This is a genomic window from Blautia hansenii, assembly GCF_013304445.1.
In the GTDB taxonomy this organism is placed as follows: domain Bacteria; phylum Bacillota; class Clostridia; order Lachnospirales; family Lachnospiraceae; genus Blautia.
Window position 1 is genome coordinate 1 of the sequence record NZ_JAAITA010000019.1, and the last position, 55,517, is coordinate 55,517.

47 protein-coding genes and 1 tRNA gene are annotated in these 55,517 nt (G+C 41.8%); 7 read left to right on the forward strand and 41 right to left on the reverse strand.

Going from position 1 to position 55,517, the window contains the following annotated elements; translation table 11 throughout:
* Window positions 1–22 precede the first annotated feature (22 nt).
* The 9 genes from G5A70_RS12210 to G5A70_RS12250 form a co-directional block, all read right to left on the reverse strand.
* The gene (locus tag G5A70_RS12210; RefSeq protein WP_173749914.1) at window positions 23–772 is read right to left on the reverse strand and encodes a carbohydrate ABC transporter permease; all 750 of its coding nucleotides are present in this window, start codon (window positions 770–772) and stop codon (window positions 23–25) included.
* A 10-nt stretch (window positions 773–782) separates the two neighbouring features.
* A complete protein-coding gene (locus G5A70_RS12215; RefSeq protein WP_173749915.1) occupies window positions 783–1,679 on the reverse strand; it encodes a carbohydrate ABC transporter permease in 897 nt (298 codons plus the stop codon).
* Window positions 1,680–1,690: 11 nt separating this feature from the next.
* Window positions 1,691–2,995 (reverse strand): ABC transporter substrate-binding protein, encoded by a 1,305-nt coding sequence (locus tag G5A70_RS12220; protein WP_173749916.1) that lies wholly within the window; start codon window positions 2,993–2,995, stop codon window positions 1,691–1,693.
* 252 nt (window positions 2,996–3,247) lie between these two features.
* Window positions 3,248–4,756, reverse strand: coding sequence for a helix-turn-helix domain-containing protein (locus tag G5A70_RS16035; RefSeq protein WP_173749917.1), 1,509 nt, complete (start codon window positions 4,754–4,756; stop codon window positions 3,248–3,250).
* Window positions 4,753–6,537, reverse strand: coding sequence for a sensor histidine kinase (locus G5A70_RS12230; protein ID WP_173749918.1), 1,785 nt, complete (start codon window positions 6,535–6,537; stop codon window positions 4,753–4,755). The genes G5A70_RS16035 and G5A70_RS12230 overlap by 4 nt, the downstream gene beginning before the upstream one ends.
* Before the next feature lie 205 nt (window positions 6,538–6,742).
* Complete coding sequence (locus G5A70_RS12235; protein ID WP_173749919.1) at window positions 6,743–7,321, reverse strand: HutD family protein; 579 nt, start codon at window positions 7,319–7,321, stop codon at window positions 6,743–6,745.
* A 252-nt stretch (window positions 7,322–7,573) separates the two neighbouring features.
* Window positions 7,574–8,980, reverse strand: a complete 1,407-nt coding sequence (locus G5A70_RS12240; protein ID WP_173749920.1) for a YfcC family protein — start codon at window positions 8,978–8,980, stop codon at window positions 7,574–7,576.
* A 109-nt stretch (window positions 8,981–9,089) separates the two neighbouring features.
* Window positions 9,090–10,499: a beta-Ala-His dipeptidase gene (gene pepD, locus G5A70_RS12245; protein WP_173749921.1), complete on the reverse strand. Its 1,410-nt coding sequence runs from the start codon at window positions 10,497–10,499 to the stop codon at window positions 9,090–9,092.
* Between the two features lie 51 nt (window positions 10,500–10,550).
* On the reverse strand, window positions 10,551–11,213 hold the full coding sequence (locus G5A70_RS12250) for a TetR/AcrR family transcriptional regulator (RefSeq protein ID WP_173749922.1): 663 nt from the start codon (window positions 11,211–11,213) through the stop codon (window positions 10,551–10,553).
* A gap of 280 nt (window positions 11,214–11,493) precedes the next feature.
* On the opposite strand from G5A70_RS12250, the gene citC reads away from it, so the two are divergent.
* A complete protein-coding gene (citC, locus tag G5A70_RS12255; RefSeq protein WP_173749923.1) occupies window positions 11,494–12,555 on the forward strand; it encodes a [citrate (pro-3S)-lyase] ligase in 1,062 nt (353 codons plus the stop codon).
* The gene (citX, locus tag G5A70_RS12260) at window positions 12,552–13,964 is read left to right on the forward strand and encodes a citrate lyase holo-[acyl-carrier protein] synthase (protein WP_173749924.1); all 1,413 of its coding nucleotides are present in this window, start codon (window positions 12,552–12,554) and stop codon (window positions 13,962–13,964) included. Before citC ends, citX begins: the two co-directional genes overlap by 4 nt.
* A gap of 28 nt (window positions 13,965–13,992) precedes the next feature.
* Here the strand turns inward: citX and G5A70_RS12265 are convergent, their stop codons facing one another.
* Genes G5A70_RS12265 through G5A70_RS12280 form a run of 4 tightly spaced genes read right to left on the reverse strand, consistent with a single transcriptional unit; the run spans window position 13,993 to window position 16,925 of the window.
* The gene (locus G5A70_RS12265; RefSeq protein ID WP_173749925.1) at window positions 13,993–14,892 is read right to left on the reverse strand and encodes a DUF445 domain-containing protein; all 900 of its coding nucleotides are present in this window, start codon (window positions 14,890–14,892) and stop codon (window positions 13,993–13,995) included.
* 17 nt (window positions 14,893–14,909) lie between these two features.
* Complete coding sequence (locus tag G5A70_RS12270) at window positions 14,910–15,443, reverse strand: hypothetical protein (protein WP_173749955.1); 534 nt, start codon at window positions 15,441–15,443, stop codon at window positions 14,910–14,912.
* On the reverse strand, window positions 15,434–16,078 hold the full coding sequence (locus G5A70_RS12275) for a J domain-containing protein (RefSeq protein ID WP_173749926.1): 645 nt from the start codon (window positions 16,076–16,078) through the stop codon (window positions 15,434–15,436). The genes G5A70_RS12270 and G5A70_RS12275 overlap by 10 nt, the downstream gene beginning before the upstream one ends.
* On the reverse strand, window positions 16,068–16,925 hold the full coding sequence (locus G5A70_RS12280) for a DUF5685 family protein (protein ID WP_173749927.1): 858 nt from the start codon (window positions 16,923–16,925) through the stop codon (window positions 16,068–16,070). The genes G5A70_RS12275 and G5A70_RS12280 overlap by 11 nt, the downstream gene beginning before the upstream one ends.
* Before the next feature lie 177 nt (window positions 16,926–17,102).
* On the opposite strand from G5A70_RS12280, the gene G5A70_RS12285 reads away from it, so the two are divergent.
* The gene (locus G5A70_RS12285; protein ID WP_330489630.1) at window positions 17,103–17,804 is read left to right on the forward strand and encodes a GTP pyrophosphokinase; all 702 of its coding nucleotides are present in this window, start codon (window positions 17,103–17,105) and stop codon (window positions 17,802–17,804) included.
* A gap of 7 nt (window positions 17,805–17,811) precedes the next feature.
* Here the strand turns inward: G5A70_RS12285 and G5A70_RS12290 are convergent, their stop codons facing one another.
* From G5A70_RS12290 to G5A70_RS12330, 9 genes are all read right to left on the reverse strand, one after another.
* Window positions 17,812–18,432 (reverse strand): hypothetical protein, encoded by a 621-nt coding sequence (locus tag G5A70_RS12290; RefSeq protein WP_173749928.1) that lies wholly within the window; start codon window positions 18,430–18,432, stop codon window positions 17,812–17,814.
* 138 nt (window positions 18,433–18,570) lie between these two features.
* Entirely contained in the window at window positions 18,571–19,905 is a 1,335-nt protein-coding gene (locus G5A70_RS12295) for an MATE family efflux transporter (protein ID WP_173749929.1), read from the reverse strand.
* A gap of 128 nt (window positions 19,906–20,033) precedes the next feature.
* On the reverse strand, window positions 20,034–22,148 hold the full coding sequence (locus G5A70_RS12300) for an alpha-galactosidase (RefSeq protein WP_173749930.1): 2,115 nt from the start codon (window positions 22,146–22,148) through the stop codon (window positions 20,034–20,036).
* 26 nt (window positions 22,149–22,174) lie between these two features.
* Window positions 22,175–23,020, reverse strand: coding sequence for a carbohydrate ABC transporter permease (locus G5A70_RS12305; RefSeq protein WP_226853698.1), 846 nt, complete (start codon window positions 23,018–23,020; stop codon window positions 22,175–22,177).
* A 12-nt stretch (window positions 23,021–23,032) separates the two neighbouring features.
* On the reverse strand, window positions 23,033–23,941 hold the full coding sequence (locus G5A70_RS12310) for a carbohydrate ABC transporter permease (RefSeq protein ID WP_173749931.1): 909 nt from the start codon (window positions 23,939–23,941) through the stop codon (window positions 23,033–23,035).
* Between the two features lie 120 nt (window positions 23,942–24,061).
* On the reverse strand, window positions 24,062–25,354 hold the full coding sequence (locus G5A70_RS12315; RefSeq protein WP_173749932.1) for an ABC transporter substrate-binding protein: 1,293 nt from the start codon (window positions 25,352–25,354) through the stop codon (window positions 24,062–24,064).
* A 138-nt stretch (window positions 25,355–25,492) separates the two neighbouring features.
* Window positions 25,493–27,064, reverse strand: coding sequence for a response regulator transcription factor (locus tag G5A70_RS12320; RefSeq protein ID WP_173749933.1), 1,572 nt, complete (start codon window positions 27,062–27,064; stop codon window positions 25,493–25,495).
* A complete protein-coding gene (locus tag G5A70_RS12325) occupies window positions 27,057–28,889 on the reverse strand; it encodes a sensor histidine kinase (protein WP_173749934.1) in 1,833 nt (610 codons plus the stop codon). Before G5A70_RS12325 ends, G5A70_RS12320 begins: the two co-directional genes overlap by 8 nt.
* Window positions 28,886–30,226 (reverse strand): ABC transporter substrate-binding protein, encoded by a 1,341-nt coding sequence (locus G5A70_RS12330; protein ID WP_173749935.1) that lies wholly within the window; start codon window positions 30,224–30,226, stop codon window positions 28,886–28,888. Before G5A70_RS12330 ends, G5A70_RS12325 begins: the two co-directional genes overlap by 4 nt.
* 170 nt (window positions 30,227–30,396) lie before the next feature.
* On the opposite strand from G5A70_RS12330, the gene G5A70_RS12335 reads away from it, so the two are divergent.
* Window positions 30,397–31,188: an N-acetylmuramoyl-L-alanine amidase gene (locus G5A70_RS12335; protein ID WP_173749936.1), complete on the forward strand. Its 792-nt coding sequence runs from the start codon at window positions 30,397–30,399 to the stop codon at window positions 31,186–31,188.
* Between the two features lie 142 nt (window positions 31,189–31,330).
* Here the strand turns inward: G5A70_RS12335 and G5A70_RS12340 are convergent, their stop codons facing one another.
* Both G5A70_RS12340 and G5A70_RS12345 read right to left on the reverse strand, forming a co-directional pair.
* Complete coding sequence (locus tag G5A70_RS12340; RefSeq protein WP_173749937.1) at window positions 31,331–32,959, reverse strand: mannitol dehydrogenase family protein; 1,629 nt, start codon at window positions 32,957–32,959, stop codon at window positions 31,331–31,333.
* A 92-nt stretch (window positions 32,960–33,051) separates the two neighbouring features.
* Window positions 33,052–33,522 (reverse strand): methylglyoxal synthase, encoded by a 471-nt coding sequence (locus G5A70_RS12345; RefSeq protein ID WP_173749958.1) that lies wholly within the window; start codon window positions 33,520–33,522, stop codon window positions 33,052–33,054.
* A gap of 187 nt (window positions 33,523–33,709) precedes the next feature.
* Between G5A70_RS12345 and G5A70_RS12350 the strand changes: the two genes are divergently transcribed.
* The 3 genes from G5A70_RS12350 (at window position 33,710) to G5A70_RS12360 (ending at window position 36,252) form a co-directional block, all read left to right on the forward strand.
* Window positions 33,710–34,645 carry a diacylglycerol/lipid kinase family protein gene (locus G5A70_RS12350; RefSeq protein WP_173749938.1) on the forward strand — a complete coding sequence of 312 codons (936 nt, stop codon included), beginning with the start codon at window positions 33,710–33,712 and terminating at the stop codon, window positions 34,643–34,645.
* Window positions 34,646–34,661: 16 nt separating this feature from the next.
* Entirely contained in the window at window positions 34,662–35,501 is an 840-nt protein-coding gene (locus tag G5A70_RS12355) for a glycerophosphodiester phosphodiesterase family protein (RefSeq protein WP_173749939.1), read from the forward strand.
* A gap of 106 nt (window positions 35,502–35,607) precedes the next feature.
* Complete coding sequence (locus G5A70_RS12360; protein WP_226853700.1) at window positions 35,608–36,252, forward strand: phosphatase PAP2 family protein; 645 nt, start codon at window positions 35,608–35,610, stop codon at window positions 36,250–36,252.
* A 48-nt stretch (window positions 36,253–36,300) separates the two neighbouring features.
* On the opposite strand, the gene G5A70_RS12365 is transcribed toward G5A70_RS12360, so the two are convergent.
* The 17 genes from G5A70_RS12365 to G5A70_RS12450 all read right to left on the reverse strand — a co-directional run bounded on the left by G5A70_RS12365 (window position 36,301) and on the right by G5A70_RS12450 (window position 55,371).
* Window positions 36,301–37,317: a glycosyltransferase family 2 protein gene (locus G5A70_RS12365; RefSeq protein ID WP_173749940.1), complete on the reverse strand. Its 1,017-nt coding sequence runs from the start codon at window positions 37,315–37,317 to the stop codon at window positions 36,301–36,303.
* Window positions 37,318–38,370 (reverse strand): A/G-specific adenine glycosylase, encoded by a 1,053-nt coding sequence (gene mutY / locus G5A70_RS12370; RefSeq protein ID WP_173749941.1) that lies wholly within the window; start codon window positions 38,368–38,370, stop codon window positions 37,318–37,320.
* Entirely contained in the window at window positions 38,364–39,083 is a 720-nt protein-coding gene (gene sfsA / locus G5A70_RS12375) for a DNA/RNA nuclease SfsA (protein ID WP_173749942.1), read from the reverse strand. Before sfsA ends, mutY begins: the two co-directional genes overlap by 7 nt.
* Window positions 39,084–39,095: 12 nt before the next feature.
* The gene (locus G5A70_RS12380; protein ID WP_173749943.1) at window positions 39,096–39,920 is read right to left on the reverse strand and encodes an HAD-IIA family hydrolase; all 825 of its coding nucleotides are present in this window, start codon (window positions 39,918–39,920) and stop codon (window positions 39,096–39,098) included.
* A 35-nt stretch (window positions 39,921–39,955) separates the two neighbouring features.
* Complete coding sequence (locus G5A70_RS12385; RefSeq protein ID WP_173749944.1) at window positions 39,956–40,324, reverse strand: DUF1667 domain-containing protein; 369 nt, start codon at window positions 40,322–40,324, stop codon at window positions 39,956–39,958.
* 2 nt (window positions 40,325–40,326) lie between these two features.
* Complete coding sequence (locus G5A70_RS12390; RefSeq protein ID WP_173749945.1) at window positions 40,327–41,607, reverse strand: NAD(P)/FAD-dependent oxidoreductase; 1,281 nt, start codon at window positions 41,605–41,607, stop codon at window positions 40,327–40,329.
* Window positions 41,608–41,624: 17 nt separating this feature from the next.
* Window positions 41,625–43,046 carry an NAD(P)/FAD-dependent oxidoreductase gene (locus G5A70_RS12395; RefSeq protein WP_173749946.1) on the reverse strand — a complete coding sequence of 474 codons (1,422 nt, stop codon included), beginning with the start codon at window positions 43,044–43,046 and terminating at the stop codon, window positions 41,625–41,627.
* Window positions 43,047–43,160: 114 nt separating this feature from the next.
* On the reverse strand, window positions 43,161–43,727 hold the full coding sequence (locus tag G5A70_RS12400) for a glycerol-3-phosphate responsive antiterminator (protein WP_173749947.1): 567 nt from the start codon (window positions 43,725–43,727) through the stop codon (window positions 43,161–43,163).
* Between the two features lie 170 nt (window positions 43,728–43,897).
* Window positions 43,898–45,334 carry a L,D-transpeptidase family protein gene (locus tag G5A70_RS12405; RefSeq protein ID WP_173749948.1) on the reverse strand — a complete coding sequence of 479 codons (1,437 nt, stop codon included), beginning with the start codon at window positions 45,332–45,334 and terminating at the stop codon, window positions 43,898–43,900.
* A gap of 290 nt (window positions 45,335–45,624) precedes the next feature.
* Window positions 45,625–47,139 (reverse strand): alpha-N-arabinofuranosidase, encoded by a 1,515-nt coding sequence (locus G5A70_RS12410; protein ID WP_173749949.1) that lies wholly within the window; start codon window positions 47,137–47,139, stop codon window positions 45,625–45,627.
* A gap of 30 nt (window positions 47,140–47,169) precedes the next feature.
* Window positions 47,170–48,033 (reverse strand): carbohydrate ABC transporter permease, encoded by an 864-nt coding sequence (locus G5A70_RS12415; protein WP_173749950.1) that lies wholly within the window; start codon window positions 48,031–48,033, stop codon window positions 47,170–47,172.
* A gap of 1 nt (window position 48,034) precedes the next feature.
* Window positions 48,035–48,928 carry a carbohydrate ABC transporter permease gene (locus tag G5A70_RS12420; RefSeq protein WP_173749951.1) on the reverse strand — a complete coding sequence of 298 codons (894 nt, stop codon included), beginning with the start codon at window positions 48,926–48,928 and terminating at the stop codon, window positions 48,035–48,037.
* Between the two features lie 84 nt (window positions 48,929–49,012).
* On the reverse strand, window positions 49,013–50,362 hold the full coding sequence (locus tag G5A70_RS12425; protein WP_173749952.1) for an ABC transporter substrate-binding protein: 1,350 nt from the start codon (window positions 50,360–50,362) through the stop codon (window positions 49,013–49,015).
* A 66-nt stretch (window positions 50,363–50,428) separates the two neighbouring features.
* Window positions 50,429–52,411, reverse strand: a complete 1,983-nt coding sequence (locus tag G5A70_RS12430) for a glycoside hydrolase family 127 protein (protein ID WP_173749953.1) — start codon at window positions 52,409–52,411, stop codon at window positions 50,429–50,431.
* 480 nt (window positions 52,412–52,891) lie between these two features.
* The gene (locus tag G5A70_RS12435; RefSeq protein ID WP_173749954.1) at window positions 52,892–53,944 is read right to left on the reverse strand and encodes a LacI family DNA-binding transcriptional regulator; all 1,053 of its coding nucleotides are present in this window, start codon (window positions 53,942–53,944) and stop codon (window positions 52,892–52,894) included.
* A gap of 133 nt (window positions 53,945–54,077) precedes the next feature.
* A complete protein-coding gene (locus G5A70_RS15755; RefSeq protein WP_226853702.1) occupies window positions 54,078–55,091 on the reverse strand; it encodes a GH25 family lysozyme in 1,014 nt (337 codons plus the stop codon).
* Window positions 55,092–55,300: 209 nt separating this feature from the next.
* Window positions 55,301–55,371, reverse strand: a tRNA-Trp gene (locus G5A70_RS12450).
* Between the last annotated feature and the right edge of the window lie 146 nt (window positions 55,372–55,517).

A 55,517-nucleotide genomic window follows, 5' to 3' on the forward strand; every position in this document is an offset into this window, starting at 1 on the left:
TTGGCACTTTGGGCAGACATATTCATTTTTGAATTACAGTTTGCGGAAACTCAAGCAACTGGACTGTACGCATACTTTCTGAATTCGTCATAACCAGTGGCCACAGGTAATCATTCCATACCGCTGACCCCTTTAAAAGTGCCAGCGTAGCCAGAATCACTTTAGAATTTGGAATGTAAATAGAAAAATAGGTTCTCCATTTACTTGCTCCATCAATCATTGCCGCTTCATCCAGAGAACGCGGAAAATTTTCATAAAACTGTTTACACAAAAAGATGCCAAAAGAACCGGATACCAATGGAATAATAATTCCCGGCAACGTATTCATCAATCCGGAACCGCCAAATCCCATAAGGTTATTTCCTCCTGCAAGAGGAAATTTAGCCATAATCAAAAAAGTCGGCAGCATAGTAACCTGCGGCGGCATCATCAGCCCTACCAAAAGCAACGTAAACAAAATTTTTGAGCCACGAAACTGTAGTCTGGCAAAAGCATATCCCGCTATGGAATTAAACAACAGTGAAAACGCAATGCTCGTTATGGTAATCACCAAAGAATTCCGAAAATAAACACTCCAGTTTCCTGTGTATAATGCTTCTTTATAATTGTTAAAGTCAAAAGTTCCCGGCAGGAAATGAAAAACCGCAGAATTAATTTCTCCTGTAGTTTTAAAGGAGGTAGAAATCATCATTACAATAGGAAGTATCATAATAAAAGAAACTCCCCCCATACAAACCAACCAGATTCCCTTTGTCCATTTTTTCTTTTTCATCTCTTTCCTCCTATGAAACATCTATATCCTGACCTTTATTCCCAAATTTAAATACCAACATTGTGACGATAAGAGAAAATCCCAATAGCAACACAGCCATTGCACTGGCATATCCCATTTTAAATTCCAGAAATCCTCTGCGGTATATCTGATGAACCACCGTGGTAGTGCGATTCAGCGGACCACCGCTGGTGAGAATATTAACCTGCTCAAAAACTGCAAAACTGTTTACAATTCCGGTCACTAGCAGAAAAAAGGTCGTTGGTCTCAGCATGGGCCATGTAATATTCAAAAATCTGCGAATAGGACCTGCTCCATCCAGTTCTGCCGCTTCGTACAGAGATTCTGGTATACCTGTAAGCCCACCTAGAAAAATCACCATAGAATAACCGCAGTTTTTCCAGATTCCTACCAGAATCACACACAGCATTGCCTGCTCCGGATTAATAAGCCATTTCTGAGGCGTAACTCCTATAAATTCCAGAAGCCTGTTGAAAAGTCCGAAATTAGGATTATACAGCCACAGCCATACCATAGAAACACAAACCATGGACATAATATTGGGAAGATACAAAGCAGTCCTGAAAACAGGAACCGCCCTTGACTTCCGGTAAAGCAAAACCGCCAGCAATAGTCCGATTGCCAACTGTATTGTCAACGTAACTGCCGTATAAAACAGCGTATTTTTCACTGCCGTCAGAAATTCCGTATCAGAAAAAAGCTTCACATAGTTTTTCACTCCCAAAAACTCAGGAATTGCATACATATTGAAGTCCGTGAGACTATAATATAAAACCATTCCAACGGGAATCAAAATAAACACAGCAAAAATCAGATAGGCCGGCAAAATCATTAAATAGGCTTCTTTATCACTCTTTCTGTTTCCGTAAACTCCCTGTTTCGCCATAACGCACCTCCTTACTGGTTGTCAATTTCCTCCTGAACCTTCTCTGCAGCCTCATTTAAAGCTGTTTTTGCGTTGCTCTGGTCATAGTATACCTGCTCCATAGCATCATCCACATATGTAAGGACACTGTTAAAATAAGGCACTTTAGGCGTACCTTTTCCATTCTCAATAGCTTCCATAATTCTAGGTCCGTTTTCCGGATTTTTTTCAAGATAAGGCTTTTCAAGAGAACTTCTAACCGGCGCAGCTCCTACCGTATCCATCCACAAATTCATAGAATTTTCACTGCACATATATTTCATCAATTCCCATGCACCTTCTTTCTGTTTTGAGTTCGCATTCATGAACATAAAGTGCATACCACAGAAAGTAGCACTGTTTTCTTCCGAAAACATTGGTACCATTTTAATTTTTCCTTCTAAATCTCCGGTATTAATACTATTAAATTCATTCTCATTGAGTATTGTCATGGCTGCTGTTCCATTATGAAACGGATTCTGGTCAGACTGTGTATTATCCCATTCCACCAGCCCAATATCCTTTAATTCTTTCATAAAATTCAAAGCCCCTACTGCTTCCGGTTCATTGAATAAAATTTTATCGTTTGACTCATCCACCAGATTCTCAACCCCATTTTGCATTGCAAAGATTTGCAAATACTGATTGATGTTTGCACCGCTGGTGGGAAGTCCAAATCCGCACTGTGTAACATTTCCCGATTTATCTTTTACTAGAAGTTTCTCATGAGCTTCTTTCAGTTCCTCCCATGTAGAAGGTGGATTATCCGGGTTCAACCCCGCCTTTTCAAACAGCTCTGTATTAATCGCAAACATACGGGCATCCGGTGTATAAGGAATTCCATACACTTTTCCTCCAATGCTACCAGATTCGATAACGCTGTCATAAAAGTCTGCCATATCGCCCCAGTCCGCTACATAATCATCAAGGCACTCATACTGTCCCATTGGCACTCTGGCGCCGATAGAAGATAAAGAATAATGAATTACATCTGCAGCTGTTCCTGAGGCAAATCCTGTGTTTAGCTTTGTCTCAAAATCATCTCCCCATGGGGCTTCCTGATATTCTACTTCATACTCTGGATGTTCTTTTTCAAAACCTTCTATCATTTTCATAAATGCTTCTTTTTTGTAATCCTCTGTTCCCGCTCGTAAAAATACCAGTTTCTGTTTGTCTCCTTTAGAACCTCCGCCTTTCTCAGCAACCAAATCTTCATTCCCACCAGAACATGCTGCTGCGGACATCAAAACAGTTCCCGTCAGTAAAGTGCTTAAAACAACTTTCCATTTCTTTTTCATAGTTTTTTATTTCCTCCTTAATTCTCTTGCTAAATTCTATGTTTATTATACACAATACCCAATTTTTATCTATGCAATTTATATATGTAATCCTGTCATATATTTACTTTTTCTATCACTTTTTTCCCACTTTGCACTATTTCCTTCTGTATAGCACATTATTTTGTTTTTTATTTTGTTTTCCTTGTAAAATCTTTGTCTTTTTGCACAACAAAAAAGTCCGGTTTCCAATATTCCGGACTTTTTGACTCCCTATGTTGTTTTTCTGAATTCCAATGGCGTCATTCCTGTATTCTTTTTAAAAACCTTACTGAAATAAGCAGAATCCGGAATCCCAACCAGACATCCAGTCTGATAAACACTTTGTTTTGTTTCTATTAACAACTTCTTTGCTTTTTCCATGCGAAAATCTAATAAATAGGTATAGATATTTTTTTCTGTTTCTTTCTTAAATAAATGTGAAAGATAGCTTTTATTCATATGGACGTGCTTCGCAAGTTCCTCCAGGGAAATATTTTCTCTGTAGTTCTCTTCAATATACTGTATAACCTTACAGACCGCTTCACTATAAACAGGACGGGAAGCCTTCAGTACTTCTACAAACTGCTTCATATACACCAATACCCTGTGTTCCAATTCCCGTATACTTTTGCAATGGCTGATTAAAATAAATTCATCTATAGAAAACTTTTTTCTCTGTGTCTCGTCCAAGTGATTCCAATAAATATTCAAGATAAAATCTAACAACAGATGTCTGACTAACGCCATATCCGGCATCTCTTTTCGGAACATATCGAATATCTCCTGCATATTTTCCAATGCCCTGTCATAATCGTGTTCCATCCATATTTCCTCTTCTCCCTTAAACCTGACCTCCCAAATCTGCCCTTCTTTCCCCGTTTCTTTAACACAAGCATAATTCAGCACCCCTGTTTTTTCGTAAAATTGCTGATAATCAGCCGCTTTTTCTGCTTGTTTGTATATCTTTTTTAAATCCTCGCAGTCTTTTCCGATTTCTCCTGCATTTAAAGATATACAGCTGTTACCAAAAGATATAAAGGTCTCAAATATTCCCAAAGACAGCTTCTCTATTTCAGATTCCCCCACTTCTGCAAGAAGCAATGCCTCACTGTCTTTTCGCAATACACAAAAAACCTTCTGCTTTTTTTCTTGAAAGAAAAAATCAGTAATTTCCTCTACTCGATTCATATTTAATGTCTTATTTGCATTTCTCAAAAGCATAATAGTAAAGTAATTTCCTCCCCATAATCGTTCCCAATCCAACAATATTTCCGGAGTAATTCTTACGTCATCTCTTAGAAAATTCTCCAGAAATTCTTTTACCTCTCCTTTCTTCTCCGCCTGTATATCTGCTTGATTCTCTATATTTTTCAAGACCTCTTCAGCTCTTTGAATACAGTTTTCCAACTCTTCTTTTACTATTTCTGATTTTAATAAAAATTCCTTAACCCCCAGTTTCAGAGCTTCCCTTGCATAGGAAAAATCATCATAAGCACTTAATATAATAGTATAGGGCAGCTTTCCTTCTGTTTTTAACTGCTTTAGCAGCTCCATACCATCCATTACCGGCATACGTATATCCGTAAACAATATATCCGGCATAAATTCCCGGCAGCAATCCAAAGCCTGTTTCCCATTTATACATATTGCTGCGACCTCATGTTCCGGAAATAGCAATTCCACATTTTTCTTCATCCATTTCAAAATAATTTCTTCATCATCTGCAATTACAATTTTCACGTTTCTTCCCCTCCCAAATGCAATACTGGTATCTCCATTTTAAAAGTCACGCCTCCATTTTCATTAAGAAAGGCGTGCAAGCCGTATTCTTCGCCAAAATTTCTTTTTATTCTCATTTGTATATTAGAAATCCCAATTCCGCTGAACTGTTCTTTCACTTTGGGAATTTCCCGGCTTTCAATGCATTTTTTGATTCTTTCTAGGTCCACACCTACTCCATCATCTTCCACTTCAACAACAACTTTCTGTTCTCTGGAATATGCACGAATCCAAATATGTCCCTTTTCGGTTTTCATATTAAAGCCATGTGAAATACTGTTTTCTACCAGAGGCTGAATCAGATTTTTCAATATTCCCAGTTCCCCAGTCTCATAATCTATGATGGTTTTCCACTGAAATTTATCTTTATACCTCAATGACATCAACGTCAGATACTCTTCCGTCATATCAATTTCTTCTTTTATAGAAATCAATCTCTGCTGATTCGCAAAAGCTTTTCTCAGCAGTTTTGAAAAGGATAAAATCGCTTTATCTGCCTCTTGATATTCCTCCATCTGTATCATAAAACGAATCGTAACCAACGTATTATAAAAAAAATGAGGATTAATCTGTGCCTGTAAAGCCTGTATTTCCAGGGTATGTTTTTCCTCCTGTTCTTTTTCCAACTGCTGCATAAGCTCCTGTATCTTGTCCAACATAGTATTAAAATTCCGATATATATCCTGAAACTCAGCCTCATAATTCTCCAAAATTTTTGCCTTTAAATTTCCTTCCGAAACTTCAACAATATTTTTGTTCAACTGCTTCATTCTTCCCGCTATAAAGCTGCAATTATAAAGCACTATAAATGTAAGAACAAGAAACATAGCTGCACCAAGTCCTAAAATCAATCCCACATAAAAAGACCAGCTGCTCTGATATGGTTCATAACTGATTAATTTCCACCCAGTTTGCTCAATACTGCTAAATCGAATATGACAATTTTGTCCCTTTACATGACCAAGAAAAAATCCCTTTTCATTTTCTGTGATTTTTTTGTAATAAGAATTATCTTCGATGGCATTCCCATAGAGTATTTTATCTGAGGCATAGATAATTTTCCTATACTGGTCCATAACAATTGTATTTTCTGCATTCTCTCCGGTTTCAATCGTATCATCTCCCCAAATATTGTGAGAAACGGCTACAATCATAGTCCCTATTTTCCTTCCACTGTTCAGATTACGGATATTACGAACTGCAAATAGCGTATCCTCTTGAAAGTTATTTTGCAGTAAAGGACTTCTATATTGCGGCAAAAAATAAATGGTATCATTGCCCTGCCCCATTTCTGAATACCAACTTTCCTCCACAATCTTTTCAAAAGTCGGTCTATCACCTGTAAATTCTAACGAGTTTTGAAAATAACTGTTTCCATTGCTGCACAATATCATAATCTGATACTGTCTCTCCGGAAATAATTCTGTCAGTTCCCTCATTTTCCCTTGAATTTTACCTTGAGCCTGAGTCGCCTCATACCCTGTAAGTTGCTGCTTCTCTGATAAAATATGGTTTATTTCTGAATCCAGATATAACATATTTGTTATCTTTATAATCTCTGTATTTCTGTCTGCAATATTACTGCACCTTTCCTCCACTGATGCCAGTTTACTCCGATTCCATTCATAATTGCTATTTCTGAAAGCCGCTATTGTCAGAATAGAAAACAAAATAAACAGTGGAACAACTATCAAAAAATCAAAAAAAAGAACTGTCTTTTTAATACTATGCGGCTTTCTCATCTTCCGTTTCTCCTTCTTCCCCTTTTCATTTGTTCATTGTAGCAATTTCCCCTTATATTTTCAACTATTTACCAGACATATTCACACAAAAAAAGACTGTTATATCGGATATTCAGAAAATCATACCCAAATATAACAGTCTTTTCTCATTTATATTGTGCTCTAATTATATTGCCACGAGCACCAATCATCTCATTTCGTCTATCTACACCCGCACTCTGCAAATCCCCAATCCTGTTTCTTCCTTGCCGCTATTTACCAACACAACACTCTCTTTCCAATCCTTACACAAAAGAAGTTCTCCTTCTTCTGCTTTGCAGTCCGCTGCTTCTGCCTTTCCGCACCTCACATACACGGCCAGCAGATTTTCTCCTGCTTTCGGCTCTAATTTCAGACTTTCCCCTGCTTTTAAACGTGCCGTTTCCATTTTCCCCTCTGCACCATTTTTCAACATCAAATTAAAGTCCGTCACCCTTCCGAAACTCACGGTAGGTACACCGCCGTCAAAGCAGTCTACCTCATAAGGCTGCAAACACACCCTGTCTGCCTCTCCGTGAACCATCTCCAGATTTCCCTCAAAGATACTGAGGTATCTCTTTACCCCCGGCAGACTGGTAAAATCCGACTTGTCCACTTCTACTGCAGCACTGCTGATACGGCATTGAAAATTTCCTTCGCTGTAACTGCTGTCTTCCGGATACAGATACAGTTGTGTTGTACTTCCTCCTGACCAGCGTGAAGTCTGAAATTCTGCTTTTTTTCTTACGATGAAATAATTGCCCATGGTCCTTGTCCCCCCTTGAAATAATGTTTTGCTTTTATAAATAATCCTGTATGGTAAATTTCGTTTGTTCTTCTATTTGCTCAGCCACTAACGCTTGACATACTTCTAATGATAGCATACTCCCACTTTTTCCTCAACTCGCTTTTCCCCTCTGCATAAGAGAAAAATTTTTACTGTAACACAAACAGAAAACCAGAGAACGCCTGGTACTGTGGTTTTCTCTGGTTTTCTGCTTTTTATACTATATGTTTTTTAAAACGGTCCATACCCAATCTGTACTGCTATAATCAATGCCGCAAATGCTACTACCCACCACAACAGGAACAGCGGTACCAGCCATTTTGCCCACTTGCCCCATGGAATTTTTGCCATTGCACAAGCTGCCAAAAGTTCTCCCCCCGTAGGTGCCATAACATTAGTAAAGGCATCTCCCAACTGAAAAGCCAGTACTGAAGTCTGCCTTGTCAGTCCAATCAAATCTGCCAATGGTGCCATAAGAGGCATTGTAATTGCTGCCTGTCCGGAACCGGAAGGAACTAATACATTAAACAAATCCTGTACCACAAACATTCCGCAGGCACTTAATGTCGGCGGCAGACCATCCAGAAGCCCAGCCAGCGCGTGAATAATGGTATCCATGATATTAGCGTCTTCCAAAACAATCAGCGCTGCATTGCAAAGTCCAATCATAACACCCGCAAAGAGCAGATTTCCGCAACCTTTTAGGAATTCCTCTGCAATCTGTCCTGGTTTCAATCCCCCAAAAAGACCAGCCAGAATACCGGCAATCAAAAATAGTGCTGCCAATTCGTCTATGTAAAATCCAAACTTCACTATACCAACTACCATAGCTATCATAACCCCTAAAAAGGTCAGCAGCACCAGTTTCTGTCGAAAAGTCAGTTTCACCTCTTCTGTCAGGTCGATATCGGATTCTTTCCCTTTATCGAATTCGTACACCAGACTTGCCTGTGGATTTTTCTTTATTTTTCTTGCATACAAGGTCACATAAGTAATACTCACCGCCATCAGTGCCAAAAATACGCAGGCTCTGAATCCGATTCCGGAAAACATAGGCAATCCGGCAATTCCCTGAGCCACACCTACAGTAAACGCATTTGTCATAGCCCCTGCATAACCAGAAGCTGCGGAACAGAAAATAATCCCCAACGCTACCAGAGAATCAAATCCCATAGCCAGACATACGGCCAACACCAAAGGAACAAAAGCCAGAAACTCTTCAAAGTTTCCAGCAAAGGCAGAACCACACCCAAAAACCATCATACACACAGGAATCATCAACAGTTCTTTCCCCGCCATTTTCTTTACCACCAGCGTCATTCCATTGTGAATAGCGCCCGTAGCCTCCATAATCTGAAACATTCCACCTATGATAAAGAGAAAGAAAATAACATAGCTTGCTCTTTGCAGTCCCAAAGTCACAGACTTAAAAAGAGGAAACAGACCTACCGGATTCTGCTCTACATAGTGGAACGTATTCGGGTCTACAATCTCCCTTTCCGTAACTGGATCCAAAACTCTGTCATACTGCCCCGCCGGTACCAGATATGTAGCAATTGCACAGACAATAATAATAATTGCCAGCAATACCATAGGATTCAATGCCTTCATTTGAATGTTCTTCTTTTTCTTTTCCATTGCTGCACCTCCTGATATAAAATCGAACTCCCTTCTTCATTGTCACTCACTATCGTTTTACTACACTAAACCATAGCATAGACACGTTTATTTGTCAATCGTGTTTATGTCATTTGTACATTTCTTCTATAATCTTTTTTAAAATTTTGTACATTTTTTTCGTAGAAGAAATGCTTAACTTTTCTTGAGGGGAATGAAGTCCTTCGCAATTTGGTCCTATAGAAATAGCATCCAATTCCGGCATAGTTTCAAAAAAGCAGCCACATTCTAAGCCGGCATGTACACAGCGGGATATTGGTTTCTGTCCATTTTGTTCTATAAACACTTTCACTGCAAACTTCCGAAGTACAGAGTTTGCATGATAATCCCAACCGGGATAAGCAGAATGTACCTGAGAACTTCCTCCCATCATTTCAGCCAGACGTTCAATAACCTGTGCAATATAATCTCTGGCAGAATTTCGGGCAGCACGAATTTCATATACAATGTGAAGCATACCGTCTGTCAGATACAATTCTCCCATGTTATCTGAACTGCTTACCAGATTTTCCATATCACTGTTCATCTCAAAAATATTGTCTGGTGAAAACATTATCATATGGATAATTTTTTCCGCATCATGAACTTCTGTTATCTGCCCGTTATATGGACACATTTTTATTTCCAGCTTTTCTGCTGCACTTAGATACTCTTCCTTTAAGTTTTTATACACCTGTCCACACTTTTCCCTTGCCTCCTCTTCCTTATCTTGGGGCAATGCCAGCACCAGACTCGCTTCTCTCGGAATGGCCAGACGAAACGTACCACCTTTTATCCTGGCAATTTTTAGTTCTGTCACCTTTTCCAATTCTAACAGTACTCTTGCCAAAAACTTATTTGCGTTTCCATGCCCTCTATGTATGTCTTCTCCCGAATGACCGCCTTTTAATCCAGTAATGCAAAGTTCAAAAAGTTTCCATCCCTCTTTCTTTTCCTCTCTGTTTAAAGGTATTTTCACTTCTACAGCCTCTCCCCCACAGCTTCCACACAGAATTTCGTTATCTTTGGCATTATCCAAATTAATCATCCTGGTTCCCTGCAAAAGGCTGGTGTCAAACCCTGCTGCTCCTGACAAATCTTCCTCTTCCAACAACGCCATGGCCAACGCCATACCAATTCCATCATCTGCCCCCAGCGTAGTTTCTCCTCCTGTTGTCAGATAATCTCCTTCTATGTTCCAGGGAATAGGGTCTTTAGAAAAATCATGCGTGGATGCTAGAGCTTTTTCACAAACCATATCCATATGTGCCTGTAAAATAAGTCCCTCTTCTTTTTCCATTGCCTTAGAAGCGGCTTTTCGTATCAGTACATTATTGTGTTTGTCTCTCACAACGAATAATCCCCTTTTCTGGGCCCATTCCACCAGATATCTGCTAATTTGCTCCTCATGAAAACTCTGTCTGGGAATCTGACTGATGCCGTAAAAAATCTCAAACACTCTGTCCTGTAATAAATCCTCTATTTGTTTTTGCATACCCATATATACCGCTCCCTTCTACATATATATCTTTTATGTGCCTGATATCCTCACCTACTTTTGAGGCGCTGCCTTATCCATAATATAGTCAAAAGTTTCCATAACCAGTTTCATCTGTTCCTCTATCTGTCTGGTATCATGTCCCTGCCAAGCATCGTATAAGTAGGACTGAAACATTCTTGTCATCAGAACAACCGTTTGATTCACGTTTTCTTCTGCCACAAATCCCTGTTCCACCAAAGACGGCATGATGGCTCTGTCCCTTTCCATAATTTCTCCCTGCGTCAGCATTTTAATAATATCATCATCGTGATGTCCCAGTTCATCCGGAAAAAGTTCATAGTATATTGAAATGACATTCTTTAATTTCTTCTTATACTTTCCATAAAAGAGATAATAAAAAATTTCCGGTCTTTTTAAACATGTCTTTCCAAAAACCTTATAGATTGTCCTATACCGTTCCAGTGCATTCATAGAATCTTCCAGCGTATTTTCCAAATCTACAATATATTGCTTTAAGTATCCCATAGAGGCAAATATCACTAACTCTTCCATATCTTCAAAATAATTATACAAAGTAGCACTGTTATATCCTGCTGCTGCCGCTGCTTTCCGCACAGTCAATTTTTCCACCCCTTCGGATTCAATCAATTCTTTTGCGGCAGTAATAAAATAAATCATAACCCGCTTTTGTTTTATATTTAATTCTTTTCTCATACAGGAATTCCTCCATTTCTACTCGTAAATCTTTCATTTTATAAACACAATTATATTTCGAACATGTTTAACTGTCAAATACAATTCCCTTATATTCTTTAAATTTATTGACATTTATAAAAATCATGATTTTGGACACTTTTATATATCGTTTCCTGCTGTTCTCTTTGTATCGAAATTATTTTTTCAAAATGTGCCATTTCCATTTTCCCCTCATTGCCACCCCCGCCTTTCTATGTTACACTGTTTTTATCACAACTCGGAAAAGGAGGACCCACTCATGGATTCCGAACATTTTTATTTAGAAGAAGGTTTCCCGTTTCACGGAAGAAAACTGGAAAAACTGAAAGTCTTTTTATCCCAAAATGATTTATCTTATGATACACAGATTCAATACACTGTACTGTTAAAAACCCAGGATGGAGAACTGGCAGGCTGTGGTTCCCGCCACAAAAACACTTTAAAATGTATTGCCATTAATCCTAAATTTCAAGGGGAAGGCTGCCTCTCTCTCCTCATGACCCAGCTTATAAAAAATGCTGCTGCAGAGGGTCTTTCCCACTTGTTTTTGTTCACAAAACCCATGTATCTGCAGATGTTTTCCGACATGGGATTTTACCCTATTACTCAGACAAAGGATATGCTGCTTATGGAGAACCGCAGGGATGGAATCCGGGAATATGTAACCAGAGAAGCTGCTCTTTCCCCTGCCAAAGAAGGTAAAAGGATTGGCGCCATTGTCATGAATGCCAATCCTTTTACCAACGGTCACCGGTATCTGGTAAAGACTGCGGCTGCTATGTGTGACCTGCTGCATGTCTTTGTCCTGTCTGCGGATTCCTCCGAATTCCCGGCAGATATCCGCCTGAAACTGGTAAAAGAAGGCTGTACAGATTTTCCTAATGTACAGGTGCATGGAAGTTCGGAATATCTGATTTCCCACGCTACTTTTCCCGACTATTTTCTAAAGGATAAAGCCACGGTTTCTGACAAAACCGCCCTTCTGGACCTGATGATTTTCGGAACTTATTTCAAAGAAGCTTTTCATATCACCCGGCGTTTTGTGGGAGAAGAACCCTTTTCCGCCATCACAAAAGCCTACAACGAACAGATGAAAAAAACGCTTCCCGTTTATGGAATTGAAGTAACAGAAATCCCCAGATGTGCATATCAGGATACCATTATCAGCGCCACTTTCGTACGGAAAAAGTTTTTAAGCAAAAATCCGGAAGACCTAAAAGAACTGGAAAACTTTGTGCCTGAAACCACCTATGCCTTTCTGATTTCCCCGGAGGGACAGCGTTTAAAACAACAATTAGCAGCCACAGGAGACTTATCATGAACCATTCCGTATGGGCCAAAGGACGCCCTATTACCCTGCCCGAAATTTTAGACGCAAGAGAAAAACGCGCATACCTTCAACAGGAAATGCTGCAAAAAAGGCCCCGTTCTCTGCTGAGCTTCACCTTAAATATCGCCGGTCCGGTGAAGGTATTCCCCTATACCAAATGGCTGTATACACTGGGATATGACCTCATTCACCAAGGAATTTTCATACTTCGTGGAAAGATTTTAGAAGAAAAAGAACAGAAAGAAAACACCGGGTACGAAGCTATTTTTGCCCTGGATTTGGAACCGGAACGCATAAAAGAATATCTGCTTTTTCAGGAAGAAAACCACCCTCTGGGGCGGCTCTTTGACTTGGATGTACTGCGTCCTGACGGCACAAAAGTCTCCCGCCGGGAACTGGGATTTCCGGAACGCACCTGCCTGATTTGTCAGAATCCCGCTTTCCTCTGCGGACGTTCCAGAACCCACAGCGCCGAAGAACTGATACAGCACACTGTACGACTTATAGACAGCTTTTATTGTGAACGCATGTCTGTTCATGTTGGACTTATGATGCAGAAAGCCCTGTTTTATGAAGTGAACACTGCTTTGAAACCAGGGCTTGTAGACCGCCTGCACAACGGTTCCCACAAAGATATGTGCCGGACTACGTTTATCCGCAGCGCCTATGCCCTCACCCCTTATTTCATAGCCTGCGCCAGAGAAGGACTGACCTTTTCCGGCACTTCTGAAGAACTCCCCAGGCTTTTCCAGAAGCTCCGCACACTGGGAGTTCAGGCAGAAAACCATATGCTGACTGCCACCGGAGGAGTAAATACACACAAAGGAATTATCTTTTCCGGCGGAATTCTCTGCGCTGCAGCAGGCTATGCAAAAGCTTTTCATGCCACAGATTTTTGCGCCCCGGATTTTCCCGCTCTTCTGGGCAATATCTGCCGCTTTATGCTTACAGATTTGCTTCGGGATTATGACCACATCAATCCCCTTGCGCCCAAATCCAACGGTGAAAAACTCTACCTGCTTCATAACATTACGGGCATAAGAGGAGAGGCCTGCAAGGGATTCCCTCACCTTTTAACAGAAGGACTGCCCCTCTTTGAGAATGTCAGAAAATCCGGTTTTTCACTGAATGATTCCGGACTTTTCGTACTCCTGCATTACATAGCTCACACCGAAGATACGAACCTCATCATCCGCAGCAGCTATGAAACTGCATTAAAAATCAGAACCGAACTTTCTGCTTTCCTGGAGGCTTCTTCCTATGAACAGCAACTGCACATTTTACCTGATTTAGACCGCTGTTTTACAGAAAAAAACATCAGCCCCGGCGGCAGCGCAGACATGCTGGCTCTGACCTATTTCCTGTACTTTCTCATGAAAAATGCCTGCTGCTTTACCTAGCAGACAGGCATTTCCTGAACAGATTTTCTTAAAAGAACAAGTTCAGCAGTCCCAGGATAAAGCCGATAAGAGCCCCAAGGTTTACCACTGCATGCAATTCTTTTTTCATAATTCCCAGCAGAATATGCTCTACTTCCAGTACATCCATCTCGTTGATTTTATCCTCAACCACCTGTGCAATGTGGAATTTTTCAGCCAGTTCTCCTGCCTTTTCTCCCACGAACTTCACATAAACAGCTTCTACCAGTTCCAGAACTTTCTCCTGTCCCAGCGGAATTTTTTCCATAAGCTGCTTCACCGGAAGATTCTCTGCTGCCGCAATTTCACCTACCACAAGAGGATGAATTTTTTCCCTGCCGTTTTCCCGTATATACTCTCCCACCTTATTTCCAATGGGCACGGCAATCGATTGAATCAAATCATCGTTTAAGAACATGGAAACCATGCTGCCCTGGAACTTGTTTTTCACTTCTTTGGCGCCTTCTTCTGCAATAATTGCACCCACATCCATCTGCTCCAGACCATTTGAAATCTTCTCTGTAATGAAGTTCTCCAGTTTGCCCCTCATCTGCGCATAATCTTCCTGCTCTACATAATGTCCCAGAAAGGTTTCCACCGTATCTTCATTGCTCTGTATGGTCTGAAGACCACTGCCTACAGCCTGAACCACGGTTTTTTTCACTTCATCTGACAGCAATATCTGTTCCAAATCCTGCTTCGTCAGAAGATGGTCACCCACTGCTTCTCCCATGGCCTTTGCCATTCTGGCTTTCCCCTTGGGAATGATTCCCGGTGTAAAGGGCAGCGTCCAATTCCCGATTTTCACAGGCTTCAATGGCTTAAACAACATTTTCACCGCTATATAATTGGTACAGTAACCGATAATTGCACCAATGACCGGTCCTGCCAGTATATCTATCATATTCATCCTGATTCTTCCTTATCTCATTTGAAAAGTTTCTCTCTGACCTGTCCCCACATCTGAACCAAAAAGTATTCATAGGCCTTATCGTACACAAACAATGCTGCCTGTCCGCCCAGTAAAAAGACCAGTATCAGTTTCTCTGAAAGTTCCCCTGCAAAAATCAGCTTTGGGAACAGCAGCAGTGCAGGGAGATACATCAGATTAAAAATCACGAATTTCCCTGCCGTAAAAATCATTTTCCTGTGATTCCAGGTAGGATGTTTCCCCAAATACTGCCAAAGCGCTTCCACACCCAGCACATAAATTCCCATCATGGCATAAGTAATGCAGTATAATTTCTGTGGTGCCAGAAGAAATCCCAGAATTGTACAGCCGGTGAAAAAGGCTGCGCCGTAACCAAGACCGTATTCCTTAATGATAATTCCCACAAAGAACGCTGCGGCTGCCAGAAAAAACAAGGTACTGAAATCCAGAACTCCGCTCAGCACAAGGAGCAGCACAGACAGGGCCATCAAAAGCCCCGAAACTGCCGTTTTCTTCGCATTTACATGCATGAACAAAGGTCGCCTCCCATACACTCGCAAAGACTGTCTGCGCACCAGAGGTCACAGCACATATTTCCTGTTCCGCAGGTACTTCCGCCATTTCCTGCATAGGGACTTCCTCCGCCCTGATAACGGTTGCTGTTCCACTGCAGACGATTCACCAGATTGCTGTACTCCGGATTTCCCGGATCCATACTCTGCGCCTGTCTTGCCAGATTTAAAGCATTGACATTATTTCCCATTCCCATATTGGCGCAAGCGCTTAAATAATACCAATGGGCGCTTCTGTTCTGAATTCTGGAAAGCACATTTAAAGCCTGCTGGTACTGGCGTCCATTGATATAATTCGCCGCTGCCTGCAGCTGTGCACCGTCCTGCCCGGAAGGCGCTTCCTGATAACCTCTCTGGCCGCCGTAACCGTTGAAATTTCCGTAGCCGCTCTGATAGCCGCCGTCTCTTTCCTTCATAATCTGGTCATAGGCTTCCTGAACTTCCTTAAATTTCTCCTCTGCCAGTCCCGCAAGGGGATTATCCACATAAGAATCCGGGTGATACTTTCTGCTCAAATCCCGGTATGCTTTCTTTACTTCGTCATTGGATGCGTTTGGGGAAATTCCCAACACCTCATATGGATTATTTACCATGATTCTCTCTTTTCTCCTGTCTCTCTTTTTGTATTTTGTTATATTTTGACCACACGCCCCGATAGAGAATATTTCTCAGAATCTCGGCGTCCATAAGACACGGCAGCTTCTCAAAAGCCCCGGTGGCCTCTGCCATCATCATGAGCAAAACTTCATGTACGGTCTTTTCGTAGGCTTCTCTTGTTTTACAGTTGTTCTGCAGATATTTCAGGGGATTATAAGAACCTGTCTTCCGGTCTTCCTCCAGGTCATCGTAGGCATCCAGGATATAAATAAATTTCCCCAGATAAAATCCAAACTTTCGCAGTTCTTCCTCCCACATATCCTGTCGGTAAACAAAAAGTTCTGCCATCAGATTTCCGAAAGCCCCTGCCACCAAATCCAAATTTTTCTCCTGCTTTTCTTCATAGGCAGACAGAATTTTTAAATGTTTTTGGATGGCATGCGCCTGTCTTTTGTATTCCCGGCATATGGTTTCTGCCTTTTTTCTGAAAAGCCGCATTCCTGCTGCTCCCTGCAGACTTTTATCATCCTTCCAGTCATCTTCAAACTTAAAATACGTCAGAAGAATGTTCATCTTCGCCCCATATGCTGACAGTTCATTCTGCAGCATGGGGATTTTCTTTACCGGATGAACGGGACAGTGCAGCTGCAGTTCTCTCGTATCTGCCTCGTACAATGATGTAAGAAACAAGACCAGAAACGTCATATCATAAGTCAATGTCATTCTCCCCCGGAAACCATATTCCTTTCGGAGAGCCTGGCACAGCCCGCAGTAATATCCCTTATATCGGTAAAATTCCTTCACCTTTAACTCCGGCTTATCTGTCATTATATATCCAAACATTGCTTTCTATCCCTTTCCTGTATCGTCTCATTATACTATACCTCTTTTCAGATTTCCATAGGTTCTTTCTTGTAATTTCGCCTAAATTCTTCGGATTCCTGCCTCTCTTCCATTGACGTGTCCCCGTTTTTCGTCTATACTTTCCATATACTTTTACAGCAAGAAAGAGGTGTTATTTTGAAAACAGAAGACAAAACTCTGGACAAAAAGGCCGATACTTCCGAAGCCTTCGATATTCTCTATCCGGAGCGTTTTATCAAGAATACAGATTATTACAATTCTCTCATGATGATGTACCGCTGCGCTATTCGGGAAATTCGCACCAAACTGGAGGTTCTGGACGATGAATTTTCCATTACTTATAAACGAAATCCCATTTCCTCCATCAAAAGCCGCATTAAAACGCCTTTGAGCACTTATAATAAACTCCAGAGACTGGGGTACGATTTTACAGAGCAAAATATCCGGGAACACTTAAACGATGTGGCAGGAATCCGCGTCATCTGCTCTTTTATTGACGATATCTATTCTGTTGCCAAACTCCTTTCCGAGCAGGATGACATTACCATTCTTCGGATTAAGGACTATATCCAGAATCCCAAGCCCAACGGCTACCGCAGCTATCACATGATTGTGGAGATTCCTGTCTTCTTTGCAGAAGGCAAAACTCCTATGCGGGCGGAAATCCAGATTCGCACCATCGGCATGGATTTTTGGGCCAGTCTGGAACACCAGCTTCGTTACAAAAAAGATTTAGGCAGCAATGAACAATATGAACTCATCAGCCGAAAGCTGTCCGAGTGTGCACATGCCATTACTGCCACGGATAATCAAATGCAGGATATTAAAAATTTAATCGGGGAATACAATGAGTTCTGAAAAGAACTCATTCCCCTGTAAATGCATTCATGAGTTTTTCACTTGCATCATAATACTTCTCCCAGGACTCCCTCGTCTTCTGATCCTCTATCTCACCTACGATTCGCATCGTAATGCCTGTTCCCTTTATGGATACAGGACTTCCGGCTTCCTGGTAACCTGAACAGTCCTCTGCTTTTTTATAAGTTTCCCAGTCTTCAGGAAATACACCCATATCTTTGAATTTATCATAATTTCCCTGACTTACAAAGTAAATCATGCTTGTGCCTTCCTGCATATCCACGGTCAGCTTCGTCTGACTGGCCATAACCATCTGGGGGTCAACGGTTTCGCTGTCATCAGATGGCATACTGTAATCTGCAATCTGCACGTGCACTTCTCCGTCCCCGTTTAAATCCTCGGCATGCTCTTCAAACCATTTCTGCAGCTTTGTGCTGTCCTCCTGGGCAATTCCGTATTCGCCCAGAAAGGCCACCGTATAGTCATAAGACACTTTGCCTCTCATGTCCTTCACGAAAATAATAATACAAAACAGAATAAAAGCACCTGCCAGCACATGATACTTGTAATAGTACCAGAAATTATCCCATTTCTTCTTTTTTTCCGCGTCAATCTGTGGTTTTTTCATGTTTCCTTCCGTCCTTTTCTTTTGGTATACACTGGTTTGAATTTTATCACTTTTCCCCTGGCAAAGAAAGGCGAAATGCAAAATTTAATTAAAATTTTATGGGTGAGTGTTCTATTTTGGTAGAATATGCCTCCAATGTCACAGATTCCCAAGTGAAGAGTTATTCAGTACCTTCCTCAGTTTTATAACCAACGGAATAATCATGAGAAACCAGATAATCGGTTCCGCCACAATAATGCCCATGTATTCTAAAACCGGTGTCAGCAAAAGGGCAATCGCCACCTTTCCCGCCAGTTCGATAAAACTGGATACCACCGGTGTAATATGGTCTCCCATGGCCTGCAACGTGTTTCTGAAAATGTTGATTCCCGCTGCAATAAAGTAAAAAGGAGCATTGATTTTCAGATACAGTACTGCCGTATCCACCACAGAAGTCTTTGTTGTTCCTGTTACCAGATGAATGAGAAACGGGCCGATGGTATAACTCATAAGAATTACCAGAAACGCCCATCCCCAGGTAATCATCAAAGCATTTTTTACTCCCAGACGCACTCTTTTGTACTCTCCTGCGCCGAAATTCTGGCCGCAGAAAGTTGCCATAGTCACTCCCATAACGGAGATGGGAAGGAAATAAAATTCCGATATTTTTCTGGCGGCTGTGTGGGCCACAATGGTATCATTGCCAAAAGTATTAATGGCACACTGCAGCGCCAACGTTCCGAAAAAGACCAACGACATCATCATCCCCATGGACAGGCCGGAACTGTACATCTGCTTTATCATTGCTTTTCCAATTCTGAAATCTTTTCTTTTCAAGTGAAATACCGGATACTTTTTCCACATATACCCTATACTTAAAACCACGGACACCAACTGCGCCAGCACAGTTCCCAAGGCTGCTCCCTGTACGCCTAACGGCACTACAGCCATAAATAAAATATCCAGTCCCACGTTCAGCAAAGCCGCACACATGAGAAATAAAAGCGGCGCCACCGTATCGCCTACGGCCCGCAGAATACCTGCACATGCATTGTAAAGCATGGTTACCATCATACCTGCAAGTACAATCTGAATATAGCCTTTTGCTTCCGCATACAGAGTTTCCGGTACATTCAAGATTTTCAGGAATCCCTCTAGCCCCGCTAATGCAAGAACGGTAATAGCCAGCGTGGTCAGCGTCCCCAAAAGCAAGGTCCCCGCCGCCGCTTTTCTAAGTCGTTCTGTCTTTCCAGAGCCGAAACTCTGAGCCGCTACAATGGCAAATCCATTGGTCAGTCCCTGTAAAAAGCCGATAAGCAATGTGCTGACAGCCGTAGTGGCGCCTACAGCAGCCAGCGAAGTTTCTCCCAGAACACTGCCTACAATTCTGGTATCTGCCAGACTGTAAAACAACTGGAAAATGTTTCCCAGACACACCGGAAGAGCAAATTCCAGCATAAGTTTTACAGGATTTCCTTTTGTTAAGTTTTTCATCTTTTCTATGCTTCTCCTGTTTTTTATAAGTCTTTTTTAATATAGCATAAATAAAATGAGACAACAACAAATGCTGCCACACGAATTGCTTTTGAATCACATCCATGTGGCAACATTTGCTGTCTTTCCTACCTATTTTCCCGAATTTCAAAGATTCTTGCACTAATTCTCTCAGGCAACTTTACAGTCAATACGCCTGCCTCTTTATGCCATTCATATGCGCATTTTCCCTCTCTGGGATATGCACAGCTTACTGTAATCTCTTTTCCTTTCAAATGTTTTAATGGCAAATCTTTTATCTGACTTTGACTTTCTCTTCTCCACACAGCCAGATACTCTCCTCTCTGAGCTTTTAATCCCAGACTCACCCATGGGTCTTCGTAATCCGAAATTCCCAGTGGCCAATACGGAAGTGCTGTCTTTAAATTGCCCCGAATACGCTTATAGTACTCCAAAGCTTCTTTCACATACTGAAATCGCTCTGTACTAAGTTCTGCCAAATGTCCACTCTGATGAATCCGAAGCATCATGGCATTCACCATATTGTAAATTACCTCTTCACAGTCCCCTTCTGTCAGAGGATAAGACCAAACAGCCGCCTGTTCCGGCGTCACAGCCGACGGTGCATTTGCTGCAATTGTAGCATATCTTACATAGTCTTCCTGGTCACTGGTAGATTGAATGCTGTATCTTGACAGCATAGCATAATCCATACGTAATCCACCAGAAGAACAGTTTTCTATTACAAGCCCTGGATACTTTTGAAAGATTCCATCAAGCCAGGCTAAATATGCCCTGTTATGTTCCAAAAGACCGTCCCCCGCACTATCTGCATTAGTTTCTGTTCCAATACCCGGCTCTATATTGTAGTCCATTTTAATATATCCTACTCCATATTCCGTAACCAGCCTATCAATAACGGAAGACGCATGCGCACGAACTTCTGAATTTCGGAAATCCAACTGATATCTGCTTCTGTCAAACACCCGTTTTCCGTGGCGCATAAAATACCAGTCCTCCGAAACCTTATTTGCCTTCGGACATTTAATTCCCATAACTTCCAATTCCAGCCAAACACCAGGAATCATACCTTTGCTGCGGATATAGTCCATAACTTCCTTTAAACCGCCGGGAAAACGTTCTTTTGACGGAATCCACTCTCCTACTCCATCCCACCAAAAGCCTTTAGAATACCAGCCACAGTCAATACAATAATATTCACATCCAGCTTCCGCAGCCTTATCAATCAGCGGTAGTTCTTTCGCTGTAGTAGGGTCACCGAACAGACAATTCATATAATCATTAAAAATTACGCCGAGATGCTCATTATCTCCATTTTTTCTCCGAATCTGCCTTCTGTATTTTGTGAGTTCTCCCATAGCTTCATCAAATCCACCCACACAACTTCCCACACTTACAGGCACCGTTACAAATGTTTCTCCCGACTGCAGGTTTTTCCACCAGTGGTTGTGATGTTCATTTGGCCCGCTCAATTTCAGATAGACATGACCGTCCTGGTCACTGATTTCCCAATACCAGGATCCATTATGCTCTATCTGCCAAAACAAGGAACTGTTCGTCTCCCTATTATGTAAATACCCCATAGGAAGATATTCTTTAGTCGACCAGTTTCCTGTATTGCTGATTCCAATGGTTTTTGATGAACGATGCATAATACCTGGCTGAGAAACAGATAAGCCCAGTTCCTTTAAAGTATAGGTCTGCCAGCATAGTTCTTTCTGCCATGCATTGTGCGGAATAGCGATTTCTATTTTTTCATCAAAAGCCTCTATACCCTCTTTATCAATTCCGTTTAGAGAAAAAGAAGATACATATTCCAACCCCTGTGCTTCCTCTCCTTTGTTAATAATTTTTGTCCAGGAACGAACCACAGAAATACCATCATAAAACTGCATATGGCTTATTGCTTCTAATCCCGTGATTGTATCTTCTGTAGTAATTTCCAGCTTCCTTCCTTTTTCGTTTCTGTAATCTTCGAAATTTTTATATTTCATTCGATATCCTGGAGAAGTCTGGGTATATTTATGCCCATGCCGTTCCCCTACTCTGTCCTGCCCGGATACCAAAATTTCCACTGGATAAAAGGACTGTGTTCCCGTATCTGATACCATGTACTTTTCCTCAAAATCCAAAGTCGAAAAATGCAGCAGCTTGATTTCATTTGCATCTGTAATTTCCCAAACTAATCTTATCCCATTCTCTTCTATTTTTATACGTTTCATTTGCAATTTCCTCCATTATATATACATTAACCTTTTACAGAACCACTCATAAGTCCTGCAAGGAAGTATCTCTGCAAAAATAAGAAAATCAAAGTCACCGGTATCACTGCTACAACAGAACCGGCCATCAAACCGCCCCAATCTACTGTATTTACCCCTTTAAAAAGCATGATTGCAGGAGTAAGTGTTCGATATTCGTCGGTAGAAATAAAAATATATCCAAACATAAATTCATTCCATGCATTAATAAAGGCATATAATCCTGTAGACACCAAGCTTGGCAAAGATAGCGGCAAAATCACCTTAAAAATAGTCTGCGCTTTATTGCATCCATCAATTTCCGCTGCTTCCTCAAGAGCCAAAGGTACAGTATCAAAAAAACTGCTCATCATAAAGGTACAAAGCGGAATGACAAAGGTTGTATAAGCTAGTATCAACGATTTGTAAGATTCCAGAATGTTCAATTTCTGCATAATCAAATACAGCGGCACCAGAAGCAATACCCCTGGTATCATCTGAGAAAGCATCATAGCTAAATTGGACAATTTGACTGCCTTTAATTTATAATAGCGACTCAATGCGTATCCAGCCATAACTGCAATGACCATAGACAAAAGGCAGGCTGCAATGGATACAAATAAACTATTTTTAATGTATCGTAGAAATCCGGCATCCACCAGTACCCTGTGAAAATTTTCCAGTGTAGGTTCCTGAATCAGAAAAGTCGGGGTAGCTGTACGAATTTCTGTCTTTGGCTTTAATGCAGAAATCAGCATCCAGATAAATGGGAAAATACAGTACAATGAAAAAATCACCAGCAACGCATATGTGACTATTTTACTAATTCGTCGATTTCTTTTATTTAACATCATTTTCCCTCCTCCTTACGCCATCTCATCGCTGAGTTTGCTTCTTTTATGATAATAAACTGTAAACAAAATCACCATGATAGTAAACATCATTGTAGACAGCGCTGAGGCTGCACCTACGTCAAACTTCTTCATAGAATAACGATAAATCATAATCGGCAGAGTTTCCGTTGCATAATTGGGACCACCTTCCGTCATTACCCAAATAAAATCAAAATTCACCGCCGTCCAAATGATATGAATAAACACAATAACCAGTGATACAGAACGCAGCTGGGGCAATGTCACACAAAAAAACCGCTTAAATATGCCTGCACCGTCAATGGCGGCTGCTTCAGAAAGTTCTCCTGGCACAGACTGTAAAGCTGACAGGAAAGAAATCGTATAATATGGAAAACTTCTCCATATGTTTACAAAAATAACCGTTGCCATAGCATATCGGCTATCCCCCAGAAAATTAATAGGAGCATCTATAATGTTGAGACTGGTTAATGCATAATTAATAATTCCAAATTCAGGATTCAATATCCAGTCCCATGTCATTCCTGCCACAATAATCGGTACAAGCCATGGAATAAAGATACAGGTCCTGAAAATGGCTCTTCCTTTAAATTTCTGATTTAATAAAACTGCTGTTATCATACCAAGTACATATTCTCCCAGTACGGAGAACACGGTCCAACTAATGGTGTTTTTTACGGCCTGTCCAAAATGTTCATCTGAAACAATGGTTTTAAAATTTTCCACCCCTGCAAATCCACTCATAGATTTATTAATTAAATGGACATGCGAAAATGCATCATGTACTACTTTTCCCAGCGGAAAAGCAATCAGCAAAGCAAGAAACACAATAGCCGGTGCCAGCATAAACAGCGCAGTTCTTTTCATTCTCTGTTCTCTCGTGAGTTTTTTTATTGTCTTCATACGCTTCTCCTCTTTTCTTTCACTGCTTTTTCTAATTTCAGGAAAAAAGAGGCTGTCCGCATAAAACATCCTTAAAATTTCTCTGTTTTCTGCGGCAGCCTCAAATTCGTATTCCTGATTTTATTCACTCAATTCGCCCGAATCGGATAAAGAAGCATTTACTGCATCACTGAGCCACTCTGCTGCTGCCTCCGGCGTTTCTCCCTCTTGAAGGACCTTTGCTATGGCATCCTGCATAGCCTGAGTAATTCCGCCTAAAGTAACTGGAGGAAACGTAACTCCTGTATCTGCCAGAGCCTGGAAATCTTTGCTCCACTTACTGTCCGTAGAAACATCAGAACGTGGAGAGCGATCCGGGAAGCCGGCTTCCTGCCATTCCTTACTGCACATATCTGTTGCCAGTTCAAATGCAGCGTCTTTATTTTTGCTGTCTGCCAGAATAAATAATGGTTTACATTCCATATAAGTAGCCTGATGCCCGTCTGACGGATATGGGATAGCAGAAACTGCAACATCTTCCATTGTATCCGGATTGGAAGTTTCTCTTTCTGCCAACCAGTTCCCAGTCACATATGTAGATGTAATACCTGTAGCAAAGTTTTCATCGGTTTCTTCCCACCCCCAGTTTTTACAATTCTCATCAATAATTTTTTTATCGACCAAATCTTGATACATCTGGAAAACTTTAGTTGCCTTTTCCATTTCCTCGTCATTATCTTTCCATGTGTTTTTATATTTTCCGTCATCCTGCGCAGAGGCAATTTCCAAGTCATACTGTGCCAGATATACCAATAATTCCTGTGCAGAACGAACTCCTGTGCAAGCCAGTTCTGTCAGATATTTTCCATTCTTTTCGTAATATCCTCCATTTGACAGCAAATCTTCCCATGTCTTGGGAACTTCAATTCCTGCTGCTTTTAAATCTTCTGTATGTGTAAGATATGCTCTTACTGTCATTTCATATGGAATGCCTACAATCTTATCATCAATGGTCATAGCTTTGACAACAGCTTCTGAAAGAGCATCTTTATCTTCCCAGTCATTAAACCGTTCCGTTAAATCTTCCAATATTCCCATATTGTAAAATTCACCGATATACTCTGGCAGCCCCCAGATAAGGTCCGGCACATTTCCGCCTGCTGCTGCAGTCAGAATTTTTTCATGAAGCATATCATAAGTAAAATTTGTTTGATTCACTTTAATTCCGGTTTGCTCCTCAAATTTTTTAATTTGCTCTTCTCCTGCTTTGGCTGTATCTGCCCCATCTGTCCAACAGGTCCACAATTCCACTGTCTGTTCTTTTGCCTCATCCTTGTCCCCGGAACCGCTCTTAGCTCCACTGCCAGAACCACAAGCTGCCATAGAACCTGTCATAGCCAATGTCAGTAATACTGCTATCCATTTTTTCTTCATTTAAATTCCCTCTTTCCCTTTAAATATTTTCCGTACCTTTGTACTGAGGCAAGAATAGCATATCCTTTGTGCAGTTACAACAAATCTATAGCTCATACTTAAAAACACCACAACACTTTATATAAAAAACCACATATTTTAACACCGCCGGGCTTTTTTATACCCCGATGGACTTTCACCAAAATACTCCTTAAACTTTTCTGTAAAACTCCTTACATCACGATATCCCACCGCTTCGGCTAATTCATAAGTCTTCATATCAGATTCCATCAAAAGTCGGACAGCGGCTTTCATTCGTACTTCTGCCAGATAATTTTTAAAATTTTGTCCTGTTTCTTTTTTGAAAAAAGCACTGAAGTAATAGGGATTCATATATACAATTTCGGCTAATGTTCCAAGACTTAACTCCTCCGCGTAATGTTCCTGTATATAGTTTTTTACCACTCGAATCGTATTATTTTCTATTGTCTTTTCTCCATTCCCACACTTGTCCAAAAACTCTCCCAACTGTTTTCTCACAAATTTTTTCAGTTCTTCATAACTGGACTGATTTCGGATTCTGGCTACCATAGCATCGTATTCTTTCCTGTCTTCTTCTGATACAACCCTGCATTCTTCCAATTCCGAATATAAATCCATAGCCATAGCAATACATCTGTTTTCTGCCGCATATCGATTTCCATAATGCAAATTTTCGATAATCTCTAACACCTCATCCAACTTCTGCGCCCAGTTTTCCTCACAAATTAAAATACTGTTTATCAATTCTTTATATTTATAATTGTAATCCTCAAAAGAATTGTTAAAGTTTCTGTCTATTTCTCCATATCGTATAATTTCTTCTTGATTAAAATAGTGCAGTTCCGAACAGAATTTTGCCGTTTTATACGCAAACTTCAAATCCGTTATATGCTCTACTGTATTCCCAATTCCCGTAATCAGCCGCACCTTATATTCCCGATAAATTTTTTCTCTGATTTCCAAAACCTGCTGTTCCAGCGAATGGCCTCCAAATCTTTCCCTATTCAACAAAATCATATTGCTGCTGTTTGGTTCTCTTTTAATCGCAAATCCATTTTTGTGTGTTCTTAACATTTCTTCTATTTTTTTGAAAATAGAAAAGCGGATTAATTCTGCCATATTCTGGTTTCCCAACTTCTTGTAAAATATAAAAGGTATAGAAAAACAGACACCTGTAAAATCAGTATCTTCCGTGTCAAGCCCCATAGCTTCAAAATGTTCAAACAACTCCTTACATTCCGATTCCGAATTCATCTTCCGAAAAACAGTCTGCATATCGTCCTTCTCTTTCTCCCAGTATTCCATAGGATAATCTGTTTTCAGTGTTTTCTCTGCTTTTAAAACAGCCTGCTCTAATTCCTCTTTTCCTACTGGCTTCAGTAAATATTCTATGGCTTCGTAGCGAATAGCTTTCTGTACATACTCAAATTCCTGATAACCGCTTAAAAATATTACCTTGGTACTCCAATGATTATCCTGAATCTCCTTGATAACATCCAGTCCTGTCATCTTAGGCATGGCTACATCCGAAATTACAATATCCGGTTCAAACTCCCTGATTTTTTCAAGCAACTCTGCACCATTTCCTGCTTCTGCTACAATCTCAGCATTTAATTTTTCCCATTCTATCATTTTCTGCATTCCCTTAATAATAATGGGTTCATCATCTGCCAATATGATTTTAAACATACTCTTTTTCCCTCTCCTGTTCCCCTGCTCTTGTCACAGGCAGTCTGTATTTTACTATGGTTCCTATATTTTCAAAACTGCTGATTTCAATACGATATTCTTCTCCAAATATCAGTTTAATACGCTCATATACATTTTTAATACCAATGCCCGAACTTTCTTCCTCCTGACACTTTTCCGTTTCATCTTCTAAAAGTTTTTGAATATACCTCAATCTCTCTTCTGACATCCCCACACCATTGTCCATAATCGTAAGTTCCAGAAATGCTTCCTGTATTTCTCCCCGTATAGCTACAACTCCATTGCCACCTTCTTTTGGACGAAGACCATATTTTACAGAATTTTCCACAATGGGCTGAAGAACCAGCTGCGGTACTTCTAAATCCAGCAGATTTTCCGGTACATCAATTTCCAAAGTCATCTTGTTTTCATAACGCACCCGAATAATCTTAAAATAATTTCGCACACTATCCAACTCCGCCTGCAAGGTTACTCTGTCTCTGGCATTTCCAATCAGATATTTCAACTGTCCGGACAATCCATCCAACATTTCTGCAGTTTGATCATCATCATTCGTAATCGCTGTCATACGAATAACATCTAATGTATTATACAGATAGTGCGGCCGAATCTGGGTTTTCAACGCTTCTATTTCTGCTTCTCTTTGTTTGATTTCTGCCACATATACTTTGCGAATATGCATCTGAAGTTTTTCTGTCATGCTGTTCAATCCTCTGGACAGAAATCCAATTTCATCATTAGAATTTATCTGCACACGAGTATCCAACTTCCCTTTCTGAATCTGCTCCATTGCTTCTTTCAATGTCCGTATGGGACGATTCATTTTTTTAGAATACAGGTAATATAAAATTCCAAGGAGGACGATTCCAACACCGATAACAGCCAGTGTAATATTCCGAATGCTTCGGTAACTGTTTTCCAAATAAAAAGAGGGAATTTTCTCCAGCACCATCCAACTGCTGCCTGGTATCTGACTATAAATGTAATAGTCTCCTTCTGTTCTTATGTACTGATATTCTTCCGTCATAAGTTCAAGATACTCTCCCAGCTTATCTGTAAATATTTCCTCTTCATAAGGATTATAAGCAAAATTTTTCTGTTCTTTGTCCACCAGATAAATTCTGCTTCCCTCCTCCAGCTTCGTTTCGTGTATCACTCCGTCCAGATAAGAACTGTTAATATTTATATACAAAGTTCCGAGAATCTCTGTATCTGCCGTCTGTACTGTCCTGATATTCATAATATTTCTTGCAACCGAAAAAGTCTGTTTCTTACTTCCTGCATAATAATCCGGCATATGTGATGGCAGTATCTGCATATTTTTAGAATCCGACTGAAAGTTTTCTCTATGCCAAGCCAAAATTTTGTCTGTATCTGCCACCGCTTCCGGGGGGCGCATAACTGTATAAATCCTTCCGTCCGGAAGAATAAAAATAACATCTTCAATGTGCTGATTCATATATAAAATATCCCTCAGCATATCTGTAATCGCCGCTTTTTTCTTGTTTTCGGATAACTCTTCATTCTCTAAAATTTCATACAAATACCCGTAATCTTCTACCTGGTGTGTATACAAATATTTTGTGTTTTCGCTCATTTCACTAAATAAATCTTCCACATTCCGCCCTATAGAACGAGTAGTCCGATACATGTTAGATAGCAAAGTTTCTTTCAATGAATTCAAATACACATTGTAAATAGAAATCCCCATAACAACTAAAGGTACAATCCCTATCAACACCAGTGTCCCAAAAAGTTTTGTGAACAAACTGACATATCTGTCCTGCTTCTTAAATTCTTTCATGGCACTTGTCCCTCTATTTCTTTTTGCCAGCTTTCATCTAAAAGTTTCACTGCGGTCTTTACACTCATAGTATTCGCTGATACCGAATTCAGCACCGTTTCCATATCCGTTCGAAAATTCTCCGGTGTATCTGTATTTCCCAGAAACTCAGTACTTCTTTCGGCATAGCGATAGTCCGTTAAAACGCCCTGCTGTACCATAGGAGCAGCGTAGAGCACAGCATCCTTTGTCACGGGTATGGCATACATGGTCTGCAAAATTTCCCGGTAATGCTCTCTGTCATAGCAAAACCTCAAAAATGTTTCTGCAGCCCCTTTCTTTTTCTTATCCTTCATGCATTCTGCAGACACAGCCCATTTCGCCCCTGTTTTCTCGATAACCACACTTTTCCCTTCGTTATCCGGCATATAAAACCAGCCTAATCTTATCTGCACGGTATCGTTTTTTATTTCTTTTCCCATAGACGTCTTATCCGAATCCACAGCTCTTGGGTATGCTTCCCATATTTTCGCAAGCATAGAAGGATTGCCGTAATACATAGCAACTTCTTGATTTATCATACGACTGATAATTTCATTGTCCCCCATATGAATCGAATCCTCTAGCACATACTCCCCAGTCATCAGATTTTGAAATTCTTCCAGAGCATGCTCCATGTCAGGGTCTGCAAAAGATACTTCTTCCTTCTGCTTTTTCTCCTGCCAACCGGGAGTCCGACTTTCCACCTGAGTCAAGAAAAAGTAATTTATCCATCCGCTCTCCACCGAATTTTCATTTCCTCCTATGGCTAGTGGAGCAACCTGATTTTGTTTCAGAACTTTACACACTTCCAGAAATTCTTTATATGTGTTCGGTACCGAAAGGCCATATTTCTTGAACAGCACTTGATTATACACAATCCCATAAGAGGTACTGTAGAAGGGCAACGCGTAGATTTCTCCCTCTATTCGTACCGGATTTTCTACTAACTTTCCAATACTTTCATCAATCACCCCCAATTTTCCCGCACTTTCAAACATATAAGGATTATCTATTTCAAAAATATCTGGAAATTCCTCTACCGCTTCCTTTGTTTTGAGTTCCTCTGTATAACTTTCCGTAGAAGAATATTCCATCTGCAATGTAATGTCCGGATATGCATTCATAAATTCTTCGCACAATTCCTGGATTGCAGCAATCCAATTCGTGTTTTCTCCTGAATAAAAGAGTGTTAATTCTACATTTTTTTCTTGTTCCTGATCTTCTTTTACCAATTTTCCCCGCTCTGCTTCATTTAAGGAGCAGGATGTAAGCAGCAAAATACTGCTCAACAAAACAGCAGTTATCCTTCTCTTCATATTCTTCTCCCTTTTCTTTTGCACAAAATTCCTGCACCGCTTCGTTTTCATTCAGTATAGCGAATTTCATACTTGTTTTCAAGAAATCTCACTTGTCTGTGACTTTTCCCCTCCCCTCTGCATATGCTGAATAGAGAGTGTTTTAAGTTCTGCATTTCATGAGGTGAATTATGGCTCATAAGGTAATGATTGATGCCGGTCACGGGGGTGCCGATTTTGGCGCCACCTACAACGGCAGACAGGAAAAAGACGATAATCTCCGCCTGGCTCTTGCAGTAGGCGAGATTCTTTCAGAAAATGGAATTGACGTAGAGTACACCCGAACCACGGATGTCTACCAGACCCCCTTTGAAAAAGCTACGCTTGGAAATCAATCAGGGGCTGATTTTTTCATTTCTTTTCACAGGAATTCCAGTCCGGAACCGAATCAATACAGCGGTGTGGAAACCCTTGTTTATGACAAATCCGGTGAAAAACTGGATATGGCAGAAAATATTAACGGAGCCCTGGGAGAATTGGGCTTTCGGGAAATCGGCGTAACAGCCCGCCCCGGCCTGGTGGTACTTCGCCGCACCAAAATGCCTGCTGTGCTCATTGAAACAGGCTTCATCAACACAGACCAGGACAATGCCCTCTTTGACAATCAGTTTGATGAAATTGCCCAGTCCATTGCCTCTGCCATTCTGGGGACTTTAGACGAAGAAACCGTAGAGAACCCTTCCGCCCCGGATTCCATATACTACCGGGTGCAGACCGGAGAATTCAGAAACCGCGCCAATGCTGAAAATATGCTGTATGAGCTTCAGGATAAAGGCTTCCCCGCCTTTCTTCTTTATCAGGACGGCGTCTATAAAGTACAGGTAGGCGCCTTTCGGAATCTTGCCAATGCGGTGAAAATGGAAAACACCCTTCGCCGTGCCGGATACAGCACATGGATTGACGCTTCTCCGGCTTCTTACTGAGCCGGAAAAGCAAAATTGCTGCGCAAATATCCATTGCGGACTTTTGCCCATTCGGATAATGATATAGAATTCTTTTGCATCAACAGGCTATTGATTTTGAAAATCTATCAAAATCAATAGCCTACTGAGGTTTTCTGCCCAGTCAATCCTGCATTGCCCCCATATATTTATGCACAGTTTTCTTCACAGCGCCTGGTCCGGCAAGCATTTCACGGAACATGTTTTCAATCTTTTCTCCCACTCCTGCCTGATAAAGGTTTATAAAAAACATGCGCTCATTGGAGAGAATAGGCTTAAGCTGGTTTGTAAAAGTTTCCGGCCGCCCCACTACGATATCCTTGAACTTTTCCTGAATTTCCTCCCTCATAGGGTCAGGAGCCAGTTCATATTTTTCCCCTTCATCATCTACAGCCAGCATATACCGAAGCCATCCGGCAATTCCCAGAGGAATCGCAGTAAGCCGTGAAGCATTTCCATACTTCTCCACATACGCTTTTATGGTTTCTCCAAAGCGAATCCCCACCATCTGGGATACATCTACAGCCAACCGAAGATTTGTATCGCCCAAGTATTCATTGGGGAACCGTTCCTGAAAAAGTTCATCTGCAAATTCCTTTGGAGAAAGGATTCCAGGATTTGGCACTACAGGAAGTCCTTCATCATAAACTACCATGCGAGCCATTTTCATCATATCCGGGTTCGTATTCAGCATATGAGCAAACAAATCATACCCCTGAACCACACCAAGAGGCCCTGTGGCAGAATGTACCGGATTCAGACATACTGTTACCTTCATACGTTCCGACAGATTTACGGTTTCCCTGTCAGCCATATACACCCCAACCCCCTTTTCCAATGCCGGACGACCATTGGGGAAACTGTCTTCTATCACAAGATACTGGGGTTTTTCAGCATTGACGAAAGGGGCAATATAGGTCTTCTTTCCTGTAATCACCGGCTTCATGTCTTCCACACCCAGCTTTTCCAGATCTTCGGCAATCTGTTCACTGGGCCGCGGTGTGATTTTATCAATCATCGTCCATGGAAAAGCAACCGTTTTTTCATCGCTTACATAAGCAGCAAACCCTTCCTCTACAAATCCAGCTTTCCGCCACGCTTCTGTCATAGTCAACACAGCTTCCCGTAGCTTCTCACCGTTTTTAGAGCAGTTATCCATGGATACCAGCGCCAGAGGATATTTTCCGGCTTTATACCGTTCATAGAGCATAGCTGTTACCACCGCCATGGCACCAACCGCTTTGTCCGGTTTGTTCTGAATGTCCGCTTCTACAAACGGAAACCAGGTTCCATCCGTTTTCTGCAAAGCATATCCTTTTTCCGTAATTGTAAAAGAAACCAACTGCAAAGACTTACTGGTAAAAATCTCCTTCAATCGGTTCCACTGTGCCGGATTCGAGGACTGGGCTTTTACTGCTTCTGCCATTGACCCCAATACCTTATATTCTCTGGTTCCATCCCCATGCAGAATCACACACAACCCCAAATTGTCATATGGTTCGTAAATTTTATCTGCCACATCATAATCAAACATCTCCACACAGGTAATGCCCCGGTCCAGTGCCCCTTCTTCCAGCAAACGGTCTGCAATGCCGCCGATAAATACCCGAAAAATGTTGCCGATTCCAAAATGTACCCATTTCGGTTCCTTTCTTGCCTTTTCCGAAGCCTTTTCCACATCATATCCTGGAAGTAGAATTCCTGCCTGTTCCCATGACTCACGGTTTTTTATTCCATTGATGGTCAATTTCATGTTTGAACCTCCCCAATATCTCTTTATGTGTAACAGAAGAAATCCCTCTCCCGAAAACGCTTCACCGAGAGGGGGATTTCTTCTGCTTGTCCTTACATAGACTCTGCTCTGTCCTGCACATTTTTATTAAAATTAATTACTTCATGGTCATATTCTGAATCCATATAAACAGATTTTATCATAAAGTCTGCCGTTGCCTTATTCACTGCCATAGGGATATCGTACACCTGTGCAATACGCATCAGTGCCTTTACATCCGGGTCATGAGGCTGCGCAGTCAGTGGGTCAGAGAAAAACACAACAAAATCAATGACACCTTCTACTATCTTTGCCCCAATCTGCTGGTCGCCGCCCAGAGGACCGCTGTTGTAGCCTTTAATACACAGTCCCGCTTTATCAGCAATCAATCTTGACGTAGTACCTGTACCGTAAAGATTGTGCTGTTTCAAAATATCATAATTATCTTTGCACCACTGAATCAGCTTTGGCTTTTCGTTATCGTGTGCAATCAGGGCAATATTTTTCTTTTTTCCAATGGTAAATGTTACATATTCGTTCTTCATATTCCAGCCTGCCTTTCCCAATGAAATTTTTTCTTTTATCATATCATTTTCTCCCTGTGACGGCAAGCAGTTTCCAGTCTAATTTTCCTGTTCTCTTCATAATTTTCTTGTCCTAATCCAACGAAACTGCTACAATAGAGTCGAAACAAAGAAAACAAATGACAAAGAAAAGCAGGTACAGAACATCATGTATTACTTTATTATAAATCCTCACTCCCGGTCCGGGCATGGTCTTGAGGTCTGGCAAAAAGCTGACGCCATACTACAGGAAAAGGGTGTGGAATATACAACTTATTTTACAGAATATACCGGACACGCAGACCGGATTGCAGCCCATATTGCAGAACAAAGCTCCGTTGGAGGAACTTCCTGCACCCTGTCCGTAGTCGGTGGAGACGGCACACTGAACGAAGTGATAAACGGACTGGTGAAAAAGGATTTTTCCCATATTACCCTGGGCTATATTCCTACTGGTTCCGGAAATGATTTTGCAAGAGGTCTTGGACTTCCCACCGAAGTTTCTGCCTGTATAGAGGCTATTCTTTCTCCGAAAGCGTGTACTTTGACAGACATTGGAATGGCAGTCTCCAAAGAAACTTCCCGTTATTTTCTTGTAAGCAGCGGCATTGGCTATGACGCAGATATCTGCCGCAAGGTCATGGTTTCTCCGTTAAAAAAAGCCATGAATAAACTGCATTTGGGAAAATTGACCTATGTGCTTATCGCTCTGAAACTTCTGATTCAATACCGTCCCTGTCCTGTTTCCATGCGTCTGGACAGAGACAAAGTCCTGCACTTTTCCCGTTTTTTCTTCATTGCAGGCATGAATACGAAATATGAGGGCGGCGGCGTAAAATTCTGTCCCGACGCTCAATTCAACGACAGAAAACTGGACATCTGTCTTGCCGGAGAACTTGGAAAATGCAAAATTCTGGCCTTGTTTCCCACCGCTTTTTTCGGCAAACACACCTGGTTTTCCGGCGTGAAAACCTACCGCTGCGACAGTCTGGAAATTCACAGCCGTGTTCCTCTTCCTGTCCACTGTGACGGAGAATCTATGGGAGAAACAGACCGCCTGCTGCTGCGTGTTTCCGGTAAACAGATACCTGTGCTTCTTCGCTAAACAAGGAGGGATACCTATGAAAATACTGTTACTTACTGTGTGTATTGCAGTTTTCCTTTTCTGCCTTTATTTTTACTGTATCATGCCCCGCTTTTCCAGGAAAAAAGAGGCTAAAAAATTTCTCCACTACCTGTTTGCACACCGAGGACTATTTACCCCTGACCAGTCCATTCCTGAAAATTCCATGGCCGCTTTTACCCATGCCATCCGGCATGGGTATGGTATCGAACTGGATATTCAACTGACAAAAGATAAGCAGGTAGTTGTGTTTCATGACCATACGCTGACCCGGATGTGCGGCATTGACCTTCCCGTCTGTGAGATGACCTACGAAGAACTGCAGAAATTTTCTCTCCTGCATACGGAAGAAAAAATTCCCCTTTTTGAGGATGTTTTAAAGCTGGTAAAGGGAAAAGTTCCCCTTCTGATAGAGATAAAACTGCCGACTATACGCACGGAAACCTGTGTGCTTGCAGACCGTCTTCTGCGGCAGTACAATGGAGATTACTGCATTGAGTCCTTCAATCCTCTGGCTCTCGGTTGGTACAAAAAACACCGAAAAGATGTCATCCGGGGACAGCTTTCAGCCAACCTGACCCGGCCGGTAGCCGAAGGCGGTTATATTCTCTGCTTCCTGGTAAAATATCTGCTTTTAAACTTTATCGGAAGACCGGATTTCATCGCCTATTGCTACAAAGATACCCAGAATGTCAGCTTCTTACTGAACAAATGTCTCTGGCATACGCCTACTTTTGCCTGGACAGTCCGCTCGGAACAAGTACTGAAAACTTCTGTGAAAAAGTTTGATTCTGTCATTTTCGACAGTTTTGTACCAACAAATGAATATAGTGTGTAATATTTATAAAACAACTATAAACTGCATTGTTATCGGATTTCCTCTGTGCTATAATGAGATTCATAAAAAGACGGTATTCTGAATACTGTGTGAGAGGTGTGAAACTTTGAAATTCCTGAAAAAATATCAACATACCTGGATAATTCCCATCTATGGAATTTTGTACATGCTGGCTTTCCAATATGTGGAGCAGCGCAAAGTACCGGTTACAATTATTCATATGAAGATAGATGACTATATCCCCTTCTGTGAATATTTCGTGGTTCCTTATTTTTTATGGTTCGGCTATATTGCATTGACGGTTTTTTATTTTGCTTTCATGAATCAAAATAAAAAAGAATACTGGCAGCTGATTCTTACACTGGGAATTGGTATGACACTTTTTATCGTAATTTCCATCCTATTTCCCAATGGACAGGATTTACGCCCCAACCTGACAGGCGACAGTATTTTTATTCAGATGGTACAGCACTTATATCGGCTGGATACGCCTACTAATATTCTGCCAAGTATTCATGTATTTAACACCGTAGCCTGCTGCGTAGCTATTTTCCGTCATTCGGAATTCCACAGTCATAAGGTTCTTCTGGCGGGAACGGGTATTCTGAGTGTTCTGATTATTCTTGCAACCGTATTTTTGAAACAGCATACCGTGTTGGATGTAGTTGCTGCATTTGCATTATATCTCTGCTGTTTTCAGCTTATCTATAAACCTAAAACCGTACAGGCTGAACAGCCTGCACGAGCATAAAAATTGAGCCTGGAAAGGTTTAAACTTCCTTTCCGGGCTCAATTTTTCTTAATTAAATCCATAAAACTTCTGCACAACTTTATATATGGACACAGACAAATCTCTTCCGCCTTTTCCCGGAAGATTCACGCCTCTTCCCAGAATACTCAGATACAGCTTCCGGTAAATCCCCGCGTCTGCATTTTTTAAATACCGCCACAGTTCTCTCTTCTTTGCCAGATTCTCCTCTGTCCCGGAACGAATCAGCATAATCGAAGACACTGCCATAATAATATCCAGATATCGAAGCATATAACTCCTCAGATTTTTATTGAGATTTTTCACTCCCGCAATGGTGTCAATCATCAGTTTGTTCACTCTTATCTGCTGGTCAATTCTGCGTATCATGATCTCTTCATTTACAGATTGATCATCTCTCCCGATAAAATAGCGATAAAAATTCACATTCATATAATACATAGTCTGCACATACGGAAGCGGCTGGTATACAAACAGATTATCCACATAAAAAGTATGCTTGGGAAGTTCCAAACCACAGTCTCTTAGCAAACCTGTCCTGTAAATAACCGAGTGCATCAGAATGTATTTTCCCAAAGGCATTCTGTTCATTTCCTTCCAGGTGAAAATTTTATTCTGAGGCATATAGGTTCTATATTTCATTACTTTCTTCCGCTTTGCCCCCTGCTTTTCATAGACAAAGTTACTTATCATCATATCCAGAGTCTGCGGACCTCCGGTAATCTCCAGAAGCTTGTCCAGAATAGCAAGATAGGCGTCCTTATTTACCCAGTCGTCACTGTCCACCACTTTAAAATACAAACCCGTAGCGTTCTTCAGCCCTGTGTTGACCGCCTCTCCGTGACCGCCGTTTTCCTGATGGATAGCTTTTACAATCTCCGGATATTTTGCCGCATATTCATCTGCTATCTTTGCTGTATCATCTTTCGAACCGTCGTCTACAATTAAAATTTCCACCAGATTCCCGCCTTCCAAAAGGGAATCCACACAGTTTTTCATATAGTCCTGTGAGTTGTAACACGGAACTGTAATTGATAATAATTTCACCTAAAAGTCCTCCTCGATAAACTTTCTGTACGCTGAAAAAGCGGAGGGAATGGGGTATTTTCCCCTGGATTCTTTCCTGTCCACAAATATCAGACTGCCCACTTTCTTTTCTTCCGTCGCTGCGACTTTAATAAAGTAGCCTTTCATTCTCCATTCTACATGGGAAAAAATATGCTTTGCCTCTCCTGCTTCCCGTATATGAAGAGGTATCAAATGCAGGCCTTTGACAAACGACAGAATCTCCTCTTCTGTCAGATATCCTTCCTTGTTGGGCAGCTCATAAAGCCCTGCCAGAAGCCCCTTTGGAGGACGTTTGGAAATGGCAAATTCCTGACCGTTCTGAATCACCAGAACCGTTCTTTCTTCTATTTTCCGCTGCTTTTTCGCTGCCTTTTTTGGATACTCCATTACCGTGCCATGTGCATAAGCCTGACATACCCGGGCTACCGGACAACACTGGCACTTTGCCATACCATTTGGTACGCAGACCGTAGCTCCCAGTTCCATTAAACTCTGATTGAAATCCCCCGGACAGTCCTTTGGCATAATTTCCAGAAGAGCCTCTTCCGTCTTTTTCTTCATAGACTGCTTCAGGATGTCCTCTGGATTTTCCGTAATTCTGGTGATTACCCGAAGTACATTTCCATCTACCGCAGGTCTTGGTATTCCGTAGGCAATAGACGCCACAGCGCCTGCCGTATAGCTGCCGATTCCCGGCAATTTCAGCAGCTTTTCATAATCTGCAGGAAGCCTTCCGTCATACTGTTCCATGACCTCTCTGGCTGCTTTCTGCATGTTTTTTACCCGGTTATAATATCCCAGACCTTCCCACAGCTTCAGCAGACGTTCTTCGGGACATTCTGCCAAATCCTTCAATTCGGGTAGGGCAAAAAGGAAACGTGCATAATACTCTTTTACCGCCTCTACCCTTGTCTGCTGCAGCATAATTTCCGATATCCAGACATGGTAAGGTGTGGGGTCTTCCCGCCATGGAAGACTCCTTTTATTCTCTTTATACCAGGAAAGCAGCGGTTCTCTAATCTGCTCTAACATTCTGTCTCCTGTTCTCTTATTTTTGTATTTCCGTTAAGATAAACCCTAACAGGTTTTGACAGATTTATCAAGTCTTTTCTCACATCACATGCATAGGCCAGAATGTGCACTCCCGCCTGCTGTGCTTCTCTTAATGCCGCTCCAAATTCCGGATGTGTTGCTTCATTTGGCTCAAAATACTTTACATTTGCCATCTGTACGACAAACATAATATATGCCTCATATCCATCTTCTATACACCGGCACAATTCTTTCACATGCTTAACGCCTCTTTCTGTTGGGGCATCTGGAAAACGTACCACACCGTCTTCCTCCAGCGTCACTCCTTTTACTTCCATAAAGCACTTCCTGCCCTGGCTTTCGATATACAAATCAAATCTGGAATTGCCATAGGTGACTTCTCTCTTTACCCTTGCCTCTTTTCCGAAAAGATTCCCCTTCAAAAGCCATTCCTCTACGACTTTATTGGGTATCTGGGAGTCCATATTAATGAGTCTTTCTCCCTTTTTCACTGCTATTAAATCATACTGGGTCTTTCTGTTTGGATTGCCGCTCTTTTCCAAAAAAACAGGGGTGCCGGGAACTAATAATTCCCGGCACCTCCCTGTATTTTTCACATGACAGATTTCTACCTTTTCATCTATTTCCACATGGGCAATAAAACGGTTCGGACGCTTCAGAAAGATTCCTTCTCTGATATTTTCGTATTGCATGTTCGTCTCCTGTTAGTTGTCTTCTGTCAGCCCTTCATATACTTCTTTTACACTTGCAAAAATATAATCCGGCTTTACTTCGCTCTCTCGTATATCACTAAGGGAAGCTTCACCGGACAACACGCAGATGGTATCCACTCCTGCCCGCTCTCCGGTCTTGATATCTGTGTACAGGCGGTCTCCTACAATCACTGTTTCCGCCTTGGTTTTATTCAGTTTTTTCAATACACAGTCTACCATAATCGGCTCTGGTTTGCCAATAAAAAATGGCTCTTTTCCCGTGGCGTTTTTCAGCATAATGCTCATAGAACCACAGTCAGGAATATATCCAAAGCTCACCGGACACACCAAATCCGGATTGGTTGCCAGATATGCCACATCTCTTCCCAGCATAATACAGGTATTCCGGATTTTCTCTGATGTATTTTCCGTATCAAAGCCCAAAAGCACCACTGTGGCCCGGTCATCCACCTCCGTTACTACCGAAATTCCGGCGCGGCGAAGTTCTTCCACTAAAGAGCGGGTACCCATGCAGTACACCCTCTGATTGGCATAATTTTCCTGAAGATACATGGCAGTAGCCTGGCTGGAGGTATAAAAATTTTCATACGAAGCCTGAATTCCCATAGCCCTTACCTTTTCTATATAATCCTCCACCGATTTTGAAGAATTATTGGTAATAAACACATACTGTCCGCCTCTTTCCTCAATTTCCCGAAGCAAATCCAGCGTTCCCTCAAAAATCTCATTTTCATTATAAATCGTGCCATCCATATCCAACAGATACAGTGTTTTTTCCTTTAATCCTTCTGCATTTTTTCCCGTATAATCTACCATGTTCTCTCCTTTTCCAAACCTTTGCTGCACTTTTCCTATATTTTCACAGCCACATTTCTGGTAGCCACCACATCTGCTCCTGTGCCACATATATCTTTTAAAATCACATCTCCTATGGCAACCGGCGCTTTCACCGCAACTGTTTTTAATGCAGCCATGCATGCTCCTATTTTTTCTTTTGGAATATCTGAGGCTGTTTTTACGGAAACTACAGGTATATTTCCTCCAAGAACTTTCACACTGGAAGTCACAATACGAGTGGGGTTTGTCACCTCTTTTTCACCGTAGCTTTTTCCCTTCGGACAGGTGTTCCCCTCTACTTTTACCACTTTTCCCTGCTCCATGGTGACCGTCAGAGCACATCCCAAAGGACAGTTAATACAGATTAATTCTCTCGTCTCCATGTTTATGCCTCCTCCAATTTCATAATGATTTTATCCAATCCCGGCGCTGCTGTCAAATCCGATTTCTGTAAGGTAACCTGTTCCATTTCTCCCGGCGCCATTTTCTTTTTCTTCTTATGGAAAATTCGTTTGCTGCCGCAGTATACGCTGATATATCGGTCTTTATAGACAGCTCCCACCCGGAATCTCAGTGTCAGTTTTTCTTCCATATGCTCTGGACGAATCGTCTGCGGCACCGTATAGCGAATACCATTTTGAGGTTCTACTTCCAGTTCCCATGTCTCTTTTATCGCTTCTTCCTTCCAGTTGTGGATATACTCTGCGGCATGGCTACCTGCCCGTTTAGCTTCCTCGGAAACATAGTCCACCAGGTCGTGGACATGTAAGACATTGCCACATGCAAAAACTCCTTCCACACTGGTTTCCAGACTTTCATTTACCACTGCGCCAGAAGTGACACGAGACAGTTTTATCCCCATTTTAGCTGACAATTCGTTCTCCGGAATCAGGCCACAGGATAAAAGAAGGGTATCGCAGGAATAGAATTCTTCCGTTCCGGGAATGGGCTTTCTATTCTCATCTACCTCAGCCAGCGTCACTCCTGTCACCCGCTCTTTTCCCTGAATATCTACTACGGTATGGCTTAATTTCAATGGAATGTGAAAATCTTCCAGACACTGTACAATATTTCTCTGAAGACCGCCGGAATAAGGCATAAGTTCTGCCACAACTTTCACTTTTGCCCCTTCCAGGGTCATTCTTCTGGCCATGATAAGCCCAATGTCACCAGATCCCAGAATCACCACTTCTCTGCCGGGCATATATCCTTCCATATTCACCAGCCTCTGTGCTGTGCCTGCGGTATAAATCCCTGCCGGACGGTATCCCGGAATATTCAGAGCCCCTCTTGGACGCTCTCTGCAGCCCATGGCCAGAATCACAGCTTTTGTTTTCAAAACCAGGAGTCCGTCCTTCCGGTTCATAGCTGTGACAGTTTTTTCTCCCCCGTCCTCGCTGATATCCAAGACCATGGTTTGCAGCTTGTAAGGCACCTCAAGCTCTGCCGCCCGGTCAATAAAACGCTGGGCATATTCCGGACCGGTAAGTTCTTCTTTAAAGGTATGCAGCCCAAAGCCATTGTGTATACACTGATTCAAAATGCCCCCCAGTTCCTGATCCCTTTCCAGTATTAACAGGTTGGTAACGCCTTGCTCCTTTGCGGAAATTGCCGCTGCCAGTCCTGCGGGACCGCCTCCTATAATAATCAAATCATATCTGTCCATATCTCTTCTCTCTCCTCTCATACCTCTGTTAAAAGTCTGGATTTGCCGCCTGTTTTTGTAAGTTCCAAGGGGGATTTTTTCAGTTCTCTTGCCAGAATTTCCATAGTTCTTGGAGCACAGAAACCGGATTGACATCTTCCCATTCCGGCTCTTGTCCGCCGCTTAACACCATCTAAAGAGCGGGCACCCAAAGGTCTTCGGATTGCATTTACAATCTCTCCTTCCGTGACTGTTTCACACCTGCAGATGACGTTTCCATATGCCGGGTCTTCTTCTATGAGGCGGCGTATTTCCTCCGGTGACGCTTCCGACACGCAGGGAATATCCTTCCTGGTAGAAACAAAATCCGTTTTTTTCTCTGCGCCAAGCTGCTCTGAAATCTGTTTGGCAAGGTAAACGCCAATGGCCGGTGCACTGGAAAGTCCTGGGGATTCAATACCTGCGGCATTGTAAAAGCCTTTGGCATCCTCCGGTTCTCCCAGCACAAAATCGCCTCCTTTTTCTGTGGCGCGCAGCCCTGCAAAAGAGGTAATTACCATGGAAAGCGGTACATTTTCAGCGCTTTTTTTCGCCTGCTGGGACAGCTTGGCAATACCGGAAGCCGTAGTCTGAACCCCTTCTCTGTCTTCCATATCTTCTGCTGTAGGTCCTGCAAGAAGATTTCCGTGTACCGTAGGTGTAATCAGAACTCCCTTTCCCATAGCCGTCGGAAGCTGAAAAACTGTGTGGGAAACAAAGGTTCCGGCCTTCTTATCCATCAGGCAGTATTCTCCTTTTCTTGGGGTAATGGACAGTTTCCTTTTACTTACCATATTGTTGAATACGTCTGCATAAACCCCGGCTGCATTCACTACGCAGTGTGTTTCATAACTTCCTTTCTCTGTCTCAATACGATAACCTTCTGCTGTTTTTTCTATATTTTCTACACAAGTATCAAAGACAAATTCCACACCGTTCACATTGGCATTTTCCGCCAGGGCAATCGTCATTTTAAAGGGACATACAATGCCTCCTGTGGGGGCGTAAAGCATGGCTTTTACCTGGCGGGAAAGGTTTGGCTCCATCTCCCAAATCCTTTCTCCGGTAATAATTTCCAGCCCTTCTACCCCGTTTTTTTCACCTCTTTCTTTCAGTTCTTCCAGCTTTCCAATTCCCTCTTCTTCAAAGCAAAGCACCAGAGAACCATTCTGCTTATAAGGAAAATCCAGTTTTTCTGAAAGCTGCCGGATTCTTAAATTTCCCTCTACATTCATTCTGGCTTTCCAGGAACCCGGTTCTGCGTCAAAACCGGCATGAACAATGGCGCTATTTGCTTTTGAGGTGCCGCAGCACACATCTTCTTCCCTTTCCAGCACCAAGGTTTTCAGCTGATATGCTGACAGTTCTCTTGCCACCGCACTTCCGGTCACTCCTGCTCCAATTACTACAACATCATACATACTTAATCTCCTCCTCTTACCAAAAAGAGACAGCGCAAATGCTCATGAGTTTTCTCATAAGTCATCCGCTCTGTCTCCAATCTCCAGCGTAATTTTTAAATTTTATTTTCCTTTTTACATGAACCAGACGTCCTGTCTGGTGGTAGATATCGATACCGCGCCGGCATCTAATGCAGCCATAATATCTTCTTTATCTGCTATCAGTCCTCCTGCAATGACAGGCACTCTGCTTTCCCGGCAGATTCTGCGGATAATCTTCGGCATAACGCCGGGCAGCACTTCAATCATATCGGGACGCACACTTTCCGTCTGCTTTTGAATACTGTCAAACGCAATGGAATCAATGACAAAAAAGCGCATAATGGCAAACAGTCCCTCCTCCTTTGCTTCCCGTATGACTCCGGGTTTGGTAGAAATAATACCGTCTGCATGGGTAACGGATTTGATATACGTCACCGCAATTTCTTTACTGCTTAGTCCTGCAATCAGGTCAATATGAATGATTACCGTCTTACCTGCTGCTTTCAGCTTGCCTACAATTTTACCGATATTGCAGATGTCACCATACAGCACAAATACAATCTGGATATCGGAATGAAGACATTTTTTCAGACCTTCTTCATCTTTAATAGCGGCAATCACCGGACAATCTTCAAATTCTTCTATTCTTTTTCGATTCATCGCTTTTCCTTTCATGAGATCTCTGCCGTCTCTTCTATATACAAAAGACAAGACGATAAGACTGCCTGTACAGTCCTAACTCTTGTCTCTTTCTCTTTGTTTATTATACTACACAGCCATTTCTCTTGCAAGAAGTTTTCTGTGAGTTTTCCGTAAATTCCCGGTAAAATTCAGCGGTAAAAACACACAATAGGGCAGCCCGTTTCAATATTTTCATAGAAATTCCCGGCAAAAGAAACCGGCAGATTGATGCAGCCGTGAGAACCGCCGTACAGATAAATATCCCCTCCAAAATTCCAGCGCCAGTCAGCATCGTGAAGACCGATTCCTCCGTTAAAAGGCATCCAGTAAGACACCGGAGATTCATAATCATAGCTGCCATCCTCATTGGGTGCAGGTCTTAAAACTTGATTTCTCTGCTTGGCTTTCAGAGTGTATGTGCCTCCCGGTGTACGCCTTCCATAATTATAGTAGGTCCCTGATACAAAATCGCTGTCCATCAAAAGTGCGCCGTCCTTATAATACCACAAATGCTGGGCAGTAAGGTCCAGTTCCACATAAGTATCCCCTAAATCATTTTCCCCGTAAGCTGCTCCTCTTCTGGCATACACAGGCTCCCGTTCCACATTTGCATGAGCCTGAATATCTGCAAAAAGCTGCCGTCTCTCTCCCCTTGCATCAATCAAAAATCCGTAGTTGCCGCCTTCCACGGAAACCGGCTGTCCGGTGCTGGTACTGGTAATGGTTCTGGGTTTTCCTGCAGTGTTATATTTCTCCCCCAGAGCATTTACATACTCCCGGATATGTTCCTGCAGCACAGCTGTATTTTCCACATAATTGCCGTTTTCGTCATAAGTCATCCACTCCTTCACAGTCATGCCGTCCAGAATCTCCGTCTGCTCTCCGAAGGTATATTTCACGGTCACAGCAGCGCAGCTGTTCCATACCTCCTGCTGCTGTTTCAATGTCTCATTTTCCTTCGTCACTGCCGGAAGTTTATACACGCCGGATTCCTCAGCGGAAATCTCACTCTGACTTTTCCCCACAGCTTCTTTTGCCTTTTCCTGCAGCTTTTCCAGTTCTATAGCAGTTCCCAATTCTTCCTCTTTAATAACAAATTGGTTGTTTTTAAAGGCAATATAAGCGTCCTTTGGAGGCTTCATATTTGCTTCCTGTACACAGTCCATGGCGTTTATCTTTTCTTTCAAAAGGGATTCATCAAACGTAATATTTTCTCCGGCTGTATACTCTTTTGCATGAAAAAATCCGGTTATCCAGGCAAAGGGGTTTTGTTTTTCCAATGCTTTTTCTACCTCTTTATCCGGCACATAAGTATAGTCGATTTCCTTTCCGGAAAGGGACTCTTTTTTCCCCTCTTTCAGACTGATTTCCAGTGTATAATCCTCTACTTTTTCTTTTAATTTCTGCTCTGCCTCCTTTACCGTAAGGTTCGCACAGGGTATGTCATTGATTTGCGTTCCGTAAAAAAAGCGCTCTCTGTAATAAAAAGCACCTGCTCCATAGAAAATGCCTGCAGTAAGAAGCGCAATTCCACCTCCCAAAGCCGCTTTCTTCCAAAAGTCCGGTTTCCCCTCTTTCTTTTTCATTCTTGTTTCTCCATTCTCTTTTCGTTCTTTCTGTTATGCCAACTCTTAGTCTATGTATCCGATTTTATTTTTATGAAAAATTTTTATTTCAGGCGTAATTTTTTGCCTCTTTCATTCGGATATATAAAGGAAGAGAAGATTTTATTTTATCTTCCCTTTACCCTTTAATGCGGACCAGGACCGTGACATCCTGGTCCTTTTTTCTGCAAAATAATATCATTATTTTCCATAATTTTTCAAAAAATGTCAAGATTTCTAACAGAAAAAAATCTATGAGAACAGATGAACTTTTATTTACCCAGACGAATCACATTCCAAGAGGCTTTTTTCAACACACTGGTTGCCACGCCCTCATCCAGTTTGCTTCTGTCATCTGCGTTCACCGGATAAACCTTTTCTCCTATCAGGCTGTTTGTAGCCTTCAGGTCTTCGTTTTCCAAAACAATATGTTCCAACAGACGATAGCCCTCAAAGCTTCTGACATCTGTGGTTAATTCCACATCTTCTTCTAAGTTACGATTCACTGCAAAAATTGTAACTTCATCTTTTTCTTCATTATATACTGCAATAGATTCCACGTCTGTGATTTCATCATGCTTTGCTGTAGCATGCTTGGTACCTGAAATTACCGGCTGCAGCGCAATACCCCTTCCGTATTTGGAGGCATGCATGAACGGATAGAAAATCGTCTGCTTCCATGCACCGCCTGCTGCATCTGTCATAATCGGTGCGATAACATTTACAAGCTGCGCCAGGCAGGCCATCTTCACACGGTCTGCATGTTTCATCAGTGTAATCAGCATCAGACCTACCAGCAATGCATCTTCAAAGTTGTAAATATCTTCCAGCATTGGCGGCGCTACCTGCCATGGATGGTTTTCTGTAATATCATCGTCAGCCGCATTGGAATGGAACCATACATTCCACTCATCAAAACTTAAGTTCATAGTCTTTTTGCTGCGTTTTTTCGCTTTTACATAATCACAGGTTGCGATAATGGTACGAATGAAATCGTCCATGTCATCTGACTGCGCCAGGAAATCATTGCTGTCGTTGTCCCTGTTTCCATAGTACTGATGCATAGAAATGTAATCCACATAATCATAAGTATGGGACAGTGTTACCGCTTCCCAATCCGGGAATGTGGGCATTTCACGGTTGGAACTTCCGCAGGATACCAGTTCAATAGTGGGGTCAATCAGTCGCATGGCTTTGGCTGTTTCCTCTGCCAGACGTCCGTATTCCTCCATGGTTTTGTGTCCAATCTGCCATGGACCATCCATTTCATTTCCCAGGCACCACACTTTGATGTTGTGCGGTTCTTTTACCCCGTGTTTCCTACGCAAATCACTGTATTTTGTACCGGACGGGTGATTGCAGTATTCCAACAGGTTGCAGGCATCTGAAATTCCTCTGGTTCCCAGATTCACTGCCATCATCACCTCTGAATTTACCTGTTTTGCCCATTTGGAAAACTCGTTTAAACCAATTTCATTTTTCTCCAGACTTCTCCAGGCCAGTTCCAGACGGTGGGGTCTCTCCTCCACTGGCCCCACAGAATCTTCCCAATAGAAATTCGATACGAAGTTTCCGCCCGGATAGCGAATAATGGGCACATCCAGCTCTTTTACCAGTTCTACTACGTCTTTGCGGAAGCCATTTTCGTCCGCTGCCGGATGTCCCGGCTGGTAGATACCTTCGTATACTGCTCTTCCCAGATGTTCTATAAAAGAACCATAGATTCTTTTGTCAATTGGGGCAATCTGAAATTCTTTGTCTAACACCATTTTTGCTCTTCTGCTCATAATATAAACCTCCAAATTTTTGTAATACAATTATTCTTTTACAGCACCTGCTGTCATTCCTTCGATAAAATATCTCTGGAAACAGATAAATAAGATGAAAATAGGAATAATGGAGAATACCGAACCAACTACCAGCAGGCTGTAATTATCACCATAAGGATTGATTAAAGTATTCAGACCAATAGTCAGTGTATACTTCTCTGAAGAACGAATCACCAACAGCGGCCACAGATAATTATTCCATGCATTCATACCGTTTAAAATAGCCATAGCGGAAAATGCCGGTTTCATAATCGGTACAATCAGGCGGAAGAAAATTCCGTACTCTGTACAGCCGTCAATACGACCTGCTTCAATCAAAGATTTCGGCAGTCCCAAAAGATACTGTCTGAAGAAGAAAATCGTAGACGCATGAGCCAGAAACGGCACAACCACTGCAGCGTAATTATCCATCATCCCCCAGGAAGAAATCTGCTTGTAAAGAGGAAGCATAATAACTTCAAAAGGGATGGACAAAATAATCAGTACAATAACAAAAAAGAAATTTTTTCCTTTAAAATCGTATGCCGCAAACCCATAGGCCACAAAGGAACTTACCAACAGGGTCAGTACCACGGTTATCACCGTCAGCAGCAAACTGTTTCCAAACCAAATCCAGTAATCATGACTTCCGGTAAACAGAAGCACATAGTTATCCAACGTCATATTCGCCACGTCCAGATTCAGGTTCAAACCATACTGAAGAAGGTGATTTCCCGGTTTGAAGCTTGCCAATACAATAGCATAAACCGGTATAATAATTAAAATTGCAAGAATAGAAAAGAAGATGACCATACCTATGGTAGCCATTTTGTTTTTTCTCTTCTGGCTTTTTCCTATTGCTTCTGCTGCCATACTATCTCTCCTCCTTCTTGAATGTACCAGTTGCGATTAACTGAATCATATTGATAACCATAACGACTAAAAGTAATACCAGACCAACGGCACATGCATAACCCATGGCACGTTTTTCAATCCCCTGTCTGTACAGGTATCCTACAATGGTCAAACCAATATTCTGCGGGGAATTGTTTCCTTTCCACAGCATGAAGGATTCCAGAAACATGGATAAACCTGCATAAATACTAATAGTCAGCACATAAACAGTCGTAGGTTTTACCAGGGGAAAAGAAATTTTAATAAACTGCTGCCACTTGGAAGCGCCGTCAATAGAAGCTGCCTCGTAAATATCCGTTGGAATACTCTGCAGTCCTGCCAGGAAATACAAAATATTTACACCTGTCCATCTCCAACATGCTACAATCAAAAGTGCAAAATATCCTGTCCATTCTCCCTTTAACCACTTAATCGGAGATTTACCAAGAAGCTCCATAATCTGGTTTGCCAAAGAGGTATCCATTTCGCCAAACATCAGACGGAAAATCGTACCAGCTACAACCACAGAAGTCAGAGCCGGAAGAAAATATACGGATTTAAAGAATCCCTGTCCTTTCATCAGCTTACTGTTTAACATGCTGGCAAACAGCAAGGGAAACGGTATCAGCAGAATCAACGTACCAATCATATATTTGAGGCTGTTGTAAACCGCTTTAAAAAACATTTTATCAGTCAAAAGGCGGGAATAGTTATCAAATCCAACCCATTTGTCCTTTAACACATCCTGAAAGCTGAGCAGCACACCATTTCCTATGGGGAACAGCCAGAACAGAAGAATGGTAAGTACAAAGGGAAGAATAAATACATAAGGAGCAGCCTTTTGTGAGTATAAGAATTTCTTTACTTTATTCATGGTATCCATAACTCCTTTCACTTGCTTTGGAAAGCAACCGGGGGCAGTCGCTTCTTACAACAGCCCCCGGTTGATATATGCTGATTATTCAGCAAATTCATTTTCCAATGTGTCCTGTGCAGAATCAAGTGCTTCTTTTACATCTACATCAGATTCAAAAATATCATTCAGAGTCTGTGTTGTGAATACGTTATTAATAGAAGGCATCTTTTCATCTGTGTAGCAGTCTAACAGTCCAATGCTGTCCTGTACTTCCAGAAGCGCGTTAAATGGTTTTGTGTTGAAATACTGTACAAACTGGTTGTCCGGATTTTCTGTCAGGGCTGTGTCTGTCCATACCTCTGTGTTTACAGGGTCAAATCCCAATACATTGTAGATTTCATGGCTTGCTTCATCAGACAATTTAATGTAAGCGAATACTTCTGCCGCAAGGTCTGCGTGTTCGCCGGAAGCTACAACCGCTGTACCGGTACCGCCGCCGCCAATCGTTTTTACTGCGTCATTGTCTCCCCATACCGGAGGAACTGCAATGGCCACTTTCCCTTTCAAATCTGTCATGTAGCTTGTGTAACGGCTTGTCTGCCAGAATGGCATAATGGCTGCTGCCACATCGCCGCTGTTGTACAGAGGATATGCTTCTTCGTTATCCGGCTGTCCCCCTGCGATAGTATCAAGAGCCCCTGCTGTCTGCATATCTTTTAAATACTGCAGACATTCTGCCATGGTGTCATTATTTACGTCCAGGGAACCGTCCTCTTTTAAATAGCTGCCGCCTTTTTGAGCCAGCATCAGGTTTAAAGTCCACTGTGCGGTTGTCTCTGCCGCTGCAAAGGTTTTTCCTGTAGCTTCTTTGTATTTGATACCTGCATTTTTAAAATCTTCCCAGGTTTTGATAGCTGTATAGTCAATACCTGCTGCTTCCAGTTCTTCTGTATTGTAGAAAGCAACCGTAGTACCAACATGTGTTGGGAAACCATAATATTTGCCGTCTTTTGCATATAAATCAAGTCTGGATTCCACTACCTTATCTTTGTATGGTTCAATGGCATCTGTCAAATCCATCAGTCCGATTTGTCCTGTAGTAAAGGCCGGGAACTTACCAAGCTCAATATCTACAACATCCGGTGCACCTTCTCCGGATTCCAGTGCCAGAGATAATTTGTTATGCATGTCGTCATAAGCCATATTGGAAAGTACCAGTTTTACTTTCTTATCCGGGTTTTCTTCATTCCACTTTTCTGCCATTTCCGTGTAGAAATCCTGATGATTTTCAATGAAGGTCCACACATTTAAGGTCGTAACATTATCGCCCTCTACCTCCATCTCTCTTCTTCCGGTTTCCTTTTTGTCTCCATCAGATTTTCCTCCGCAGCCTGCTAACATACTTCCTGCCATTGCTGCACATAATACTGCTGCCAACACTTTTTTCTTCATAACCAGTGTCCTCCCTTATTCCTTTTTTATCACTATCAGAAACCCTCTGTTTCTGTATGATACACCTTAATTTTTTATCAGTTCTTTTATCCAGACCGCCATTTCTCCTGTCTTTCGATTTCCCCAGTTACAATAGGGAACCGCTTTCCATACTGTATCTTCAAATACTGGTTTCCGTTCGCCGTAAAGACTGCCGTCCTCCCAGCCTTTCATGGAAATACACTTTCCTTTGAGTTTTACACTCACAATACCGCCCAAGAGATTCGGTTCATAAACTTCTTCCGGCTCGGTCTGTGTATCTATGTAACCGGAGGAGAGATTGCTTCCATTGTCCGCTTCTTCCAGACAATAAACCAACGGTCCTCTCATAACCGCTACCCGTCCTTCATCTGCTCTTACCTTTGGATTTGCCCGTACAAAGCGTGCTTTCATTTCAAATTTTAAAGTGATTTCTTCCCGATTTCCCAGGTTTTCCAAAAGCAGATATCCTTTTTGTATAACGGGATTTTCCAGCTTCTCTCCATTTCTGTATATCCGGAATTTTTTCATGTATCCCGGAATCCTGAGGGCTATTTTCCCGCCAATCCTGTTCTCGGTCTTTTCTTCCGCAGTGTTCATTCTCTCTGCCAGGATTTTTACAGTTCCGTCTGTAAGATAATGACTGTCCATCTTGACCTTGTAGAGCCTTCCTTTCATTTTGACTTCAGTCTCATTAGAAACATAAAGATGGATGTAAAGAGCTTCTTCATCTTTTCCATACACGTACTGTCCCAACGAAGCCAGGGTTCTTGCAATATTAGGTGGACAACAGGCCACTCCAAACCATTTCTGCCTGACCGGTTTTACATGTTCCAAAGAGGTCCTCTCCAGACAGTTATCCGGCCATACTTCCAAAGGATTTACATAAAAGAAACTTTTTCCGTCCATGGCGATTCCTGCCAATACAGTGTTGTAAAGTGCCTGTTCCACAATGTCTGCATAAGAAGCATCTCTTGTCATATCTCCCATGCGTTTCCCAAACATAGCCAATCCAATGGAAGCACAGGATTCGGAATAATTTCTGTCATTTGGTAAATCATAGTCTGTCGTAAATCTTTCCAGCAAACCAGAAGAACCAATCCCTCCGGTAATATACATTCGCTTTTGCACCATGTTGTTCCAAAGAGTTTCACAGGCTTTTTCCAGTTCCTTGTCCTGGTATTCGTATGCCAAATCAGCCATGGCGCTGTACAGATAAACAGCTCTTACTGCGTGTCCCTCTGCTGTTTTCTGTTCTCTTACCGGAAGATGTGACTGGGAGTATTCCGGCTGGTATCCTGCAAATTCCGGAAAAATCTGTTTGTATTTCTCCCCTCTCTCTTCCTCTTCAAAGTAATTCCCGCCCTGTCCTCTGGCATCTATGAAAAACTTTGCTGTATCCAGATATTTCTTCTCTTTGGTTACCCGATAAAGCTTCACCAATGCCAATTCAACTTCCGGGTGTCCGGGATATCCATGGCACTGACCTTCCTTTGGTCCAAACTTTTCACAGATAACATCAGCAAATCTTGACACAATTTCAAGAAACTCTTTTTTCCCCGTTGCCTGATAATAAGCAACGGCCGCTTCTATCATGTGCCCTGCCGTGTAAAGTTCATGTCCTTCTTTCAGATTCGTCCACCTTCTGTCCGGTTCCTGAATCGTATAATAAGTATTGAGATAACCGTCTTCACACTGTGCTCTTCCAATCAAAGCAATGGTCTCATCCGCCAGTTTCTCCAGCTTTTCATCTCTTCCCGAAGAAGCCAGGGTAAAGGCAACTGCTTCCAGCCATTTTGCCACATCCGTATCCTGAAAAACCGCTCCCTGAAATTCTCCGTTTTCTTCTCCCGCTGCAATCTTAAAGTTCTTGATACAGTGGCTGGGTTGTGCACCTTCCACCCGGTCATTTAAAGTATCCCACTGATAGGGAAGAATTACGTCCTTCACCAGTCTGATATACTTATCCCAAAAGCTGTCTTGAATGTGAACCGCATGCAGCGGAATACTTTCTAACTTCACTCTTTCCATACACTTTCACCTGTCCGCCTTATTAAACGTTTAATACTTCAAACCCTCTTTTACCGATAATTTTCTTTTTTCTATCTATAATTTCTTCTCTATAGATATGTATTCATGGTTTTTAAGATTTATAAAACGTTTTATAAAAGGCTTTTATTAATTTTTCTTATTTATATCATACCCATACCCTAAAAATAAAGCTTGTATATTCACTATTTTAACGATTAATATTTATAATATCTCTTTTTTACTCTTTTTTTCTTTTTATATCTTTACTTTTCATGTTTATCACAACTATATTAGATTATAAATCGTTTAACTATGTGCATTTTTACCAATATCTTATTCTCCTGCTCCTTATTTTCCAAGGATTTTCATACTTTTCTTTTGTATAATTTAACTAAAAAACAGCTCTTCAAAACTTTTTTGATGTTTTGAAAAGCTGCAATTTTTCTTTTACTTGTACCCTCTCTTCTTAAACTTGTACCATTATTTTCCTGACATTTTCAACTCCTGCACAGATTTCCTCACAAGTCTGTGACAAGGCATCTGATACACCAATTCTTCCTTCTGAGAGGAAATTTTGCCATCCAGCATCTCTATCATAACCTCTGCAGCCCGGTATCCAATATCATGCAGCGGCAATGTAATCGTTGTCAGAGGCGGCTTATAATAACTGGATAATTCTCTGTTGTCATACCCTACCACGGAAATTTCCTCCGGAATTTTCTTTTTCATTTCATCTGCCCAATCATATACGCCGCCTGCCATAATATCATTCATACAGAAAATGGCCGTAACCTTTCGCTCGAAAAGCACACCAGCCCCTTTATACCCGGTTTCCCGATTCCAATCACCATAATAGACAAGTTCCGGTTCATAAAGCAGACCATTGTCCCGCAATGCCTTCTGATATCCCACAAGCCGGGCCTGCATATGAAGACTATCGCTTTTTCCCGTAATGACACCAATACGCCTGTGCCCCTGTCCTATCAGATACTGCACAGCCTCATAAGCCCCATGTTCATCGTCTACAACTACAGAAGGCACTTTCCCACTCTGCGTGTATCCGTAAGCCATGACGGCCGGAATTGGCAGATTATCCGGAATACAATGCATAATTCTTTCATGGGCAGTCACATAGATAATCCCTTCCACCTGCTTTGCCATCAGCTTTCGGATTTCCTGTTTCACAAGACCATAATAATCTTCCTTGCTGTAATACACATCATTATATTTTTTAAATAATCGCATGTTCGTAAGCAGAATCTGATAATCGATTTCCTGACAATATTCTGTAATGCCGTCAATAATATCCGGAATACTGAAAATAGTCATATCCTCTGCAATGACACCGATGCTTCTTGTATTTTTCATTTTCAGATTTTTTGCCACATAATTTGGTGTATAATCCATTTTTTCCACAGTCTTCAATACCAGACTGCGGGTGGCCTCACTGGCTCCCGGCTTCCCGTTCAGAATATTGGAAACTGTGGCAATCGATACGTTACATGCTTTTGCTATTTCTTTTATAGTTGCCATATAAAATATTCTTCCCCTTTTTATTTTCGTCTTTACTTAAACGTTTTACTTTTCTCATAGTTCTATTAAACAACTACTTCTCTGCAGTTGTCAACCTTTTTCTAAAATTCCCGGCAGACTGCCGGGAATTGTCTCATTTTACTCTGATTTTCTGTCCTGTATAGATTTTATCGGGGTTTTTTATCCCGTTCATTTTCGCAAGCTGCTGATAAGTGGTACCGTACTTTACAGCAATTTTGGAAAGTGTATCACCTGATTTTACGACATAAGACTGTTCTGTATACTCCTGGTACAGTCCACGAATATCTCCATCATTGACCCAGCAGAGCTCTTTGTCTAAGAGATACGGATTCCTGACGCCGGACTGAATCTTCGTAATGACGCCGTGATTCTTTTCCATTTGGGATGCCGGGATTGCTTTGCTGTTTGGGTCTGTACTGGAAGCATAGCAGGTAGAGAACACCACATGCTCTCCTACTCTATGCTTAAATCCTGATACTAACGGTTTATTTATATTTCCCAGTCCAATATATTTATCCCAGGCTGCCGCATCTCCATAAAAAATAGAACAGTCCAGATTTCCTTCATGACCGTCAATGCGTCCCACAGACGTCCACTGCCACAAAGCCATCGTTTTCCAGTATTTTACTGATGGTGCCGGACCTGCTCCTGCCATATCCCAGTTGTAATCCGGTATGTTATCCCTGTATTTTGCGCACCAGAGACCATAATCTGCATTTGCTACCGCGGACCAATCATAGCGGTTTACTACACTTTCGCTGGTATATAACATAGGTTTGCATCCATATGCCCTTTCTACAATCTGCAGCCATTTCAATGCCCATGCTACATTTGAGGTATCTTTGTCCTCCCAGTCCAGCACAGGGATGGCTTTGCCAATGTACCCTTTTGTATTTTCGATAAAAAACGCTGCCTCTGCTTCCGGGATGTTTCCATTTGCATTTCTCGCAAAATGGTATACACCCAATTTTTTTCCTTGTCTAAATGCCTTCTGAAATTCTCTGTCACAATAAGGATTTACATACGTACAGCCTTCCGTGGCCTTTACAATAAGCGCATCAAAATCTATATTTTCCTGCGCCATATTTCCCTGGTGAGATGCTGCATCAAGAACTCTTAAACTCATATCCTATCCTTTCTTCCGTCACTCATACCGACAGATACAAAAAAGAGAGCCCGTTCCAGCCCTCTTTGGTTCTATTTTCTAATATTTCATTTAAACTCGTTGCTGTTCCTCTCTCTGTTTATTTTACACATCTCTTCTCCTCAGGGTTCCTACAACATGTTATAACAATACATATACAAAAAAGCCTAGTAAATACTAGACTTTTAAAGCAGGGGATGAGGGATTCGAACCCCCATCGACGGTTTTGGAGACCGGTGCTCTACCATTGAACTAATCCCCTATATAAACTTTCTCAATATATACCTTCAAAACCGCATACACAAAACCAAACCAATTCCAACTTACCGTTTCGCTTAGCTTTCTAAGCTATTAGGTCAAGCCCTCGACCGATTAGTAGCAGTCAGCTCCATACATTGCTGCACTTCC

Bases quoted from the DNA above. Each gene is read 5' to 3' on its own strand.
- G5A70_RS12210 (WP_173749914.1), bottom strand. From the start codon at position 772: ATGAAAAAGAAAAAATGGACAAAGGGAATCTGGTTGGTTTGTATGGGG.
- G5A70_RS12215 (WP_173749915.1), bottom strand. From the start codon at position 1,679: ATGGCGAAACAGGGAGTTTACGGAAACAGAAAGAGTGATAAAGAAGCC.
- G5A70_RS12220 (WP_173749916.1), bottom strand. From the start codon at position 2,995: ATGAAAAAGAAATGGAAAGTTGTTTTAAGCACTTTACTGACGGGAACT.
- G5A70_RS12230 (WP_173749918.1), bottom strand. From the start codon at position 6,537: ATGAGAAAGCCGCATAGTATTAAAAAGACAGTTCTTTTTTTTGATTTT.
- G5A70_RS12235 (WP_173749919.1), bottom strand. From the start codon at position 7,321: ATGGGCAATTATTTCATCGTAAGAAAAAAAGCAGAATTTCAGACTTCA.
- G5A70_RS12240 (WP_173749920.1), bottom strand. From the start codon at position 8,980: ATGGAAAAGAAAAAGAAGAACATTCAAATGAAGGCATTGAATCCTATG.
- pepD (WP_173749921.1), bottom strand. From the start codon at position 10,499: ATGGGTATGCAAAAACAAATAGAGGATTTATTACAGGACAGAGTGTTT.
- G5A70_RS12250 (WP_173749922.1), bottom strand. From the start codon at position 11,213: ATGAGAAAAGAATTAAATATAAAACAAAAGCGGGTTATGATTTATTTT.
- citC (WP_173749923.1), top strand. From the start codon at position 11,494: ATGGATTCCGAACATTTTTATTTAGAAGAAGGTTTCCCGTTTCACGGA.
- citX (WP_173749924.1), top strand. From the start codon at position 12,552: ATGAACCATTCCGTATGGGCCAAAGGACGCCCTATTACCCTGCCCGAA.
- G5A70_RS12265 (WP_173749925.1), bottom strand. From the start codon at position 14,892: ATGAATATGATAGATATACTGGCAGGACCGGTCATTGGTGCAATTATC.
- G5A70_RS12270 (WP_173749955.1), bottom strand. From the start codon at position 15,443: ATGCATGTAAATGCGAAGAAAACGGCAGTTTCGGGGCTTTTGATGGCC.
- G5A70_RS12275 (WP_173749926.1), bottom strand. From the start codon at position 16,078: ATGGTAAATAATCCATATGAGGTGTTGGGAATTTCCCCAAACGCATCC.
- G5A70_RS12280 (WP_173749927.1), bottom strand. From the start codon at position 16,925: ATGTTTGGATATATAATGACAGATAAGCCGGAGTTAAAGGTGAAGGAA.
- G5A70_RS12290 (WP_173749928.1), bottom strand. From the start codon at position 18,432: ATGAAAAAACCACAGATTGACGCGGAAAAAAAGAAGAAATGGGATAAT.
- G5A70_RS12295 (WP_173749929.1), bottom strand. From the start codon at position 19,905: ATGAAAAACTTAACAAAAGGAAATCCTGTAAAACTTATGCTGGAATTT.
- G5A70_RS12300 (WP_173749930.1), bottom strand. From the start codon at position 22,148: ATGAAACGTATAAAAATAGAAGAGAATGGGATAAGATTAGTTTGGGAA.
- G5A70_RS12305 (WP_226853698.1), bottom strand. From the start codon at position 23,020: ATGATGTTAAATAAAAGAAATCGACGAATTAGTAAAATAGTCACATAT.
- G5A70_RS12310 (WP_173749931.1), bottom strand. From the start codon at position 23,941: ATGAAGACAATAAAAAAACTCACGAGAGAACAGAGAATGAAAAGAACT.
- G5A70_RS12315 (WP_173749932.1), bottom strand. From the start codon at position 25,354: ATGAAGAAAAAATGGATAGCAGTATTACTGACATTGGCTATGACAGGT.
- G5A70_RS12320 (WP_173749933.1), bottom strand. From the start codon at position 27,064: ATGTTTAAAATCATATTGGCAGATGATGAACCCATTATTATTAAGGGA.
- G5A70_RS12325 (WP_173749934.1), bottom strand. From the start codon at position 28,889: ATGAAAGAATTTAAGAAGCAGGACAGATATGTCAGTTTGTTCACAAAA.
- G5A70_RS12330 (WP_173749935.1), bottom strand. From the start codon at position 30,226: ATGAAGAGAAGGATAACTGCTGTTTTGTTGAGCAGTATTTTGCTGCTT.
- G5A70_RS12335 (WP_173749936.1), top strand. From the start codon at position 30,397: ATGGCTCATAAGGTAATGATTGATGCCGGTCACGGGGGTGCCGATTTT.
- G5A70_RS12340 (WP_173749937.1), bottom strand. From the start codon at position 32,959: ATGAAATTGACCATCAATGGAATAAAAAACCGTGAGTCATGGGAACAG.
- G5A70_RS12345 (WP_173749958.1), bottom strand. From the start codon at position 33,522: ATGAAGAACGAATATGTAACATTTACCATTGGAAAAAAGAAAAATATT.
- G5A70_RS12350 (WP_173749938.1), top strand. From the start codon at position 33,710: ATGTATTACTTTATTATAAATCCTCACTCCCGGTCCGGGCATGGTCTT.
- G5A70_RS12355 (WP_173749939.1), top strand. From the start codon at position 34,662: ATGAAAATACTGTTACTTACTGTGTGTATTGCAGTTTTCCTTTTCTGC.
- mutY (WP_173749941.1), bottom strand. From the start codon at position 38,370: ATGTTAGAGCAGATTAGAGAACCGCTGCTTTCCTGGTATAAAGAGAAT.
- sfsA (WP_173749942.1), bottom strand. From the start codon at position 39,083: ATGCAATACGAAAATATCAGAGAAGGAATCTTTCTGAAGCGTCCGAAC.
- G5A70_RS12380 (WP_173749943.1), bottom strand. From the start codon at position 39,920: ATGGTAGATTATACGGGAAAAAATGCAGAAGGATTAAAGGAAAAAACA.
- G5A70_RS12385 (WP_173749944.1), bottom strand. From the start codon at position 40,324: ATGGAGACGAGAGAATTAATCTGTATTAACTGTCCTTTGGGATGTGCT.
- G5A70_RS12390 (WP_173749945.1), bottom strand. From the start codon at position 41,607: ATGGACAGATATGATTTGATTATTATAGGAGGCGGTCCCGCAGGACTG.
- G5A70_RS12395 (WP_173749946.1), bottom strand. From the start codon at position 43,046: ATGTATGATGTTGTAGTAATTGGAGCAGGAGTGACCGGAAGTGCGGTG.
- G5A70_RS12400 (WP_173749947.1), bottom strand. From the start codon at position 43,727: ATGAATCGAAAAAGAATAGAAGAATTTGAAGATTGTCCGGTGATTGCC.
- G5A70_RS12405 (WP_173749948.1), bottom strand. From the start codon at position 45,334: ATGAAAAAGAAAGAGGGGAAACCGGACTTTTGGAAGAAAGCGGCTTTG.
- G5A70_RS12410 (WP_173749949.1), bottom strand. From the start codon at position 47,139: ATGAGCAGAAGAGCAAAAATGGTGTTAGACAAAGAATTTCAGATTGCC.
- G5A70_RS12415 (WP_173749950.1), bottom strand. From the start codon at position 48,033: ATGGCAGCAGAAGCAATAGGAAAAAGCCAGAAGAGAAAAAACAAAATG.
- G5A70_RS12420 (WP_173749951.1), bottom strand. From the start codon at position 48,928: ATGAATAAAGTAAAGAAATTCTTATACTCACAAAAGGCTGCTCCTTAT.
- G5A70_RS12425 (WP_173749952.1), bottom strand. From the start codon at position 50,362: ATGAAGAAAAAAGTGTTGGCAGCAGTATTATGTGCAGCAATGGCAGGA.
- G5A70_RS12430 (WP_173749953.1), bottom strand. From the start codon at position 52,411: ATGGAAAGAGTGAAGTTAGAAAGTATTCCGCTGCATGCGGTTCACATT.
- G5A70_RS12435 (WP_173749954.1), bottom strand. From the start codon at position 53,944: ATGGCAACTATAAAAGAAATAGCAAAAGCATGTAACGTATCGATTGCC.
- G5A70_RS15755 (WP_226853702.1), bottom strand. From the start codon at position 55,091: ATGAGTTTAAGAGTTCTTGATGCAGCATCTCACCAGGGAAATATGGCG.